This window comes from Micromonospora sp. NPDC000442 (genome assembly GCF_042898635.1).
In the GTDB taxonomy this organism is placed as follows: Bacteria; Actinomycetota; Actinomycetes; order Mycobacteriales; family Micromonosporaceae; genus Micromonospora.
In genome coordinates this window covers 282028-336991 of the sequence record NZ_JBIAYZ010000001.1, presented here as the reverse complement: position 1 = coordinate 336991, position 54964 = coordinate 282028, and the positions used below count along the sequence as shown (strand labels likewise).

The following is a 54964-nucleotide window of genomic DNA, read 5'->3' as shown; positions in this document are numbered from 1 at the left end:
TGCGCCAGGCCGAGGGCGACCAGGAGCCGTCGCCACATCCACGCCACGTCACGGGCGTCCAGCCCGTCCGGATAGGCCCGCCGTACCTCGACCAGACTGTGGAGGCCGGGCGCGCTGCCGAGCACCGTGATCCGGCGGTCCGCCCCGGTGTCGGGTTCGCGGTGGGTGAAGCTGTCGACCAGTCGGGGCACGTACGGCAGCCAGCGTGGGTCGCCCCGCTCGGCGAGTGTGCGCAGGGCACGCTGCTCGCGGGCCATCAGATCGTTGTCGGCCGCGTCGCGAGGCAGCTTGAGCAGCCGGTCGGCACCGACGTCGTACAGGTCGGCGAGATCGCCCGAGTACGCGGGCCGCCCGCACCGGTAGCCGTGCAACACGGTGACCCGCCGGGCCCGCCAGCGGCTGGTGACCCGGAGGAAGGCGTCGGTGGCGGCGGCCCGGATCCCCGGACCGGCCCAACCGAGCCGGTCCGGGTGCAGGGCACCGACGAGTTCCCGGTAGCGCCGCTCCGGCGCGTCGCCGCCGAACAGCTCGTCGTCGTCGCGGGCGGCGGTGACCAGGCGGATCGCCTCGTCGGTCCTCATCGCACCGTCTCCTCACGCGCCGGGCGCAGCAGCGCGGGGTGCAGCAGCCGAGCGTCTCCGGCCCGGTAGAGCCGGGCACGCGGGCCGCCTCGGGTGCCGCCGCGCTCGGTGCTGGCGCCGGTGCTCTCCACGAAGCCCGGCACCGAGAGCACCTTGCGGTGGAAGTTGCCGGCGTGCAGCTGGTGCCCCCAGACCGTCTCGTAGACGGCGCGCAGCTCCCCGATGGTGAACTCGGGTGCGAGAAAGCGGGTGGCCAGCGGGGTGTATTCCAGTTTGGAGCGCGCTCGCTCCAGCCCGTCGGCGACGATCTGGCCGTGGTCGAAGGCGAGTTGCCGGTTGGCCAGCTCGGCGACCGGCACCCAGGCCGCCTCGTCGGCGTCGGTGCCGGCCGTCGCGTCCGGCAGGTCGGGGGCGAAGGCCAGATGGGCGATCGAGACGATCCGCATCCGGGGATCGCGGTCGGGTGCGCCGTAGGAGGCTAGTTGCTCGACGTGGACGCGGCGCAGTGGCTGGCCGTCGAGGCCGGTCTCCTCGGCCAGCTCCCGCCGCGCGGCGACAGCCAGGTCCTCGTCCGGCCGGACGAAACCGCCCGGAAGGGCCCAGAGGCCGGCGTACGGCTGCTCGCCGCGTCGGATCAGCAGCAGGTGCAGGGCGTCGTCGCGGATGGTCAGGGCGACGATGTCGACCGTTACCGCGACCGCCGGATAGGCCCGCGGGTCGTAGGCGGCGAGGAAATCCTGCTCGTTCACGCTCGATCACTCTCACTTCGAGAATATCTCTGGTTGAGAAGAACTTAGCGGAAAAGAGTGGGCCGGGCAAGTGCCCGGCCCCCGCTCAGCGGATGGTGCCCACCAGGTGTGGGCGGCCACGCCGGTCGTGCAGGCTGAAATCCCAGCCCGGGCCGAGCGCCGTGGCGCTGAAGGCCACCGTGCTGGGCAGCGGCACCGGCAGCTTGAACGCCACGTCCACCGTGTACGCCTCGGGCAGCCGGCTCTCCAACGCCGCGAGACACCGTGCCTTGCTCCACATGCCGTGTGCGATGGGCCGAGGGAAGCCGAGCAGCCGCGCGCCCCACCGCGAGGTGTGGATCGGGTTGTGGTCGCCGGAGACCCTCGCGTAGTCCGTACCCACCCGGGGCGTGACCTGCCAGCGGGCGGTGGCTGCCGGCGGCGGGGGCCGCTCACCGTGGTCGCGCCGCTCGCCGCCGTCCGGGGTGCGCTGCCGGCCGAGGTACGTCGAGACGCCGCGCCACACCTCCTCGCCGTCGACCGACCCGACGAGTACGACGTCCACCTGCCGCCCCCGGTCGCGCGGACGCAGGTTCTCCGCCCAGGTGGTGAAGTCCAGCCGGTCGGCTACGGTGACCGGTCGATGCACCGTGATCCGGTTGCCGACGTGCACCACCCCGGTAAGCGGAATGGGGAACTCCGGCGCGGTGATCATACGCAGCGCCAGCGGAAAGCCCATGACGTGGGGAAACGTCGCGGGCAGCCGGTCGGCGAGCCGGAACCCGCAGACCCGGTCGTAGTCGGCCAGCCGCTCCGGATCCACCGGCACGCCACCTACCGCCAGTTCCACCGTCGGCACCGTTTCACCGCGCCGCCCGCCCAGCCCCGGCACCGCGTTCAGCAACGCCCGCCGGTACAACGGCCCGGCCGCCGGCAACCGGGGCAACTCCACCCGCGCCCGGGCCGCCGGGTCTCCGCTCGCCGTGGGGCCGGTCGGGGCGCCGCCGCTGATGCCGGACCGGCGCGCGTCGGTAGACGCTGACGTCGCCGGATCCGACCCAGGCCTGTCGGCCGGTACGTCGGAGCCACCGCCGGCCGGGGCGAGGCCGGACAGGTCACGGGTCGCCTCCAGGTCCCCGCCGCCGGCCGGTGCGGCGAGTGCGGCAGCCCGGATCTCCGGCGTCAGCACCTCGGTCGGACCGTCGATCAGCTCGCCGACCGACAGGTCGTCGGCCGGTTCGTCGCCGCGTCTGCGCCTGGCCATCACGCCCCCAGCAGGCTCTGGCCGCAGACCCGGACCACGTTGCCGGTGACCGCACCGGACGCCGGCCAGGCCAGCCAGCCGATGGTCTCCGCCACATCCACCGGCAGTCCGCCCTGCGAGAGGCTGTTCATCCGGCGGCCGGCCTCCCGCAGCACCAGCGGGATCCGGGCGGTCAGCCGGGTCTCGATGAACCCGGGCGCGACCGCGTTGACGCTGATCTGCCGCTCCCGCAGCGCCGGGGCGAGCGAGTCGACCAGCCCGACGACCCCGGCCTTGCTGGTGGCGTAGTTGGTCTGGCCCCGGTTACCGGCGATCCCGGCGATCGAGGAGACACCGATGAGCCGCCCGCCGGCCGGGATCAGCCCGCGCTCCAGCAGCAGGTCGTTGATCCGCTCCTGGCTGGACAGGTTGACGTCGATGACCTGGTCCCACCGGTCGGCGTCCATCCGGCCGAGGGTCTTGTCCCGGGTGATGCCGGCGTTGTGCACCACCACGTCCACCCGCCCGTGCCGACTGGACAGGTGCTCGGCGAGCCGGGCCGGCGCATCGGCGGCGGTCAGGTCGAGCTGCACGGCGCTGCCGCCGATCTCGTTGGCCACCGCCGCCAGTTCGTCCCCGGCGGCCGGGATGTCCAGCGCCACCACGGTCGCCCCGTCGCGGGCCAGCACCCGGGCCAACGCCGCGCCGATGCCCCGCGCCGCGCCGGTGACCAGCACCACCTGCCCGTCGAGCGGGCGGTCCCAGTCGGCCGGTGCGGTCGCCTGGCCGGCACCGACCCGGATCACCTGCCCGGAGACGTACGCGGAACGGCCCGAGAGCAGGAACCGCAGGGTCGACTCCAGGCTGGTCCAGGTGCCCGGGTCGGCGTCCCTCGTGACGTACACCAGTTGTGCGGTGATGCCCCGGCCGAACTCCTTGCCGATGCTGCGGGTCAACCCCTCCAGTGCCCGTTGGGCGGTCGCCTCGCGGGGCGTGTCGCACTCGGCCGGCGGAGTGCCCAGCACGATCACCCGCCCGCTGGGCTGGACCGCCCGGGCCTGCGGATGGAAGAAGTCGTAGAGCTGGCGCAGTTGGGACGAGTCGCTGATGCCGGTAGCGTCGAAGACGAGGGCGGCGTTCTCCGGCGTACGACCGGTTGCCGGATCGGGCACTGCGGTGGCCGGATCGCGCAGGGCGAGCCCGGCGGCGGCCAGGGCCTTGCCGACCGGTTCGGTGAGCCGCCCGCCGGTGGCGGCACCGAGCAGGACCAGCCCGGGCAGAATCGGCTCGCCGGGTGCGTGCCGGCGCAGTCGCGGCGGATCGGGCAGCCCGAGGCGCTTGACCAGCGCCCGCCCGGCGCCCGAGTGGACGAAGCTCGCATACCTGTCGGTCATAGGCGTAGCCTACTGGTGAGTAAGGTGCGGGCAACACTTTCGAGGAGGCGGATCGTGCAGAACGTTCGACGGGTCGCGATCATCGGCGGCAACCGGATCCCCTTCGCCCGCTCCAACTCGCGCTACGCCAGCGCCGCCAACTCCGACATGCTCGGCGCCGCGCTGGACGGGCTGATCGCCCGGTTCGGTCTGGCCGGGCAGCGGGTCGGCGAGGTCGTCGCCGGTGCGGTGCTCAAGCACTCGAAGGACTTCAACCTCACCCGCGAGGTGGTGCTCGGCTCGAAGCTCGACCCGCACACCCCGGCGTACGACATCCAGCAGGCCTGCGGCACCGGCCTGGAGGCGGTCATCCTGGTCGCCAACAAGATCGCCCTCGGTCAGCTCGACGTCGGCATCGCCGGTGGTGTCGACACCACCTCGGACGCTCCGCTCGCGGTCAACGAGGACATGCGCCGCACGTTGCTCAAGCTCAACTCGGCCCGCACCCTCGGTGAGCGGCTGCGGATCGCCGCGAAACTGCGCCCGGCCCAGCCGTTCAAGCCGGAGGTCCCCCGCAACGCCGAGCCCCGCACCGGCCTGTCCATGGGCGAGCACGCCGCGCAGACCGCGCTGCGCTGGAACATCGACCGGCAGGCGCAGGACGAGTTGGCGCTGCGGTCGCACCAGCGGCTCGCCGCCGCGTACGACAAGGGCTTCTTCGACGACCTGATGACCCCCTACCTGGGGCTGACCCGCGATCAGAACCTCCGCCCCGACACCACCCTGGAGAAGCTGGGCACCCTGCGGCCGGTCTTCGGGGCCAAGGGACCGGACGCCGAACGGGCCACCATGACCGCCGGCAACTCGTCGCCGCTTACCGACGGTGCCTCCACCGTGCTGCTGGCCAGCGAGGAGTGGGCGCGCGAGCACAACCTGCCGGTGCAGGCCTGGTTCTCCTGGTCGGAGACGGGCGCGGTGGACTTCGTGCACGGCGACGAGGGGCTGCTGATGGCGCCCGCGTACGCGGTGCCCCGGCTGCTGGCCCGGGCCGGGCTCACCCTCCAGGACTTCGACTACTACGAGATCCACGAGGCGTTCGCCTCGCAGGTGCTGGCGACCCTGGCGGCCTGGGAGTCGCCGGAGTTCTGCAAGGACCGGCTCGGCCTGGACGCCCCGCTCGGTGCCATCGACACCGACAAGCTAAACGTGAACGGCTCCTCGCTGGCCGCCGGTCACCCGTTCGCCGCCACCGGCGGCCGGATCGTAGCCACCCTGGCCAAACTGCTCGCCTCCAAGGGCACCGGACGCGGCCTGATCTCCATCTGCGCCGCCGGCGGCCAAGGCGTCACCGCCATCCTCGAACGCTGACCCAATCCGCCCAGCCGCCGTAATCCGGTCCGTCGATCATGAGGTTGGCGGCAGTTATTGATCTTCAAGTCGCCGCCAACCTCATGATCAATACCGTGGCGCGACCCGATGGGCCTGCTGCGGCGGGTTGTCGCGAGAATGGCGGGGTGACGATGATTCCGAACGTGCTTGCCAACCGGTACGCCTCGCCCGAGTTGGTCACCCTCTGGTCGCCGGAGGAGAAGATCCGGCTGGAACGGCGGCTCTGGCTCGCCGTGCTGCGGGCGCAACGGGATCTGGGTGTTCCGGTGCCGGACGGGGTGGTCGAGGCGTACGAGCGGGTGCTTGACGACGTCGACCTGGCCTCGATCGCGGCACGGGAGCGGGTCACCCGGCACGATGTGAAGGCCCGGATCGAGGAGTTCAGCGCGCTCGCCGGGTACGAGCACGTGCACAAGGGGATGACCTCCCGGGACCTCACCGAGAACGTCGAGCAGCTCCAGGTGCGCCGCTCGCTGGAGCTGATCCGAGATCGGGTGGTGGCGACGCTGGCCCGGCTCGCCTGGCACGCCCACGAGTACGCCGACGTGGTGATGGCCGGTCGCTCGCACAACGTGGCGGCGCAGGCGACCACGCTGGGCAAGCGCTTCGCGTCGGCCGCCGAGGAGCTGCTGATCGCGTACGAGCGGCTGGAGGACCTGATCGCCCGGTACCCGTTGCGGGGGATCAAGGGACCGGTGGGTACCGCCGCCGACCAGTTGGACCTCTTCGACGGCGATGCGGCCAAGGTCGCCGAGTTGGAGCGGCGGGTCGCCGAGCACCTGGGCTTCAGTCGGGTGCTGGGCAGCGTCGGGCAGGTCTATCCGCGTTCACTCGACTTCGACGTGCTCTCCGCGCTGGCGCAGGTGGCGGCGGCACCGTCGTCGTTGGCCACCACGATCCGACTGATGGTCGGTCAGGAACTGGCCACCGAGGGCTTCAAGCCCGGCCAGGTCGGCTCCAGCGCGATGCCGCACAAGATGAACACCCGCTCGTCGGAGCGGGTCAACGGCTTCGCGGTGATCATCCGGGGCTATCTGTCGATGGTCGGCGAGCTGGCCGGTGACCAGTGGAACGAGGGCGACGTCTCCTGCTCGGTGGTGCGCCGGGTGGCCCTGCCGGACGCCTTCTTCGCCGCCGACGGGCTGTTCCAGACGTTCCTCACCGTGCTGGACGAGTTCGGCGCGTACCCGGCGGTGATCAACCGGGAACTGGAGCGGTTCCTGCCGTTCCTGGCCACCACAAAGATCCTGGTGGCGGCCGTCCGTCGGGGCGTCGGCCGGGAAGCCGCCCACGAGGCGATCAAGGAGCACGCCGTCGCGGTCGCCCTGGCCATGCGGGAGAAGGGCACCCCCGACAACGACCTCTTCGACCGGCTGGCCGCGGACGACCGACTCGCCCTCACCCGCCCCGAGATCGACGCCCTGGTCGCCGACCGTGCCGCCTTCGTAGGCGCCGCCCCCACCCAGATCCAGGCAGTCACCGCAAGAATCACCAAAATCGTCGAATCCCACCCCCAAGCCGCCACCTACTCCCCACCCCCCATCCTCTAACCCCGTCCCACCCACCCCCACCCCCAGTCGCTCTCGTTGATCATGAAGTTGTTGTTGCGCCACGCCGCGCCGGCGGGCAATAACTTCATGATCGGCGGCCAGGGTGTCGCGGGCAGCGCGGTCGGACGGTGGAGCGGGTGAGCGGGTGGGGTTAGTCGCGGGTGGGGGTTTGGGGGGCGGTGCCCAGGGTGGGGGCGCTGGGGGGTTCGGCGATCTTGCCGGGTTCCTCGGCGAAGGCTGGTTCCTGGGCGGTTTCCGCCGCCACCAGGGGCTGGTCGGGGGGCATGACGTCGGGGACCTTCGGCACCACGATCACGGCGGTGCCGTAGGCGCAGATCTCCATCCACATCTCGCCGCAGTCGCGGCTGTCGAACCGCATCCCCACCACGGCGTTCGCGCCGAGCCGCCGGGCCTCCTCACCGAGACGGGCGACCGAGTCGGTACGCCAGCGGGTGAGGTTGTCCGGCGCCATCGGGTCGTACGCGCCACCGCGCAGGTTCTTCACTCCCTCGCGGTACGGGTTGCGGGTTCTGGCCATGGAGGAGACCACCTCGCCGAGGATCTGGCGGATCTCGTAGCCGGGAAGTTGATCCGTCGTCACGACCAGCACGTTTCCGATGCTGGCAGGCCCGGGTGCGGCACATCGTGAGCCCTGTTCACCTGCTCGGATGCTGAAAAACCGCGCGGCGCGGACGGCAGGCGCACGGCCCACCATCCGCGCCGCCACGGGCGCTAACCGTCAGACGCCGGAAACGGACCGGATCCAGGCACGGTTGTACGCGACGCTGCCGTAGTTCTGGATGCTCTGGCCGTCGGCGGTGGAGGCCACACCCACCTGTTGACCGTTGTAGAACTGCGGGCCGCCCGAGTCGCCCCGCCACGCGTTGCCGTTGATCCGGCTGCTCCGGATCGCCTGCCCGCCGTACGCGTCACTCACGTTCGTGCTGGTGACCCGGACGCTCGCGGTCTTCAGCTGGGTCGACGCCGAGCAGCCGCTGTAGCAGGTCATGCCCCAGCCGTAGATCGAGTTGGTCGAGTTGACCGGCGGGTTGCTGGATGCCAGCGTGACGTAGCTGGTGCTCACCGAGCTGGACAGGCGCATCAGGGCCAGGTCGTACCGGCCGTAGGTGGCGCTTACCGTTCGGGTGACGCCGCCGGAGGAGCGGTAGACGCTGCCCACCCGGACCGACATCGAGCCGCCGAGGCAGTGCCGCGCGGTGAGGACCCACTGCGGGGCGATGATCGTGCCGGAGCAGGTGAACGAGCCGTTGCTGAAGACCGCGGCGGCCCACGGCGCCGAGGAGACGGTGCCGCCGCCGATGATGTACGGACCGACGGGTGAGGCGACGGCGCCGGAACTGGCGCCCATCACCGCGGCCATGGCGGTGGCGAAGACCGCGATCAGGGATCGGATGCGCATGGGGCTCCTTCGGGGTTCCCAGGACCCGGGTTCACCGGGCCGGCCTGCGGTGCCGGACGGGGGTGATCCGCCACCGCGACGTCTATACATCGACGTCTGACGATGTACCGTAGGGCCCGGTGAGGTGTTTCACAAGAGGTTCATTGAAACAAAGCGATGTAACAGTTGGATTTCCCGTCACCGGGCCACCTGCGACCGGCGGCGGCTCTCAGCTGCTCTGCCACCCGGGGGCTCGTCCAGCCGGGGGTCGAACCGGCGGGACGCTGGCAACGAAGCCGTATCGGGATCGCAACGAACCCGTATCGGTCCTGATCGGTCTGCGTGGGTACGGTCGTGCGGCACCCGGGCGGCGTCCGGCCGGTGCGTCTAGCGCGGCATCTGCCAGGTAGGCTGGCTGCGCTCGCCCGTTGTGGGTCGGCACCCAACTGCGTACACAGTCAGGAGTGCCCAGTGCCTCGCGTCGTCGTCGACGTCATGCTCAAGCCCGAGATCCTCGATCCTCAGGGCCAGGCCGTCGCAAACGCGCTGCCCCGGCTCGGCGTCAACGACGTCGCCTCGGTACGGATCGGCAGGCGGATCGAGATCGACTTTACCGGTGAACCGGACCTGGACCGGGCCCGGGAGATCGCCGACAAGCTGCTCGCCAACCCGGTCATCGAGGACTTCACGGTCCGTCTGGTCGAGACCGACGAACCCGCGGAAGCACGGTCGTGACCGCTCGGGTCGGTGTGGTGACGTTCCCCGGCTCGCTTGACGACGGGGACGCGGCTCGGGCCGTACGGATCGCCGGCGCCGAACCGGTGCGTCTCTGGCACGGTGAGGCGGAGCTGCACGGGGTGGACGCGGTCGTCCTGCCCGGTGGCTTCTCCTACGGCGACTACCTGCGCTGCGGTGCCATCGCCCGGTTCGCCCCGGTGATGGAGAAGATCATCGACGCCGCCGGTGGGGGCCTGCCCGTGCTGGGCATCTGCAACGGCTTCCAGATCCTCTGCGAGGCGCACCTGCTGCCCGGGGCGCTTACCCGCAACCAGCACCTGCACTTCCGCAACCGCGACCAGATCCTGCGCATCGAGGCGACCGGCACCGCCTGGACGAACATGTTCCAGCCGGGCCAGGAGGTGCTGATCCCGGTCAAGAACGGCGAGGGCTGCTACGTCGCCGACCCGGCAACGCTTGACGAGCTCGAGGCCGAGGGCCGGGTCGTCGCCCGCTACGTCGGCGGCAACCCCAACGGATCGCAGCGGGACATCGCCGCGATCACCAACCAGGCCGGCAACGTGGTCGGCATCATGCCGCATCCCGAGCACGCGGTGGAGGCGCTCACCGGCCCCTCCCTCGACGGCCTCGGCTTCTTCACCTCGGTGCTCAAGCACCTGGTGGGGGCGCCGGCGTGACCGTCCGCGGCGGGATCATCGGTCGGCTCACCCGCCCGTCGGGCGGCGAGCGCAACAAGGAGATGTCATGACCACGCATCCGGACCCGGTGCGGGACAACCCGGAGGCGGTCCCGGCGCAGCCGCAGCCAGCCGCCGCTCCGCCGGCCACCCCGGCCCGGCACGCCGCCGTGTCCGACTGGGCCGACGGGGTGGACACCGTGCCGCGCGCCGCGGGCACCCCGGAGGAGCTCCAGCCGTACGCCGAACTGGGGCTCGCCGACGACGAGTACGACCGCATCCGGCACATCCTGGGCCGCCGGCCGACCCAGTCCGAGCTGGCGATGTACTCGATCATGTGGAGCGAGCACTGCTCCTACAAGTCGAGCAAGGTGCATCTGCGGCAGTTCGGCGAGAAGGCCCCGCCGAGCGACCGGCTGCTCGCCGGCATCGGGGAGAACGCCGGGGTCGTACGGATCTCCGACGAACTCGCCGTGACCTTCAAGGTCGAGTCGCACAACCACCCGAGCTTCGTCGAGCCGTACCAGGGCGCGGCGACCGGTGTCGGCGGCATCGTCCGCGACATCCTGGCGATGGGCGCCCGCCCGGTGGCGGTGATGGACCCGCTGCGTTTCGGCGCCGCCGATCACCCGGACACCGCCCGGGTGCTGCCCGGCGTGGTCGCCGGTGTCGGCGGCTACGGCAACTGCCTCGGCCTGCCCAACATCGGTGGTGAGGTGGTCTTCGACCCCTGCTACCAGGGCAACCCGCTGGTCAACGCGCTCTGCCTGGGCGTGCTGCCGGTCGACCGGCTGCAGAAGAAGGACGCCAACGGGCCGGGCAACGTGGTGGTACTGATGGGTGCCAAGACCGGCCGGGACGGCATCGGCGGGGTCTCGGTTCTGGCCAGCGCCACCTTCACCGAGGGCAGCGAGCAGCGTCGCCCCTCCGTGCAGGTGGGTGACCCCTTCATGGAGAAGCTGCTGATCGAGGCGTGCCTGGAGCTGTACGACGCCGAGCTGGTCGTCGGCATCCAGGATCTCGGCGGTGCCGGCCTGACCTGCGCCCTGACCGAGACGGCCGCCTCCGCCGGCACCGGCATGCGGGTGTGGCTGGAGCGGGTGCCGCTGCGCGAGCCCTCGATGGAGCCGCACGAGATCCTGGCCAGCGAGTCCCAGGAGCGGATGCTGCTGGTCGTCGCGCCGGAGAAGCTGGAGGCGGTGCTCAAGACCGCCGAGAAGTGGGGCGTCTGGGCCACCGCCATCGGCGAGGTCACCGCGCCCGAGTCGGACGGCTCGCCGGGTCGGCTGCTCATCACCTGGCGGGATCACCTGGTGGTGGACGTACCGCCGGGCTCGCTTGTGGACGACGGGCCGGTCTACGCCCGGCCGATGCGCGAGCCGGCGGACCTGATCCTGCTCCAGGCCGACCGGGCGGAGACGCTGCCCCGGCCGAGCGACCCGGACACGCTGCGCGAGACCGTGCTGCGCATGATCGCCTCGCCCAACCTCTGCGACAAGACCTGGGTCACCGAGCAGTACGACCGCTACGTGCTGGGTAACACCGTGCTCGCCCAGCCGGAGGACTCGGGCGTGATCCGCGTCGACGAGCGCACCGGGCTGGGCGTGGCGCTGTCCGTCGACGGCAACGGCCGGTACGCCCGGCTCGACCCGTACCAGGGTGCCAAGCTGGCGCTGGCCGAGGCGTACCGGAACGTGTCGGTGACCGGGGCGACGCCGATCGCGGTCACCGACTGCCTGAACTTCGGCTCACCCGAGGACCCGGGCGTGATGTGGCAGTTCGCCGAGGCCGTACGCGGCCTGGCCGACGGCTGCGCCGAGCTGGGCATCCCGGTGACCGGCGGCAACGTCAGCTTCTACAACCAGACCGGGGCGGCGGCCATCCACCCCACGCCGGTCGTCGGCGTCCTCGGCGTGCTGGAGAACGTGGCCGACCGGGTGGCGTCGGGCTTCGTTCCGCGCCCCGGCGCCGATCACGACCAGCTCTACCTGCTCGGCGAGACGCACGTGGAACTCTCCGGCTCGGAATGGGCCTGGGTCACCCACCAGCATCTCGGTGGCGTACCCCCGCACGTCGACCTGGCGCGCGAGAAGCAGCTCGCCGGCCTGCTGGCCGACGCGGCTCGGGTCGGGCACCTCAGCTCCGCGCACGATCTCTCCGACGGCGGTCTCGCGCAGAGCCTGGTGGAGTCCTGCCTGCGTCATGGCGTCGGGGCCCGGATCGCGGTGCCGGAGCGGTTCGAGGGCAACTCGATGCCGTTCGTCTTCCTGTTCAGCGAGTCCGCGGGTCGGGTGCTCGTGTCGGTGCCGCGCGGTCACGAGAAGGCGTTCACCGCGCTCTGCGGTGAGCACGGCGTGCCGTGGGAGCTGATCGGCGTGACCGACCCGACGGCCGGCGCGCTGGAGGTGCACGGCCAGTTCCGGATCGGCCTGGACGAGCTGCGCGAGGCGTACACCGGCACCCTGCCGGCCCTGTTCGGCGGCGTGCAGCCGTTCGAGGTGACCGCACCGGCGGTTGCCGAGGTCGTCATCGACGCGCCAGCCGGCGGGGCCGACCAGGCCGCCGCCCACGACGCCGCGTCGCGGGCCGACGCGCCCGGCGCAACGACGACCGGTCCTGAACCGACCCCCGGGCAGGCCACCGCCCGTCAGCAGGCCGAGCCGGTCGACGGCGAGCAGGACGGTGGCGAGCCGACCGGCGAGGTGCAGACCGCACCGGCGTCGGCCGAGGCCGCTTTGTCGGCGGATCCGACCGAGGAGGCGGCCGACCGACCGGCCGAGCGGGCCACCCCGCCGGTGCGCGACGGTCGCGTCGCGGCGACCCCGCAGTCGGCCGAGGCCGCCGATCCGGCCGTTCCGGCGGGCAGCCACGAGGCATCCGGGGCGGACGCTCCGCAGCACGGTGACACCGAGCAGCCCCCCGCGCCCGACGAGCGCTGAGGCGTTGGCCGCGGCCGTATCCGCCCAACCCGGGTCGGGGGTCCGGTTCGACTGGGGTCTGGCGGGTGCGGCCGAACTCGGCCGGGTCTGCGCGGTACTGGTGGTGGTGGACGTGCTGTCGTTCACCACCACCGTCGAGGTGGCGGTGGGGCGGGGGATGCGGGTGCATCCGTTCCCCTGGGGCGAGCAGGCCGCCGCCTACGCGCGTCGGGTCGGCGCGGTCGCCGCGACCGGCCGCCGACAGGTCACCCGCGAACATCCGTGGTCGCTGTCGCCGGCCGCGCTGAGTCGGGCTCCGGTGGTACCCGACCTGGTACTGCCGTCGCCCAACGGATCGGCCATCAGCGCCGCCGCCAGCGCCACCGGGCTACCGGTGGTCGCGGCCAACCTGCGCAACGCCCGCGCCGTCGGGCGTTGGCTGACCAGCCAGGGGTACGGCTCGACCGCCGCCCCGGTCGGTGTGGTGGCCGCCGGTGAACGGTGGCCGGACGGATCGTTGCGCCCCTCGGTGGAGGACCAGCTGGGCGCGGCCAGTGTGCTGGACGCCCTCTCCGGCGCGCCCGGCGGGCTCTCGGTGGAGGCGGCAATGGCACTGGCCGCGCTGGCCAGCACCCCGGACGTACCGGCGGCGATCCGTGGCTGTGTCTCCGGTCGAGAGCTGATCGAGGGCGGCTTCGCCGAGGATGTCGAGATCGCGGTACGCGTCGACACCTCCGCGGTCATCCCACTGCTCCGCCAGGGCGTCTTCTCCGCCGCCTGACCGCTGGCGGTGCAGGGCGTCGGGGCCTACCCGTCCACCGCCGGGGTCGGCACGTCACCTCGTGTCGGTGCCGTGCCTCCCCGCGTCCGACCAGGACGGAACCACCGCGACGACTGCTCGGGCCTTGCCGGCCGCCGCATGGACGGCGTCCTCGGCTCGACCGAGGACTGCGACAGGATCTAGTCGTCGAGCCAGTCCAGGCGGCGACCGCCGCGGTCCTGGGGTGCGCCGTCGGGACGGCCGCGGCCGGCCTGTGCCGGGTCGCTGTAGCCGCCGCCCTGGCCGTAACCACCCTGGTCGTAGCCGTTGTCGTAACCGCCGCGCTGCCGTGGGGGCTCCTGACCGTACCCGCCGCCGGCCGGGGCGCCACCGTAGCCACCCTGGTCGTACCCACCGCGCGGCGGTGCGTCCTGGCCGTATCCGCCGCTGGCCGGGCCGCCGTAGCCACCCTGGTCGTAAGCGCCGTCGTAGCTGGTGTTGTCGTAGCCACCGCGCTGGTGCCCGGCTTCCTGGCCGTAGCCCCCGGCCGGCTGGTCGTACCCGCCATTCGGTGCTGCGCCGTAGCCGCCGCCCGACTGCCCGGGAGGGTAGCCACGGTTCGGGTCGCCCTGGCCGTATCCGCCGGCCGGCTCAGCCTCGCCGTAGCCGCGAGTCGCGTCGCTCTGGCCGTACCCGCCCGGCTCGCCCTGGCCGTAGCCACGGTTCGGGTCGCTCTGGCCGTAGCCGCCCGGTTCGCCCTGGCCGTAGCCTCGGGTCGGGTCGCTCTGGCCGTAGCCGCCGGCCTCACCCTGCCCGTAGCCGCCCGGCTCGGACTGGCCGTAGCCCTGGCCGGGCTCCGGCTGGTACATCCCGGTGGCGTACGGGTCGGCGGGGGCCGGGTAGGCCGTCTCCTCGCCCTTGTAGCGGCCGGTCGGCTCGTCGTAGCCGCCACCTGCCGGAGGGTAGTCCGGGCCGGCGTTGCCGGCACCGTAGTCGCGGCTGCCGTAGCCGCTGCCGGACGACGGACTGTTGCCGTAGCCGCTGCCGGACGACGGGGCATTGCCGTAGCCGCCGCCCGACGAGGGGGCGTTGCCGTAGCCCGGAGCGCCGTAGCCGCCCGGCTCGTCGCCGTAACCACCACCACCGGACCAGCCACCCGGCCCGCTCGCGGCACCGTAGGGCTGCGGCGGTGCGCCGTACGGGTCCGGGGGAACGTCGTCGACGACCGGCTGGTGCATCATCGTCGGCGCGTTGGCCAACCCGGCACCGCCGACCATTGTCGGGTCCGGTGCGCCACCGACCCGGTTCACCACCCGGGTCTGGTCGTCCGCGCCGACGAACGAGCCGCGGGCCGCCGGGACCGCACCGGCCGGAGTGCCGGCGGGAACATCACCGTCGGGCTCGCCGTCCTCGTTTTCCTTGCGCTTCATCCAGAGCAGCACGATCGTGCCGACACCGACGGCCACGAAGAGACCGCCCAGCAGGATGAGCAGCCAGTTGCCGAATCCACCGGAATCCTCGTTGGAGGCCGGGGCCTGGGCGGCAACGCTCTCGGCGGCGGTCTCCTCCTCCTCGCCGAGCTCCTCCTCGAACGGATCCTCGGTCGGCACCGCCGACTCGCTGGCCGACGGGCTGGCGCTCGGGCTCTCCGACGCCGCGATCGGGAGGGTGATCCGCCGCCCGGTGATGCTCTGCCCGGCGTTGGCGGTGAAGCTCACGAGTCCCGTCTGGTTGTTGGCGCTCGCGCCGATGTCGATCCGTCCGGGGGCGATCGGGTTGTCGCTGCTGCCGGTGAACCGGAAGTTGCCGTCGCCGTTGGCGGTGGTCTCCCGCTGCTTGCCGGCGCTGTCCTTGAGCAGGACGTACGCGCCCGCCACCGCCTCGCCGCCCTGGTCGACGACCTTGCCGGAGATCGACCGCACCGTCTGCGGCGCCTGTGTCGTCGGCGGCGGGTTGGGACCCCGCACCGTCATGTCGCGCTCGTCGCTGCCCTCGTCGCCGCCGGCCCGAGCTGAGACCCGCACCTTGCCGGACCGCTCCTGGCCGGCCGGCACGTCACCCGCGGCCAAGGTCGCCCTGAACTGTGCTTCCTCGCCGGCCGGGATCAACCGGGCCGGGACGTTGCAGTCGCCCTGGCAGCTCAGGCCGTTGAAGGTGCTGACGGTGACGCTGAAGGGCGTCGGAGCTTCGTTGTTGTTCTTGACGGTGAACGTCATTGACGTTTGCTGACCGGACTGGAGGGTACCGTTCGACAGGCCCGTGATCTGGACGTCCGGGTCCTCGGCGAAGGCGGGTGTGGCTGGGGCGGCGAGCAGGGCGCCGATCATCAGCGCCACGACCACACCGGCCCGCTTGTGCCAGGCTCGTCGGTGTGTTGACACGTCCACCGCCTTCCGGACTGACCTCCCCTGTCCGGCGGGTGCCGGTCGGGGGAACATCACGGTACGAATACGCCGTCGGCAACTATGCCTTGTCGGGCCGGATCGGCGCGACCCAGGGCCAGCGTGACGGTCGGCGCGGTCACGCCGTATCGTCCCGTCGTGTCCTCTCCGTACATTAAGTCCGCCTCGGTGGCGGCAGCGTTGTCGGCGCTCGACGAGGGGCGTGCACCCGAACGGTCGGTGCTCCGCGAGGCGGTCAGGGCCTTGTTGACCCTCCTCGCGGACCGCGCCCCCGGCCGATCGGTGGAGGTGCGTGTCCCACCTTACGGTGCAGTTCAGTGTGTGCCGGGGCCGCGACACACCCGCGGTACTCCCCCGAACACGGTGGAGATGGATCCGGAAACCTGGCTCGGGTTGGCCACGGGGCGACTCGACTGGACTCGGACGGTCACGGAGGGTCGCGTCAAGGCGAGTGGGGCTCGCGCGGACCTGTCCACGTATCTGCCCCTCGAACTGGGGTGACGGCTGAGACCGGATGACGCATAGCGGTGACAGTGTGACTGTATGTGGCGACATGGATTCGCGTACACTGTCAGGCGACGACAGTGTGGTCCCGGCCGAGAGGTGCGGAGCAACCCCCGTGGTTCCGCCAGGCCAGTCCAGACCAGCAAGAGGGAGCGGCAGGTGCCCCGAGGCGACGGCCGGCTGAGCCACGACCTTGATCCCCAGCGACCCGGCCCCCAGGACGCGTGCGGAGTCTTCGGCGTCTGGGCCCCGGGGGAGGAGGTCGCCAACCTGACCTACTTCGGGTTGTACGCGTTGCAGCACCGGGGTCAGGAGGCGGCCGGCATAGCGGTAAGCGACGGCTCCGGCGTGGTGGTCTACAAGGATCTCGGCCTGGTGGCCCAGGTCTTCGACGAGCCGACGTTGGCCAGCCTGCGCGGGCATGTCGCGATCGGGCACGCGCGTTACTCCACGACCGGCGCGTCGACCTGGGAGAATGCCCAGCCGACCATCCGGGCGACCAGTTCGGGCACGACCATCGCGCTGGCACACAACGGAAACCTGGTCAACACGGCCGAGTTGCAGCGTGAGGTGGCCGAGCGCAGCCTGGGCGCCGACGGTTCGACAAACGACACCTCGTTGGTCACGATGCTGCTGGCCAGCCGGCCGGATCTTTCCGTCGAGGCCGCCGCGCTGGAGGTCCTGCCGCAGCTGCGAGGCGCGTTCAGCTTCGTCTTCATGGACGAGTCGACCCTCTACGCCGCGCGCGACCCGCATGGCGTGCGTCCGCTGGTGCTGGGCCGACTGGAGCGCGGCTGGGTGGTGGCCAGCGAGACCGCCGCGCTGGACATCGTCGGTGCCAGCGTGGTCCGCGAGGTCGAGCCGGGCGAGCTGATCGCGATCGACGCGGAGGGGCTGCGGTCCACCAGGTTCGCCGCCCCCGAGCCCAAGGGTTGCCTCTTCGAGTACGTCTACATCGCCCGGCCGGACGCCACCATCGCCGGCCGCAACGTGCACGCCGCCCGGGTGCAGATCGGGCGGCAACTGGCCAAGGAGCACCCGGTCGACGCTGACCTGGTGATCCCGGTGCCCGAGTCGGGCACGCCGGCAGCGATCGGCTACGCCGAGGAGTCCGGCATCACCTACGGTGCCGGCCTGGTGAAGAACCCGTACGTGGGACGTACCTTCATCCAGCCGTCGCAGACGCTGCGTCAGCTCGGCATCCGGCTCAAGCTCAACCCGCTGCGGGAGAACGTGCGGGGCAAGCGCCTGGTCGTGGTCGACGATTCCATCGTCCGCGGCAACACCCAGCGCGCGATCGTGCGGATGCTGCGCGAGGCCGGTGCGGTGGAGGTGCACGTACGCATCTCCTCGCCGCCGGTCTCCTGGCCGTGCTTCTACGGCATCGACTTCGCCACCCGCGCCGAACTGCTCGCCAACGGCCTCGACAACGACGGCATCCGGCGCTCGATCGGCGCGGACACGCTGGGCTACGTCTCGTTGTCCGGCCTGATCGCCGCGACCGAGCAGCCGAAAACGCGGCTCTGCCGGGCCTGCTTCGACGGGGAGTACCCGATCGAGCTGCCCGTCGGCAACCTGATCGGCAAGCACGTGCTCGAAGGGATCGGCCGTCGGGTCGCAAACCGTACGGCCGAGGACATCGACCCCGCCGAGCAACTCGTCCCGCCACTCGACAGCAGCTTCGGCGACCTCAAACCGTCGGCGACCAAAAACCGCCCGTAGCACCGCCCGGCTGCCGTGCCGGTCACCGTCGACGCGACAGCCGAGAACCACAAAGGGGAGAACCGTGACGCACGTGTCCGAGCGCAGCGGCGCAGGAAGCAGCCCGAGCGGCGCTGGCGGGGACCGTCAGCCATGGACGGCCGGTTCCGGCCGCCCGGCGCGCAAACGCGCGGTCTCGTACGCGGACGCCGGCGTGTCCATCGAGGCGGGCGACCGTGCCGTGGAACTGCTCAAGTCGAAGGTGAAGCAGACCCGCCGGCCGGAGGTGATGGGCGACCTCGGCGGCTTCGCCGGCCTGTTCCGGCTGGACACCACGAAGTACAAGCACCCGATCCTGGCCTCCTCCACCGACGGCGTCGGCACCAAGCTGGTGATCGCCCAGCAGATGAACATCCACGACACGGTCGGCATCGACCTGGTCGCGATGGTCGTCGACGACCTGGTCGCCTGCGGCGCGGAGCCGCTGTTCCTGCTGGATTACATCGCCACCGGCGAGGTGGTACCGGACAAGGTCGCCGAGATCGGCGCCGGCATCGCCGACGGCTGCCGGTACGCGGGCTGCGCGCTGCTGGGCGGGGAGACGGCCGAGCACCCGGGCGTGCTGCGCCCCGACGAGTACGACATCTCCGCCACCGGCGTCGGTGTGGTGGAGGAGAGCGACATCCTCAGCTCCGAGCGGGTCGAGGTGGGCGACGTGGTGATCGCGATGCGCTCGTCCGGCCTGCACTCGAACGGCTACTCCCTGGTCCGACACGTGTTGCTCGGCGCCGGCCGGATGCGGCTGGACGTGGTGATCGACGACTTCGGTCGCCAGCGCACCCTCGGCGAGGAACTACTCACCCCCACCAAGATCTATGCGCAGGACTGCCTCAAGCTGATCGCGGAGGCCGAGGTGCGGGCCCTGGCCCACGTCACCGGCGGCGGTATCCCCGGCAACCTGGTGCGGATCCTGCCGGAGCACGTGGACGCCGTGGTCAACCGGTCGACGTGGAAGCCACAGCCGGTCTTCGACCTGGTCCAGTCCAAGGGTCGGATCGAGGACCCGGAGATGGAAGCGACCTTCAACATGGGCGTCGGCATGTTCGCGATCGTGTCGGCGGAGGACGCCGACCGGGCGCTGGCCACGCTCACCGGGCGGGGCGTCGACGCCTGGCAGGTCGGCGAGATCATCGAGGGCACCGGTGAGGTGCGGATGGTCGGCCAGCACACCCGAGGATGATCACTTTGCGCTGATCGTCCGACCACCTGATCAGGGCTTCACCCGAGTGGCCGTCGCGGCCTAGCCTGAAGGGCACCCTCGAGAGCTGCGGGGGCGCGCCCATGCCGGGTCGCGCCTGGCAGCCCAAGACCGCTACGGAGGAGGGCGATGGCTGCGCGGGGACGGTCATTGGGCGGGATGCGGGGCCTGGCCACCGTCCCGTCGTACGTCGTGATGCAGCCCACCACCCTCTGCAATCTCGACTGCGTGTACTGCTACCTGCCGTTTCGGGCGGCGGACCGGCAGATGCCGGTCGCGGTGGCCGAGGCGGTGGCCGCCTCGGTGAACCGGTGGGCGTCCACGGACCGGTTCTCCGTGGTCTGGCACGGTGGAGAGCCGCTGGCCGCCGGCCGGGAGCGGTTGGCGGCGCTGATGGCACCCTTCGGGCCCGAGGTGGAGCACCACGTCCAGACCAACGCCACCCTGATCGACGACGCCTGGTGCGAGTTCTTCGCCCGGCACCGGATGCGGGTGAGCGTGAGTGTGGACGGGCCGCGGGAGCGCAACGGCGAGCGGGTCAGCCGGGCCGGCCGACCAGCGTACGACCGGATCGTCCGCGGGGTGGCCGCGTTGCGTCGACACGGGCTGCCGTTCTCGGCGCTCGCGGTGGTCAACGACCCGTCCCCCGGACGGGCCACCGAGCTGTACGACTACTTCCTCGACCTCGGTTGCGAGGTGCTCGGCGTCAACATCGAGGAGACCGAGGGAGTCAACACCCGGGACAACGCCCATGACGCCCCGGCCGTGACCGGGTTCTGGGCCGAGCTGGTCTCGGCCTGGCGGCGGGATCCCCGGATCCACCTGCGGGAGGTGGAGTGGTCGTTGCGGTACGCCGGGGCGGTGCTGGACGGGACGGCGGACGATCTGCTGCCCAGCCGGCTCGACCCGATACCGACCGTGGCGTACGACGGCTCGGTCGTGGTGCTCTCACCCGAGTTGGCCGGCTTCACCGATCCCCGCTACGGCGACTTCTCCAGCGGAAGCGTGCTCACCACCCCGTTGCACACCATCCTGGCCGACGCGGAGCGCACACCCTGGGTCGGCGAGTTCATCGACGGTGTGGAGGCGTGTCGCTCCTCCTGCCCGTATTTCGGCTTCTGTGGCGGAGGCCACGCAGCCAACCGCTACTTCGAGCTGGGGCGTTTTGACGGTACGGAGACCGAGCACTGCCGCAACAGCAAGATCCGCCTACTGGAGGGAGTGTTGGAGCATGCCCGAGACCACCAGTCACCGGGAGCCTGAGACCGTCACGGGAGACGAGCCCGACCGGGTCGCCGACCGGGTGCGTGAGGCCGCTGCCGGACTCAACGCCCTGCTCCACGAGGCCGAGGTCGCGCGTCAACTACGGGCGGAGGTGGCGGGTGGCGACGGGGCCAGCGCGGTCTGCGCCTGGAACCACTTCGAAAACATCCCGACGTTCTACAACTGGAACAACCGTCCCCGCTGACCGGTCGGTGCCGAGGGCCCGCCACGCCGCCGGAGCATCGTCCGGCCGTGGTGGGCCCTCGACTCGTCGGGTGCTGCACGCCGCTGCGTAGCGGGCACATGCGTGAGCACGCGGGCAGTCACCGCGTGCTCAGATGTGACCGGGGGTCAGCGGGTCGGACGGACCCAGTTGTCCGGGTCGTCGTCGGAGTGGTCCTCGTCATCGTCGACGTACTCTTTGTAGTCGTCGTCGAAGTTGCGGTCCGACTTACCGCTGCCGCCGAGTTCTCGCTGCAAGGCGGCGAGGTCGGTGTTCGGGGAGTGGTACTTCAGCTCCCGGGCCACCTTTGTCTGCTTGGCCTTAGCACGGCCGCGCCCCATGGCTCGACCCCCTCGCACAGAATGCGGGGCAGCCCGAAGGCGGGCCCCGATGACGTCAGGCATCTCTCGTGGCTCTTACGGTACATGGGGATGCCACCGTTCGGCACCTCGGGTTACCTACGACCACGACCGCGCGTTGCGGTTGTCAGGACGTCACCCATTGTACCCGGTAAGGGGCGGTGCCGAGATCGGTCGTGACGCGGGGCAAATCTCCGCGAACGCGGCGTATCTTCAGCTTAGAGCGACCGGCAACCGGATTGGCCGGGCTGCGGCGTGGCGTCTCGCGTCCACCGCCCTGTTGGCGGTTCCCCTCGGTCGGACCGGAGCGTCGGGGGCAGGACGCCGGCCCGCCCCCGACGGTGCGTCGTCAGCGTAGGTGGATCGTGCGCAGTCGGCCGATCTCGGCCATCCGCCGCTCGGCCAGCCGGTCCGCCGCCACGGCCGGCGGTACGCCGTCGGTGTCGGCGAGGCGGAGGATCTCGCGCGTGGTGTCGTAGATCCGGGTGGCGCGCAGCTTGGCCCGCTCGAAGTCGAAGCCCTCGATCTCGTCCGCGACCTGGATCACACCGCCGGCGTTCACCACGTAGTCGGGCGCGTAGAGGATGCCCCGGTCGGCGAGCAGCTTCTCCACGCCGGAGTGGGCGAGCTGGTTGTTGGCCGCCCCGGCGACCACCTTGGCGCGCAGCGCCGCCACCGTGTCGTCGTCCAGGGCGCCACCGAGGGCGCACGGGGCGTACACGTCGATGTCGGCGGCGACCAGCGCGGAGACGTCGTCGACGAGGTGCACCTGGGGGTGCGTGGTGCGTGCCCAGTCCAGTGCCCGTGCCTTGACGTCGGTGGCGACCACCTCGGCCCCGTCCTCCAACAGGTGACCGACGAGGTACTTGCCGACCTTGCCCAGCCCGGCGACGCCGACCCGCCGACCGTGCAGCGTCGGTACGCCCCAGACGTGCTCGGCCGCCGCCCGCATGCCCTGGAACACGCCCCAGGCGGTGAGGATCGAGGAATCGCCCGCCCCGCCGTGCTCGCGGCTGCGGCCGGTGACGTACCGGGTCTCCCGGGCGATCACGTCCATGTCCGGCACGTAGGTGCCGACGTCGCAGGCGGTGTAGTACCGGCCGCCCAGGGACTCCACGAAGCGGCCGTAGGCGCGCAGCAGCGCCTCGCTCTTGATCTGCTCGGGGTCACCCCAGATGACCGCCTTGCCGCCGCCCAGGTCCAGGCCGGCGAGGGCGTTCTTGTACGCCATGCCGCGGGAGAGGTCGAGCACGTCGGCGAGGGCGGCCTCCTCGCTGTCGTACGGGTAGAACCGGGTGCCGCCGAGCGCGGGACCCAGCGCGGTGGAGTAGATGCCGATGATCGCCTTCAGGCCGGTCTGCTTGTCCTGGCAGAACACGACCTGCTCGTGACCCGTGGACTCCGGGTCGTCCGTGGTGGCGAATACGCCCATGACTGGCTCCTGTGTCGGCGGGCGCCCTTGTGAGGCGCGGACCTGGTCAACGCCGGCGGGGATGCTGCCGGTGTTGCGAGCCTAGTATCGGCGCGTGTCGCGCCGCTCTCCCGAGTAGTCGTCGTCCCGCCCTGCGGGCAGTCCGTCCCGGCCTCGCCGTCGTCGCGGGCGAGGGGGCGGCACCGGGGCTTTGCCCGGGTTGCTCCTGCGCGGCGCGGGTCGCCCGATGACGCCGAGCAACGCTCGGCTTGCCGTTCGTGGGAGGATCGCGCCGTGCCGTCGCTCTTCGCTTCATACCTGCGCGTGTACGAGCCGCTGACCGCCTTCGACCGGGATCGCCAGTCCTACTGGCGGCGCTACGTCGAGCAGGGGCGGGCCGTGGCGCCGGTCGAGGGGCCCGGCCGGCAGCGGACCTCGGTGATCGAGGCGCTCGGTGCCGGTTGGACGCGGCTGCCGGACCTGCCTGACGAGGCGTACGTGCTGGAGACCGACGAGACCCTGCTGGTGTGTCCGTGGAACCTGCGTATCCGGGTGGCCGAGGCGGCGTTGAGCGCGCGGGACGGCGTACCGCCGGTGCTGGCCGACGCCTTCGTGCCGCCGGTGCTGGCCGGGCAGGCCAAGGCCGTGGTGGAGGACTGGCGCAGCGGTGCCCGGGTGCTGGAGCACGGCGTCCCCCGGGTGCACGAACAGATCGCGACCTGGGGCGTGCCGCTGCGCTGGTTCGTGCTCTTCGAGGCGCAGGAGCGCAACCACGTCACCGTTCCGGACCGGCGCTCGCTGCGCTTCCGGACGGAGATCTCCAAGGCCCGCCGCCGCTCGTCCCGGGCGCTCGCGGTGCTCCGTAAGTCGGTCGGCGACGCACCGATCACGGAGGCGGTCGAGGAGGCGGCCCGCTGGCTGGAGGAGTTCCACCCGCGTTCGGTGGTGGAACTCGACTACGGCGGGTTGGTGGAACTGCTCTCCGACGAGACGCTGGCCGAGGACGACTCGCCGGAACTGGTCGCGGCCGGGCTGGCCGGGCTGTCCCGGGGCGAGGCGGAGGAAGCCTCGGCGGCGTACGACAAGTTGGTCGCCCGGTGGCGCGCGGTGCAACTTCTGGAGCGTTGCAACTAGGCCCCTAATGTCCTAATTTCAGGGCTCAACGCGAGGCTGGTTCGTAGTTGACGCATCACGAACCGTGATCATGAGTCCGAATAAGTTATTTTCTGGCGTGTAAAAGTCGTATAAATCGGGCATGGTTCATCCGTCCGTCTAGGGACGTTCGGCCGTTCGGCCCATGTCGGACATCGGGGACTAGCCGGACCATGGGAGACGCGTCGGCCGGCGGGACCCCGGCCGATGTCTATACATGTGGAGGAGTGACCGATGGCATCGCGAACGCACGAACCAGAGCCGCTACTCACACCGGCCGAGGTGGCGTCGATGTTCCGTGTCGACCCGAAGACGGTGACCCGTTGGGCTAAGGCTGGCAAGCTGAGCGCCATCCGGACCCTCGGCGGCCACCGCCGATACCGCGAGTCTGAGGTCAGGGCACTGTTGCAGGGGCAGATCCCGCAGCAGCGCCAGGGGGACTGACCACACGGTTGATAACAGGGCTTCACGAAGGGCGGCGGACTCGCTCCGCCGCCCTTCGCCATGCCCGGACCGGGCGAAGTCCCGAGCCCCGGGCCAGCCCGTCAGTCGGTCAGCTCGACCCGGATGCCCACCGTGCCGCCCTCGCCCCGGCGCAGCCGGCTGCCGAGCAGGGTCAGCCGACCGATCACCCGGTACTTCTGCTTGATCAGGCCACGGATGCGGTTGGTCGCGCCCGGGTCGTAGAGGCTCGCCCGGGCGGGCACCGCCTCGCCGTGCGGCCGGCCGCGCACGTCGCAGGGGGCCACCGTGACGTTCCCACTGCGGCGGATCCGCTTCACCTTGCCGGCGTCGGCCGCCGACCACACCGCCAGGGCGTCGCCGTCGCGCACCGCCCAGACCGGGGTCGGCACCGCACGACCGTCCTTACGGAACGTCGTCAGGAGGATGTACTTCTCGGCGGAGAGGCGGTCCAGCGTGGTCACGCCGCCAGGATACGGGCGCTGCGGCCAACTGACCGGCCGGATAGCGTGAAGGATGTGACGGGGGAGCCACGGATCGGTGACGTCTTCGGGGAACTGCTGCGCGACGCGCTGGCCGTGGCGACCGGCATCGGTCCCCGGCCGCTGGCCGGTGGGCGCCTGCCCCGCCCGGTCATCGAGATCATCGAGCGGGACGACGGGTTGGTAAACGGCGCACCGGCCGCCCACTATCTCGACGGACCGCAGGACTGGCAGCCGCACGACCACCGGGCGGTCGACCGGGTACGCGGCGCGACGCTGGACATCGGTGTCGGCGGCGGACGGATCGCGCTGCTGTTGCAGGAGCGGGGCGTACCGGTCACCGGGCTGGACACCTCAGCCGGCGCGTTGCAGGTGTGCCGCCGCCGGGGCGTACGCGACCTGGTGCACGCCACCGTCGACGAGCACGCCGCGAGCGGGCGTCGGTACGACACGTTCCTGCTGCTCGGCAACAACCTCGGCCTGATGGAGGGACGGGAACGGGCTCCGGTCTTCCTCACCGCGCTGGCGGCACTGGCCCGTCCCGGCGCGCAGGTGATCGCCCACGGTACCGACCCGTACGGCACCAGGGATCCGGTGCACACCACGTACCACGAGAACAATCGGCGGCGGGGCCGCCTGGGTGGGCAGCTGCGGCTGCGACTGCGCTACCGGGAGCTGGGTACGCCCTGGTTCGACTACCTGGTCTGTTCGCCCGAGGAACTCGCCGGGCTGGTGCACGGCTCCCCCTGGCAGTTGGTCGAGGTGGACAACCGCGACGCTCCGTACTACCTCGCCACCCTGCAACTGACCCGCTGAACCGGCGACAGCGCGCAGCGAAAGTGTTGAGAAGGGCCCCTGCTCCACCGGAGGTGTCGACAGGGCCCCTTCCGCACACCTCAGACCTGGACGGTCGGCGGTAGCTGCTCCGGGGGGAGCCCGCCGTCGCCGTCGACCACCTCGTCGGGCTGGCCGTCCTCGTCGATGTCGACCATCGTGACGTCCACCTTGCCGTCACCGTCGGTGTCGAACTGGAACAGGTCGGCCTTGCCGTCGCCGTCGGTGTCGACCACCCACACGTCGGTCCGGCCGTCGTTGTTGGTGTCGGCACGCAGCAGCTCGACGCGCTCGTCGCCGCGCGTCTCGACGGTCCCTTCGGCGCCCGCGCCGTCCACGGTCTCCGGTGCCTGGCTCATCTGCTCGTCCTTCCCTCGGTTGTCGGCGGTCTGTACCCGATCTCGCCCGCCCCCACGCATGGGACCGGGGCCGGCGCTGCATAGGGTCGCAGCATGACTGAGCGGAGCGTACGGGCTGACACCCGGCGTGGCGGAGACCCCGCGCGCCGCCGGGTTGAGCCAGGGACCCATTCTCACTGTGCGGTGGTGTCGCGATGACGGAACGGTTCGTGGTGGTGGGTGCCGGCACGATGGGTCTCGGCATCGCGTACGTGGCGGCTGGCAGCGGTCACGCCGTGGAGCTGGTCGAGGTGGACCGGGAGCGCGGTGCCGCGGCGGTGCGGCGGCTCGCCGAACTCGGGGAGCGGGCCGTGCGGCGGGGCAGACTCAGCGCCGAGCAGGCCGCCGCCGACCGGGCACGGATCACCCTGCGGGCAGGGCTCGCCGAGGTCGCACCGGCACCGGACGTGATCGTGGAGGCGGTACCGGAACGGGCCGACCTCAAGCGGGCCGTGCTCGCCGAAGCGGAGGCGCTGCGCCCGGCGCTGCTGGGCAGCAACACCTCCAGCATTCCGATCACCGACCTTGCGGCGGAGCTGAACCGGCCGGCGCGCTTCTGCGGGCTGCACTTCTTCAACCCGGTCTGGGCGATGGCGCTGCTGGAGATCGTGGTCGGGCCGGCCACCTCCCCGAAGACCACGGACGCGGCCGTCGCGCTCGCCGGCCGGCTGGGCAAGGACCCCGTCGTGGTACGCGACATGCCGGGCTTCGCCACGTCACGGCTCGGCGTGACCCTCGGGTTGGAGGCGATCCGGATGGTCGCCGACGGGGTCGCCAGTCCCGCCGACATCGACAAGGCGATGGTGCTCGGCTACCGGCACCCGGTGGGGCCGCTGGAGCTGACCGACCTGGTCGGTCTGGACGTGCGCCTGGACATCGCGCGGACGTTGCAGGCCGCGTACGGTGACCGGTTCGCCCCGCCGCCGCTGCTTGTGGAACTGGTCGCCGCTGGCCGGCTGGGCAAGAAGTCTGGGCAGGGCTTCTACCGGTGGACCGACGGGGTGCGCTCGGGCGGCAGCGAGCCTCTCGAGGCCGCTGGCGGCGCTTCGGTGGGACCGGTCCCGGACGGTGCGGGACCGTCGCCGGAGGCGGCGCGATGAGCAGCGGACTGCGGGTCGAGGAACAGCCGGACCGGCTGGTGGTGACGCTGGACCGGCCGGAGAAGCGCAACGCCATCGACGTCGACCTGATCACGGCCCTGCACGAGGTCTGCGCCGAGTTGGAGGCACGCCCCCGGATGCTGCTGTTGACCGGCGGCACCGACGGGATCTTCGCCGGCGGCGCGGACATCGCCCAGCTCCGCGAGCGCGGCCGGTTGGACGCACTTGCCGCGATCAACTCGGCGGCCTTCGCCCGGATCCGGGCACTGCCGATGCCGACCGTGGCGGCGATCGACGGGCCGGCCCTCGGCGGCGGTGCGGAACTGGCGTACGCCTGCGATCTGCGGGTCTGCTCGGCGCGGGCGGTCTTCGGCCAGCCGGAGGTGCGGCTCGGCATCCTGGCCGGTGCCGGCGCCACCCACCGGCTGCCGGCGCTGGTGGGTGAGGCACTGGCCAAGGAGCTGTTGTTCACCGGCCGACGGGTGGACGCGGCGGAGGCGCTGCGAATCGGCCTGGTGAACCGGGTGGTGGCCACGCCGGAGGAACTGCTGCCGGCGGCACACGGGCTGATCGACGAGATGGCCAAGGGTTCGGCGTTGGCGTTGCGGTTGACCAAGCTCGCCGTCGACGCCCCGGCCGCCGCGCATCCACAGCTGGACCTGGTCAGCCAGGCGGTGCTCTTCACCGACGAGGAGAAGCAGCGCCGGATGACCGAGTTCCTCGAACGGCGGCGCGGGCGCTAGGAGGCCCGGAAACAGCGACGGCCGCACCGTGCGCGGTGCGGCCGTCGGCGTCTGCCGGATCAGGAGGCCAGCGCGGCCAGCGGTACGTCGGCGTCGGCGAGCGCCCGGATCACCGCGGCGGACTCGCTGAAGCCGATGATCAGCACCGCGTCGGCCCCGAACTCCTTGATCTGCTTGGCGCCCGCACCGAAGTTGATCGGGGCGGCCTCGGCGTCCTCCCCGGGCTCGTAGCCGAGCAGCTTCACCTTGTCGCCGCCGAATCCGGCCCGCTCCAGCTCGGCCCGCACGACTTCCCGGAGCCCCTTGCCGTAGGAGTCCTCACGCGCCACGATGGCGATCTTCTGTGGGCCGTCCCGGAGAATCACGTCGGCCAGCGCCCGCCCCTGGAGACTGTCCGGCGGAGCGGTGCGGAAGTAGAGACCCTTGTCGTCGGCCCCGGTCAGGTCCGCCGCAGTGTTCGACGGCGAGAACAGGATCAGGCCGGCGTCCACCACGTCGGGCAGCACGGCCGCGGAGATGCCCGAGCCGCCGGCACCGATGATCACGTGCACGCCGGCGTCGATGTGGCTCGCCACGGTCGCCTTCGCCACGGCCGGGCTGGTGCCGTCGTCGCCGTCGATCCACACCACGTCCTCGCCGAGCACCCCGCCGGCCGCGTTGATCTCCTTGAGCGCGAGCGCCGCACCGGCCGCGATCGGCGGGTTGGCGATTGCCAGGTCACCGGTCTTGGGCAGCAGACCGCCCAGAACCAGCGGGGCTCCGCTCTCCGGGTCGGGGAAGGTACCGTTCTGCCGTTTACCCTTCGGCGGTGCCTTCCTGCTGGCCGTCGACTCGTCACCGGCGCCGACGAACTCCGTCTTGGCGTCGTTGAGCTGCTGACCGTCGAAGTGCAGGGTGGCGTAGCTGGCGGTGGCCGGCTCGCCCGCGTCAGTGAAGCCGGCCCGGGTGATCGACACGCTGCGGTACTCGATGTCGGTGCCCTGGCGGGCCAGCCGCAGGCACTGACCCACCGAGGTGCAGCCCGTGCCGTCGTTCGTGACGCCCACGATCTGCTTGGCGATGGCCGCGGAGTCGGTCGAGCCGGCGAGCTGCGCCGCGAGTGCGCTGATCACCACCGCGTCGTACGCCTCGGCGGCGTAGAGGAAGTCGGTAAGCCTCGGGTCCACGGACCGTAGCCGGTTCTTGAAGTCGTCCGGCAGCGGCGTGAGCGGGGTGGTGCCCTTCATCCCGTCGACCAGGCCGGCGCGATCCTGCAACTCCTCCGGGTACGAGTTGAGCATGTTGCCGTCCGTGCCGTAGAGGCGCACCTGTTGGGTGGTCGCCTCCTCGGGCTGGTCTTCCCCGCAGGCACTGGTGGTGAGCAGGACCGTGGCGCAGACAGCCAGGATGGCCGTCCGCGAGCCGCGCGACATGTGCATGGTCGTCCTTCCTCGGGCGAAGGTCCGCTGCGCAGACTAGCGTGCCGTGACGGGCGGCGGGACCGTGGAGGCAGGTCTATCCGCAGGTCGCCTCCACCATGTGCGGAGAGTAATCGCGGCGGGTTCCTTGACCGGTACCCGTACTGTGCGGTCCGTGACCGACTCGCCACAGCAGATGTTCGAGGATGCCGCCGCCATCCTCAGCTCGGCCCTCGACGGGGACTCCGAGGCGGTGGTGGGGACCTTCGACGCGGTGGTCGACCGGGCCGGCCTGACCGGCGCGTACGACGTGGCGTGGTGCCTGGCCGCGACGATGGTCGGGGATCCGGTGCCGCCCGGGGCCTGCGCGCTCGACTTCCCGGGTATCGACCAGGCCGGGTACGACGCCCGATGGGTGGCCCGCTTCGTCAGCGCGTACGCCAACGCCGACCTCGACACCGCCCGGGCGCTGTTCGGCGCGGCGGCCGCCGACGGGCTGCTGCCGGAGTGCCTGCTCACCCTGGCCGGCTCGACGGTGGCGACGCTGCGGCATCGGGCCGACTGACCGCTGGCGTCGGTCATCGCGCCCGGCACGGCGCTCATGCCGGCGAGTGGATCAGCGCCGTCGCGTAACGGGAGAGCAACTCGTGCCAACCGGCGGTCAGGGCTTTTCGGTAACCCTCGGCAGCCGTGCCGTGCCGGTCGAAGTGCCGGTGCGTCACCTCGATGATGGTGCCGGATTCGGCGGGAGTGAAGAGCACCTCGACCTCGCTGGCCCGCGCCGGATCGGGCACCGGTGCGCGATCCGCACCGATCTGCCAGGTGAACACCAGACGGCGGGGTGGATCCCAGGTCAGCACCCGCCCCCAGTCGTTGCGGAATCCGTAGGGCCCGACCTCGTAGAGCATCCCACCGGGGCGGGGCTCCATGCCCAGTTCGGCCAGGAGGGCGGGGCCCGACCAGGTGTACTCCATCACCCACCAGTCGGCGAGCCGACCGGTGAAGACCTCGTACGCTCGCTCGGCGGAGGCGGGCACGAACAGGGTGTTGCGGAGCGCGAACCGCTCAAGGTCCTGCTGGATGTCGGTAGGATCGGCCATCCCCTGTCCCATAGGCCCGGACCATACCGGCTCATGCCCCGGTGCGCAGCTTCCCCCGATGTCCGTCCCGCCTGATGATCGTTGTACTCGCCGATTTCGATCCGATCATGTGCTGCTGATACGCCTCCTCACCGGGATGGCCGTCCGCAGAGCGGGTATGCGCGGCGGGACGTCGCCGGGCGGTCCGCGACGGTGAGGCGGAGCGGGACATGACAGACAGCGAAGAGCCCTCGGTGTCCAGTGCCGGGCAGCCGACCGGCCCGGCCGGTGGCGGTGGGCCGGAACCGGACGTGCTGCTCGACGTCCCGAAGGTCTCGGTCAACTCGATCCAGCTCTCTGTGGACCGGCTGGACGCCGACCTGTCCCTGCGCGCCCGGCTCGCCGGTCTGCTCCAGCTCGACGCCGGTGTCCGGGTACACGTCGAGGGCGTCGAACTCGACATCGAGGGCGTGGAGGCGCAGGCCCTGCTCAAGGTGCGCCTGGAGAAGCTGGTGACGATTCTCGACCGCGCGCTAACCACCATCGACCGGAACCCGCAGGTCATCGATGTGTTGGCCAATACTGCGAGCGCGGTGTTGGAGGACGTGAACCGGGCGGCGGGCGAGGCCGCCAGCGCGAGCGAGCAGTTGGCTGCCACCGTCGGACCCGCCGCCGGGCAGGCCGCCGGACGGCCCGACCCCGCCCTGGGGCGGACCAGACCGGTGGATCCGGCAGCTGTCCGGCCCGCTGGTCCGGCGACTCAACCGCCCACCCGGTCTGGTCGGCCCGTCGGTGGGCCGGAAGAGGTCGCCGGCCCGTCGAGCCGGGCAGCCGGCGGCGCGGGGCCGGTGGATGGGCAGCCGGGCGGGGCGACCGACGAGTTGGGGCAGCAGGTGGGTGCCGTCGGCGCGGTCGCCGACCGGACCGCCGGACGCGAGCCGGACGACCGTGACCAGAGCCGGGGTCGGGAGCGGGAGCCGGATCAGGGTCGGGACCAGGGCCAGGCTCGGGGGGAAGGTCGGCAGGCTGGCCGGGGAGACGATGAGACTGCGCCGCCGGAGCACGGCCCACCCGGTCCCGGTGGAACGTCCGGCACGCGGCAGCTGGCCGAGCAGGCGGGAGAGACCCTGCTACAGGCCGGTCGTAGCGTCTGGGAGGCGATCCAGAGCGGTGTGACGCAGCACCGACAGCAGGATCGATGACCGGCCGGCGGCTAGCAGCGCGGCGGTGCCGCCACTTCGGATTATCGATCCGAGCCGGGTGGTGGAGAGGTCTGTGTCAGCCGGCCAGTCGACCGAGGCCGGGCAGGAAACGCCCGACCCGTCTCGCGTAGCGGCGGTCGAACGCCCCTCCGGTCACCAACTCGGTGCGTTCGGACGGATCGACTCCCATGCGCCACGAGGCGCCCATGGCGAGTTGGGCGGCGAGCGTCGCGCCGATACCGGCGACGGTCACGACGAAGCCTGCGAGGTGCAGCGGTCGGTGGTCCAGACCGGGTAACGGAGGCAGGCCGGCCAGAGCGGCGGCCGGGCCGGCGAGGCCGAGTACGAGGGCGGCGACGAACAGCAACTTGGCCCACCATCGCAGCGTGCCGGGCGGGCCGGCATCGAGACGCAGGCCGGTGTCTCCGGTGCGGCGCCACTGCGCGAGCGTGCGCCAGCCGAACGCGAGCAGCAGGCCGAGCAGGTAGAGCAGCAGTGCGAGCCGGGCCGTGTCGTCACGCCTTCCGGTTGGTGCAGCAGTTGTCTGAGCAGCCCGAGGCGGGGCCGGCGGTGATGTCGGCGACCGCAACGGGTGCGCAGTCGTCGCAGTGCTCGCCGCGCCACGCCTGCACGCCTTCCCTCACGGCGACCCCGGCGATGACGAGCCCGGCGATCGGGTCCGCCCAGGACCAGCCCCACAGGGCGTTGAGGAGCAGACCGACGAGCAGCACCGCGGACAGGTACGTGCACAGCAACGTCTGGGTGGAGTCGGCCATGACCGTGGCGGAGCCGAGTTCGCGGCCAGTGCGACGCTTGGCGGCGACGAGCAACGGCATGACGATCAGCGAGGCGACGGCCAAGCCGATCCCGACCGGGCTGGCGTCCGCCTCTCCGCCGCCCAGCAGCGAGCGGCCTGCGTCGAAGCTCACCCACGCGGCCAGGGCGAAGAAGGACAGGCCGATCAGCCGCAGCGCCAGCCGCTCGCGATCCTCGGGCACCCGGGAGCGAAACTGCCAGATCAACACCGCAGCGCTGGAGACCTCGACGAACGAGTCCAGGCCGAAGCCGATCAGCGCAGTCGAGGAGGCGGCCGCGCCGGCGGCGATGGCCACCAGGCCCTCCAGCAGGTTGTAGCCGGCGGTGGCGTAGGCCAGCCACAGGCTGCGTCGGGACAGCACCGCCCGCCGGTCGGGGGCCAGTGCCGACGTGCTCACGCCTGCGCCTCGGCCGGCGGGCGGTTCGGCGCGCTTCCGGGCGCCGGGTCGCCGTACACCGGACAGAGGGCGACCGCCTCGCCCGTGGCCGCCAGCAGCAGTTCCGCCGAGCGCAGCAGGTCCAGCAACTCCGGCCGGGTCAGCGCGTAGAACGACTGGCGGCCCTCGACCCGGTAGTCGACGAGGCCGCAGTCGCGTAGGCAGGCGAGATGCTTGGAGACCGTCGACTGAGCCATGCCCAGCTCGCCGGTCAGGTCGACCACGCGAGCCTCGCTGACCGTGAGGCGGCGCAGGATGGCCAGCCGGGTCGGGTCGCCGAGGGAGCGGAACAGCGCTACGGCCGGGACCAGTCCCGCCATGCATTCAATCGCCACATCGCGATGATAGCCGGAATCTGTGATGAATTGTTCCGGCAGGAAGCGGTTGGCCGCCGCCCATCCCGCACCGCCGATGATCCCGACGGCCAGCAGGACCGGCAGGACGCAACAGGCGGCGCAGGCCGCTGCCGCGAGCCCGGTCGGACCGGCGCGGGCTTGCCGCCCGCTGTCGGGACGGCGGCCGTGCCGGTGGCGGCCGGGGTCGTTCGTAGCTTCGGCGCGGGTATTGACCTCACTTGAATGATTGGTCGTGTGACGATCGATCACCCGGACCCGGTGTGGGTCGCCCTGCGTACCGTCAGTGTGCTCCTCGGCCTTGTCGTGGTCGTCCTCGGCGTGCGGGTCGCGGTGACGCGACGGTTCCCCATTGTCTGGGTGCGGGTTGCGCGGCTGACCGAGAGCCAGCGGTCCGAGCCGCTCCGTCGGGGTGGCGTCCTCGCGCTGCTCGGTGCGAGCCTGCTCGTTCAGCAGGTGCCGCTGCTCACCCCCGTGCCCGTCGTGCTCGGACGGGCTCTGTTCGCACTGGCACTGCTTCTGATTATGGGCGCGATGGGATGGTTCGTCCTGCTCAGGCGCTGAGATCAACCAGCGGAGGGCACAAAGCAGAACGCCGACCGGCGTTTCCGCTGGTCGGCGTTGCAATAGCCCGGCGAAAGGCTATGTGGCCAGGGGCGGGGTCGAACCGCCGACCTTCCGATTTTCAGTCGGACGCTCGTACCAACTGAGCTACCTGGCCGTGGTGCTCGGCTCATGCTACCCAACCTGCGGGATCGCCGCTGGGACGGGTCACATGCGCCGATACGCAGAACGCCGCGCGAGGTGCGCGGCGTCAGCGCTTGCGGTCCTGACGGGACTTGAACCCGCGACCTCCGCCTTGACAGGGCGGCGAGCACTCCAACTGCTCCACAGGACCTTGCTGGTGTTGCCTCCGGCCTGAGCCGAACCGTGCCCCCAACGGGATTCGAACCCGTGCTACCGCCTTGAAAGGGCGGCGTCCTGGGCCGCTAGACGATGAGGGCGGCCCCGCCATCATTGCACACTCGCAACGTTGAGCGGACTTGCTCCCATCCGGCCCCGCCGGAGGCTTCGAAAGCATACGTGATGGCGTACCGGTCGACCAAACCGGTATGGCGGCAGCCACAACGGACCGAAAAACGCCAGCTCGAAGCGGGTCTAGGTGAGCCTGGTGACGCCGTGGTCGCGCTTCAGGCCGGCGATCAACTTCGCGCAGGCCGCGAGGGTGGCCGAGCGGTTACCGCCCCCGTCGTGCAGCAGGACCACGGCTCCGGGACGGGCCGACCGCTTCACCCGCTTCTCGATGGTGGCCGCGGTCGGCTTGGCCCAGTCCTGCGGGTCGACTGACCAGTGCAACGAACGCATGTCCAGCTGCTTGGCGACCTTCACCACCTCGGCGGTCCACCGGCCACCGGGCTGCCGGTAGAACGGCACCTTCGCGTCCGGCACCGCCCGCCGGATCTCCCGGTTGGTGCGTACCAGGTCGGCGCGGATCTCGGAGACCGGCCGACGGGCCAGATCCAGATCGTGGTTCCAGCTGTGGTTGCAGAGCTGGTGCCCCTCCCGGACGATCCGCCGCAGCAGGCCCGGATGCTTGCGGACCTGCGTACCCACCACGCAGAAGGTGGCGGTGACCTTGGCTGCCTTCAGCCGGTCGAGCACCTTCGGCGTCCAGGCCGGGTCCGGGCCGTCGTCGAAGGTGAGGGCCACCTTCTTGGTGCCGGTGGTGCGGACCAGTCCGGCCGGCAGTTTCACCGGCAGCGGTCGTAGCCGTGGCTTCGGCGGCACGGTACGGGTCGGCGACGGGGCCGGCTCCGGCGGAAGGGCGGCTGAGGGTGGCGGGCTGGACGGGGCGGTGGCCTCCGGGCTGCCGCTACCGCCGCCGCAACCGGCGACGAGCAGGACGACCAGGAAAACCAGCAGGGCACGGCGACGCATCGTTCGCTCCCGAGAGGGGGTTCGGGGTACGCGGACCCCCCGACGCTAGTTCACCGGGATTCGGGTGGACCCACGGCGGGTCAGGAGGCGGCCGGACGGTTCAGCGAATCGTGCACCGCAACGGTGAGAGAGACCGCCTCGGTCAGGTCGGTCGGGCGGACCACCCCGGCGGGCAGGGCCCGGGCCGGCCAGCCCGGCCCGGCCGCGAGCACCAGCATCGGCCGGTTCGGCGCGGTGAGCAGGGCGGTGAGTTGGGCCGGGTCGGCGGTGGCCCGAGTCTGTGACCAGAGCACCACTGCGGCCGGACCGGTCCGGTCGACCGCGGCGAGCAGTGCCGCCGTCGGCACCCGGGCACCGAGCATCCGGTAGCCGACGCCGGCCTCGGCCAACGCTGCGGCAAGCGCCTCCAGCGGCAGGCTGTGCTGCTCCTCGTCGGCGCAGGAGAGCAGGACGCGCGATGGCCCGGGAGCGGGGCCGGCGGACGCCACCGCGCCCAACGCCGCCGAGACGCAGCGGGACACCAGGTGCTCGACCTCGATCAGCAGGCCGGTGGTGGCGTGCCGCTCGCCGATACCGACGAGCAGCGGGCGCAGCAGCCGGTCCCAGGTCGCGACCACGCCGTCGGCGGCGATGGTGTGGGAGATCGTCTCACTGATCGCCGCGGCGTCCAGTCGCATCGCGGCGCGGGCCAGCCCCCGGGCGGCCGGTCCGGCCCGGCCGACCGGGATTGTCGTACCGCCGCCGTCTCGTCGCCTGCGCACGGCGCGGGAAATGCCGGCAGACGCGAGGATGTCGGGTGCCTGACGGGCCCATCGGGCCGCCTCGGCAGGACTCACCCCTTCGGCGGTGAGCCGTCGCATCACCTCTAGCCGAGCCAGATCGGCCGACGTGTAGCGCCGGTGGTGGCCCGGAATGTGCTCGCTCGGCCCGAGACCGTACCGCTGGTGCCAGGTCCGCAGGGTGGTCACCGCGACCCCCAGGCGCTGGGCGACCGCGCCCGCGCTCAGCGCCTCATCGGCCACCCGGCCGCTCCGGCGCGTCGTCGGCCGGCTGCCCGGGCGGTTCGGAGGGTTGCAGCAGCCGATCCAGTACGCCACCCAGCCACGGCGCGTAGGCGTCGGGGTCTAGGCGGAGTGCGGCGGCGAGCTGGGCCGGCTCGACCCAGCTCAGTTCCGCCACCTCGGTCGGCTCGGGGCGTAGTGCCCCGTCGGTGTGGAACTCGCCGCGCAGGACGTGGTCGTACTCGACCTCGACCCGTCCGGTGGCCGGATCCTCGGCACGGTAGACGTAGACGCCGATCTCGCTCAGCGGCACCGGCCCGGCACCCAGTTCCTCCGCCAGCCGTCGGTTGGCGGCCTCGGTCAGGGCCTCGCCCGGCCTGGGATGGCCGCAGCAGGAGTTCGCCCAGCGTAACGGGAAGCGGGTCTTCGTCGCGGCGCGCCGCTGGAGCAGCACCCGACCATCCGGTGCCACGAGCAGTACGGAGAACGCCCGGTGCAGCTGACCGGGCGGTTGGTGGGCGGCGGCCACCGTGGCCTTCCCGACGGGCTGCCCGGTGCCGTCGACCAGCTCGACGAGGTGGCTCTCCCGGGACTGCGGCATCAGCGCCACTCTCCGTTCGTGGGCGCGGGGCTCGGCGCGGCCTCGCTCCTCGTGCTCACCGAGACTCCCCGGTGATCCGACCGGCGGCGAGCTTGCCGGAGATGAGCACCATCGGTACGCCGACACCGGGCTGGGTGCCCGAGCCGACGAACACCACGTTGGACAGCGAGCGGTGCAGGTTCGACGGCCGGAACGGGCCCGTCTGGAACAGGGTGTGCGCGGAGGCGAACGGCGTACCGGCCGCCATGCCCTGCTCGGCCCATTCCGCCGGGGTGATCGCCCGCAGCACCTCGACGCCCGCGCCGAAGCCGACGTATCCGCGCTCCTCCAACGTGGTGACGAGCTGGTCGGTGTAGCGGGCGGTGAGGTCGCCCCGCCAGTCGAACGGCGCCCGGTCGAGGTTCGGCACCGGAGCCAGCAGGTAGTAGGTGTGCCGGCCGGCCGGTGCCACCGCCGGATCCGTCCGGCTCGGGTTGGTGACCAGCAGGGACGGGTCGGACATCAGGTTTCCGCGCCGGATGACTTCGTCGAAGGTGCCCTGCCAGGCCCGGCCGAAGTGGATGTTGTGATGGGCGATGCGCCGGTAGCCCTGGGTCGAACCGACGTGCAGCACGACACACGAGGGCGAGTAGGTGAGCCGGCGCTGCCGGGCCGGCGGCAGCAGGTCGCGGTAGGCCACCGGAAGGTCGGGGTTGAGCACCACGGCGTCGGCGGGGACGAATTCCCCGTCGGCGGTCACCACCCCGGTGGCCCGGCCGTTCGCGGTCTCCACCCGGGTCACGGTGGTGCCGTACCGGATTCGCACGCCGTGCTTCTCGGCGGCGCCGGCCAGCCCGCGGGAGACCGCGTGGATGCCGCCGCGCGGGAAGAAGACCCCGGCCACCGAGTCGAGGTACGCGATGACCGCGTAGATGGCCAGCGCGTCGTGCGGGGCGAGACCGGCGTACATCGCCTGGAAGGAGAAGATCCGTCGGGTACGCGGATCGCGGAAGAACTGGTTGATCTTGGTTTGCAGTCGCCGGAAGGCGCCGGTGGTGACGAGTTTGAGCAGGTTGCCGGTGAGCAGATCGGTCGGTGCGTCGAGATTGCGCTCGATGAAGTCGGCCCGCTCCAGGCGCCACAGGTTCCGGGCGAAGTCGACGAACCGCAGGTAGCCGTCGGCCTCCCGGGGCCCGCAGACCCGCGAGATCTCCGCCGCCATCGCGGTGGTGTCGGTGAGCACGTCAAGCGTCGAACCGTCCGGATAGTAGGCACGGTAGGCCGGGTCGAGCGGCACCAGGTCGAGCCAGTCGGTCAGCTCCTCGCCGACCGCGCCGAGCGCCTCGGCGATGAGATCCGGCATGGTGAGCACCGTGGGCCCGGTGTCGAACTCGTAGCCGTCGACGCTGAGTCGCCCGGCCCGCCCACCCGGCACCGCCTCGCGCTCCAGCACGGTCACCTGGCGTCCGCTGCCCGCCAGGTGCAGCGCGCAGGCCAGCCCGCCGAGGCCGGCCCCGACAACCACCACCCGATCAGTACGCCCGTCAACGGTCCGCACCGATGACCACCTCTCTGGGAGACCGGAAGACCTCGGGGGTTTCCCGACGCTCTCTGTGCAGGACGCCCATCATGCCCTCCGGTGGGTGGCGGCGGTCGCGAGGCCGACCAGCGCGGTGCGGGCGGTCTCGTCGACGGCGACCGCGTCGAGCGCGGCCAGCGCGTCCTCGACCCGTTCGTCGATCATCCGCTCGATCCGGCGTACGGCACCGGTGTCGACCACGACCTCGGCGAGCCGGGCGATCGTCGGCCCGTCGGCGCCGCGGTCGGCACCGTCGAGTGTCCGCAACTGGGTCGGCGTGGCCAGTTCCCGGGCCAGCACGAGCAGCGCCGTCGGCTTGCCGGTACGCAGGTCGTCGCCGGCCGGCTTGCCGGTGGTGGTCGGGTCACCGAAGACACCGAGCAGATCGTCGCAGAGCTGGAAGGCCTCGCCGACAGCGAGACCGTAACGGGTGTACGCGGCGGCCAGCGCGCTGTCGCCGCCGACGCCGGCCAGGCTGGCACCGAAGAGCAGCGGTCGTTGCACGGTGTAGCTGGCGGTCTTGTACCGGGCCACCCGGAGCGCCCGATCCACCGACCAGCTCTGCGGGTCGCTCTCGCCGAGGACGTCGAGGTACTGCCCGGCGACCGTCTCCACCCGCATCCGGTCGTAGCCGCGCCGTACCTGGAACAGCCGGTCGGCCGGCAGGTCGGCGAGGGCCAGCAACTGGTCGGCCCAGACCATGCAGAGATCACCGATGAGTACGGCGACGGCCTCGCCGAAGCGCCCGGAGTCGCCGTTGCGACCCGACGCGGCGTGCTGGGTGGCCACCGCCACGTGCGCGGTCGGTCGGCCGCGTCGGGTGGCGGAGGCGTCCATCACGTCGTCGTGCACCAGCGCGAAGGTGTGCAGCAACTCCAAGGTGGCCAGTGCGGGCAGCACCGGGGTGACCGGCGTGTCGCCGCCGACCGCGCCGCGCCATCCCCAGTAGGCGAACGTGGGCCGGACCCGCTTTCCGCCGGAGAGGACGCAGTCGCGGGCGGTCCCGGCGAAGCCGCCCATCGCCGGGTCGATCGCGGTGAGCGCGTCGACCTCGGCGGTCAGGAACTCGGCAAGCGTGTTGTCGACGGCCGTGACGATGTCGCGCGTGTAGACGGCCAGTACGGCAGCGATCGGGTCGTCTCCACCGACCGGCTGCTCAGGCACCACGCGAAGGAGGTTACCCGTTGGTCCGTCGCTGGCCATGCTGCCGAGCGTACCCTAGGGTCTCAAGTTGCGTCGATTGGTGCGTCGAATCAGAGGAGGGGCCGGTGGACCTGGATCTCGCCGCTGCCTACGACAGATGTCGTGAGCTGCACAGACGTCACGGCCGCACCTACTATCTCGCCACCAGGCTGTTGCCCGCATGGAAACGACGGCATGTGCACGCTTTATATGGGTTTACCCGCTACGCCGACGAGATCGTCGATCAGACCGACGCCCTACCCCCGGCCGAGCGCGCGGCCCGGTTGGACGACTGGGGTGGACGGTTCGTCGCCGGGCTGCACGGTGCGCCGGTGAGCGACCCGCTGCTGCCCGCGGTGCTGCACACCATTGCCGTGTTCGACCTCGAGCGGGAGGACTTCGCCTCGTTCCTCAAGAGCATGGCGATGGATCTGACCGTCACCGCCTACCGCACCTACGAGCACCTGCTGGACTACATGGAGGGATCGGCGGCGGTCATCGGCACGATGATGCTGCCCATCCTGGGCAGCTCCGATCCGGCGGCGGCCCGCGAGCCCGCCCGGCAGCTCGGCTTCGCGTTCCAGCTGACCAACTTCATCCGGGACGTCGGTGAGGACCTGGCCCGGGGGCGGACGTACCTGCCCGACGAGGACCTGGCCGCTTTCGGCGTGACCCGGGAGGACCTGTTCGCCTGTCACGCCGCCGGGCGGGCCAGCGGGCCGGTGCGCGAACTGATCCGGTACGAGGTGACCCGCGCCCAGGCGCACTACCTCGCCGCCGCGCCGGGTGTGGTTCTGCTCGACGGCGCCTCGCAGTCCTGCATCCGTACCGCCTACCTGCTCTACGGCGGGATCCTCGACGAGGTGGCCGCCCAGGACTACGACGTCTTCGCCCGCCGGGCCACGGTGCCGCAGCGGCGCCGGCTGGGGGTGGCGACCCGCGCCCTGCTGACCCCGGCCGGCAGCCCGGTCGCCGTGCCCGGACCGCCGGTGCGGTGAGCGGGCGTACCGCCGTCGTGTTGTTCACCCGCGACCTGCGGGTGCACGACCACCCGGCACTGGCGACCAGCTGCGCCGCCTTCGACCGCGTGGTGCCGCTGTACGTGCTGGACCCCGCGCTCGCGGAACGGTCGCCGAACCGCACCCGCTTCCTGCACCAGAGCCTCGCCGCGCTCCGCGAGGCGCTGCGCGCGCTCGGCGGTGACCTGGCGCTGCGGCACGGCGATCCGGTGGCCGAGACCATCCGGTTGGCCGGCGAGGTGGGCGCCGAGGGTGTCGCGCTCTCCGCCGACGTCTCCCGGTACGCGGCCCGCCGGGCGCGACGCCTGCGTGCCGAGTGCGACCGGCACCGGCTGCATCTGAGGTTCTTCCCCGGCCTGACGGTGGTCGAACCGGCAGAACTGACCCCCGGCGGCGGTGACCAATACCGGGTGTTCAGTCCGTACCACCGGGCCTGGAGCGCGCGACCGTGGCGGGAGGAACTGTCGGCACCGGCGACCGTGAGGTTGCCGGCGGGCGTGCCGGTCGGGCGTCTCCCGGGGCTGCCGCCGGGAGAGTCGCCGGACGTGGTGACCGGCGGGGAGGACGAGGCACGGCGTCGGCTGGCGCGGTGGCTGCCCGACGTCGCGCGCTACGGCGACCGCCACGACGACATGGCCGGCGACGCCACCTCCCGGCTCAGTCCCTACCTGCGCTTCGGCTGCCTGTCTCCGCTGACCGTGGCCAACGCGATCGACGACCGGCAGTCCCCGTTCGTCCGTCAACTCTGCTGGCGCGACTTCTACCACCAGGTGACCGCCGCCTTTCCCGACCTGCCCCGCAAGGCTTACCGCCGCCGGGCGACCGAGCACTGGCGCTACGACGAGCAGGCCCTCACCGCCTGGGCCGAGGGGCGCACCGGCCTGCCGGTCGTGGACGCCGGCATGCGTCAGTTGCGGGCGCAGGGTTGGCTGCACAACTGGGCCCGGCTGATCACCGCCGGCTACCTCACCAAGACGCTCGGGCTGGACTGGCGGGACGGGCAGGCGGTCTACTTCCGGTGGCTGCTCGACGGCGACATCGCCGACAACTCGGGCAACTGGCAGTGGGTCGCCGGCACCGGCAACGACACCAGGCCGTACCGCGGGTTCAATCCGGTCCGTCAGGCCGAGCGGTACGACCCCGACGGCGCATACGTGCGGCGGTGGGTGCCCGAGCTGGCGGCGGTGGCCGGCGCGGCGGTGCACCAGCCGTGGCGACTACCGGACGCGCTGCGCCGCGCGCTCGACTACCCGCCGCCGCTGGAGCCCCCCGGTGACCCTCCGGTCTGGCTGCGCTAGTCGGCCCAGACCGTCACCTTCAGCAGGAGCCCGCCGTTGCCGACGCTGTTGACCGCCTGTACCCAGCCTGGGCGACCCTCCGACGTGGTGAAGCACTTCTGCTGGTTGCCGCCGCCGATGTAGGTGCTCGTGGCACCGTCCCGGCCGGCCTCTCGGTAGGTGCGGCAGCGGTTGCGGGCCCCCTGCTCCGGCCCCGCGTTGCTGTCGTCGTGGAGCTGACTGTGCCGGGCGCTGCCGTAGAGCACGTACCCCCAGTCCAGGTAGAGATCAACAGTGGCGTCCTGGACGTACCTGCGTTCGGCCCGACCGTCGTCCAGGTCGACTCCGGTCTGCTTGTCAAGTTGCACCACGTCGCTGAAGACGGCGGTGCCGGCCTCATCGACGACCGGCTCGGCGGAATCTCCGGTGCGTGGGCCGGACGTCGGGTCACTGGAGGGGGGCCGGCTGGCCGTGGTCGGGGACACGTCGTCCGGCGCGGCACCGGCGGGCGTGTCGGCCGGTGGTTCGTCGCCACCTCCCGTCAGTGCCAGCAGGGCGCCACCCCCGCCGAGAAGCAGCAGGACGGTGAGGCTCACCGCCGCCGCGCGCCAGCGCCGCTGCCGCAGCCGGTACGCCAGCAGGCCGGCGAGAGCAAGGGCGCCGAGCGCGACCCACAATGCCCAGAGCGGGTCGGCGCGGAGTGCCTGCACCACGCCGACGAGCCCGGCGGCGGCGGTGAAAATGTCGGCGGTCAGGCTGGCGAGATCCCGGGAACGGGCCGGTGCCTCGGGGGGACGCCCCGTCGGACCGTCGGACGCTTCGTGCTCCACAAGCCAGGGATATTACTTTCGGTCACTTTTCGATCGCATCCCAGCAGGCCGACAGGTCGGGTCCGGTATCCGTCAGAGGACGGCGTGGTCGGGTGGCCGGGGGCGGGTCGGTGCGCAATGCTGGCGGCATGGCGGAGCCGGAACTGGTAGACGTGGTGGTGCTCGGGCTCGGAGTCGGCGGGGAGGAGGTGGCCGGTCGGCTCGCGGAGGCCGGGCTCACCGTGGTCGGCGTCGAACGCAACCTGGTCGGCGGGGAGTGCCCGTACTGGGGGTGCGTTCCGAGCAAGATGATGATCCGGGCGGCGAACGCGGTCGCCGAGGCCCGCCGGGTCGACGGCCTCGGTGGTGCCGCACAGGTCGCTCCGGACTGGGCGCCGGTGGCGAAGCGGATCCGCGAGGAGGCCACCGACGACTGGAACGACCGGGTGGCGGTGCAGCGGCTCACCGGCAAGGGCGGGCGCTTCGTACGCGGTAGTGGCCGGATCGACGGTCCGGGTCGGGTACGGGTCGGTGACCAGGTCTTCCAGGCACGCCACGGCATCGTGCTGGGTACCGGTACCCGACCGTCGGTGCCGCCGGTGGACGGGCTGGCGGATGCCCCGTACTGGACCAACCGCGAGGCGATCGAGGTCGAGGAACTGCCGGGGTCGCTGCTGGTGCTGGGCGGTGGGGCGATCGGGCTGGAACTGGCTCAGGTGTTCGCCCGCTTCGGCGTACGGGTCACCGTGGTCGAGGCGCTCGACCGGGTACTGGCCGTCGAGGAGCCGGAGTCGTCCGAGGCGGCGGCCGCCGCGTTGCGGGCCGACGGGGTGGAGATCCACACCGGCGTCAAGGCCGCTCGGGTCGAGCACGGCGCCACCGGCTTCACCCTGCGCGGCACCGGAGGCGAGGAGTTCACCGCCGAGCGGTTGCTGGTGGTGACCGGTCGCCGTGCCCACCTGGACGAGCTTGGGCTGGACACGGTCGGCGTCGACGCGAGTGGGCGGTACCTGCCGGTGGACGACCGGCTGCACGTCACCGAGGGGATCTGGGCGGTCGGCGACGTCACCGGCGAGGGTGCCTTCACCCACGTCGCCATGTATCAGGCGTCCATCGTGGTCGCCGATGTGCTCGACCACGTGCGGAGGTCGCAGGGCGGCGCGGACCCGAGCGGTACGGCAAGCGTGGTCGGTGGCGCGGTCGGCGTGGCCAGTTCGTTGGCCGCCACCGGATCGAGCGGTTCGGCGGGATCGGTGCCCCGCGCCGACTACCGGGCGCTGCCCCGGGTCACCTTCACCGATCCGGAGATCGGTGCGGTCGGCCTCACCGAGCAGCAGGCGCGCGAACGCGGAATCAACGTGCAGGTCGGCTTCACCCGGCTGTCGTCGTCCACCCGGGGCTGGATCCACGGCACCGACGAGTTCGGCTTCATCAAGCTCGTCGCTGACGCCGACCAGGGGGTGTTGATCGGGGCCACCTCGGCCGGTCCGGCCGGCGGCGAGGTGCTGTCCGGTCTGGTGGTGGCCGTGCACGCGGCCGTTCCGCTGAGTCAGCTCCGGCACATGATCTACGCCTACCCGACCTTCCACCGGGCGATCTCCGACGCGCTACGCAACCTCGGACAGTGACCCGACGAGGCACACGCGGCAGAAGGCTGTTCTAGCTCCGGCCGCGGCGCCCACCCTCCTCAACCTCCCGCGATCTTGCACTTCTCGTCCCTGCATAACGGGCATATGTCGCATAGCGGCGACCGAAAGTGCAAGATCGCGGGAGTGGAGCGGGGCGGGGCGGGGCGGGGCGGGGTCAGGGGGTGGGGGTGCCGTGGCGGCCGGCGCCGGCGGTGAAGCGGGCGGCGCCGGCCGCCGCGTCGGTGGCCAGGGAGTGCAGGCCGTAGGTCAGCTCGGTGGTTAGGGCCTGGGGCTCCGGTTGGGCGGCGGCGGCCAGGACTGAGGCGCGGTCGTTGCGCAGGCAGGTCTGTGGATGGCGGGCGATCTCGGCGGCCAGTTGCTCGGCCGCCGCCCGGGACTCACCCGGCTCGACCACGCGGTTGACCAACCCCATCGCGTACGCCTCGTCGGCCGGCACCGCGCGCCCGGTGAGAATCAGGTCCATGGCCCGGCTCTCGCCGATCAGCCGGGGCAGCCGGACTGTCCCGCCGTCGATCAGCGGCACTCCCCACCGTCGGCAGAAGATCCCCAGTACCGCGTCCGACTCGGCGACCCGCAGGTCGCACCAGAGCGCCAGTTCCAGCCCGCCGGCCACCGCGTACCCGGAGATCGCGGCGATCACCGGCTTGCCGAGGAGCATCCGGGTCGGGCCCATCGGACCGTCGCCGTCCGACTCGACCCGGTTGCCGCTCGGCGTACCGATCGCCTTCAGGTCGGCACCCGCGCAGAACGTGCCCCCGGCCCCCCAGAGCACCGCCACCGCCGCCGTCGGATCCGCGTCGAAGGCCCGGAACGCGTCAGCGAGCGCCCGGGCGGTCGGCCCGTCGACCGCGTTGCGGGCCGCCGGCCGGTCCAGGATCACCGTGGTCACCGGCCCGTCCCGTTCCACCCGTACCGTCATCCCGTCAGCATGCCCCGGCGTCGCCCGGCTGGCTATTCGTCCCCGGCGACCGGTTTGCGGCGGCGTACGACGGGAAGTCGTTACTCGTGCGAGCGTTGTTGACGAAAATCGAGCAAGCCTCCGGCCTCGACCGGTTCGGTGACCGGTTGCAGCAGACCGTGCAGGGCGTGCTGCGCCCACAGCGGGTCCGCGACCTGTTGCACGGGGTCTGGCTGGGCCACCCGCTGCACCCGGCGATGGTGCAGTTGCCGGTCGGCTCGTGGATCAGCGCGGCCGTGCTGGACCTGATGCCCGGTCAGCGGAGGGCGGCGACCGCGTTGACCGCGGTCGGCACGCTTAGCGCCGTGCCGGCGGCGGTCGCCGGTCTCAACGACTGGGCCGGGCTCTCCCGTGACCAGCGTCGGGTCGGCCTGGTGCACGCTGCGTCGAACTCCGTCGGGCTGGCGCTGTACGGCGCCTCACTGGCCGCGCGTCTGTCCGGCCGGCACGGACTCGGGCGCACCCTCGGCTGGCTGGGCCTCAGCGCCGCCGGTGCGGGGGCGTACCTCGGCGGACACCTGGCGTACAAGCAGGGTGCCCAGGTGAACGTGAGCGTCTCCGACCTGCATCTGATCAGCGACGGCTGGCACCCGGTGGCGGAGATGACCAGCCTGCCGCAGCGGGAACTCGTCACCCGCAAGGTCGACGACGTTTCGGTGATCCTCTACCGGCACGGCGACGACGTGACAGTCATGTTGGAGCGCTGCCCGCATCAGAGCGGCCCGCTCGGCGAGGGCGAGGTACGCGAGATCGACGGGCACGCGTGCGTGGTGTGCCCGTGGCACGGCAGCACCTTCCGACTCAACGGCGGCGAGGTGGTGCACGGCCCGTCCCCGAACGACCAGCAGGTCCTGCCGACCCGGATCGTCGACGGCCGCTTGGAGGCCCGGCTGCCCTGACCAGGGAAGCCCGACTCGCTGGATCTGTGGCAGTAGCGGTGGTCCACTGTCGGCGTGTCGGCTACTTCCACTGCCACACATCACGAACGTGGGGTGCCGAACTGGGGGTCAGTCCTTGCGGTGTCGGCCTGCGGGTAGTTCGCGAGGAACAGCGGCGGGCGGGTGGTGGCGGGTGCCGGCGCGGGACATGGCCGGCCGGCGGCGCAGGCCGAGCACCGCACCGATCTGCGCGCCGACGATGCTGGCCACGGCCAGTACGGCGGAGACGGCGAGTGGACGGTTCACCCGGTCGGGTTCGCCGGCCCGGGCCGCACCCACCGTCACCACCGGGGGGTGACCATCCGGCGTCTCACCCTGCGACGGCTCCGGTTGCCGTGCGTCGGGACTGGCCGGCGCGGTCGTGGCCGACCCCGGGCGCTCGGTCGGGTCACCGGGCCGGTCCACCGCCTCACCGGGCCGGTCCACCGAGTCGCCCGGCTTGGCCGGTGCCGGGCGGGTCTGCTCGGTGCGCTCCGGACCGGGGGCGGGGCGGGGCTTCGGTGCGACAAGCCGGCCCGTGGCGTGTGGCCGGGAACCCTGGTCGTGTGCCTCCTCGGGAAGCTTGATGAGTTGGCCGGGGCGGATCCGGTCCGGGTCACGCAGCTTGTTGAGCGCGGCCAACCGGTGGTAGTCGTCGAAGTCGTCGAGGTACCGGTCGGCGACCCCGCCCAGGTAGTCGCCCTTGGCGACCCGGTAGACGGGCGCTGCCGCCGAGGCGCCGGCCCCGTCGGCCCACGCGCCTGCCGCCCCCGAGCCGCCTGCCGCCTTCGAGTCGGCTGCCGCTGAGCTGGCCGCCGATTCGGTTGCCGAAGTCGTGGCTGCCAACCCGGGGGCCGCCGGTGCCGCGATCGAGTGAGCCGGAGCGAACGCCACGGCGGCCGCCGGACCTCCGCCGTACGCCGAGCCTCCGTACGTCGAGGCGCCGTACGCCGTGGTGGCGGCGGTGGCGGCGGGGCTGGCGGCGAGGATCAGCGCGACCGACCCGACCAGCGCGGCGGCGGCCCGCTGCTGCCGGCCCATGCCGGGCAGCCGGGGAGCGGGCCGGTCGAACGCCTGCGCGCCCAGCTCCACGAGCACCGAGAGGGCGAAGGTGGCCCAGCCGAACCAACCGGCGATGGCCAGCGCCCGTAGGAAGAGTTGCCCGTCGTCGCGGCTGGTCAGCGTGGTGCCGATCTCCGCGAGTGTGGGTACGTGGTCGGGGAGCGGGTTGCCGGCGAAGGCCAGCAGCGCGATCGGCCCGCCGACCAGCAGACCGATCAGCACGACCAGCGCACCGAAACCGGTAAGCACCCGACCGACCCGCCGTACGGCGGTGCCACCCGATGCGGCCATGGCTACCTTCCTTCCTAGGGAGCCCCGGTCAGCGCCCGCGCGGTCGCCTCACCGGAGACGGTGACGGTGTTGGAGAAGCCGAACAGGCCGAGGGCCGCCCGGTCGTAGGTGACCTCGACGCGTACCCGGATCAGGGTTTCGCCGTCGACCACCGGGAAGGTCACGGTGTAATCGCTGGCCCCGGCGGTGGTGAGGTAGTTCCGGACGGCGCGGCGGGCCTCGCGTCGGTTGATCCGCTTGGGTCCGCCCTCGATGGCGGTCGCCCGGTCGATGGCCTGGCCGCCCGCGCGGGCCGCCTCGGCGGCCAGGTTCTCGGCACGTTGCAGCGTCCGGAGCTGACCCGCGCCGTCGAACGCCATGCCGATGATGGCCAGTACCCCGATCATGGCCACGGCAAGGAAGATGCTCACCCGACCGGTGTCGCCACGCCCGGCCGTCATCCCCGGCTCCGGTAGCGGTCCAGCGGCGAGGTGAACGAGGCGGTGATCCGTTGTCCGTCCGGCATCGTCAGCGCCGGCAGGTTGATGTCGGCGTAGGAGACGGTGCAGGCGATCTCGACGGTGACCGTGGCGTTCTGCCCGAGTTCGCTGGCGAAGGCGCGCCGGAAGGTGGTGGACCGTCCGTGTACCGAGCCGCGGAAGGTCACCTGAGGGGCCCCCGAACAGGACACCCCCCGCCAGTCGAGCTGGCGGCGGGCCGCCTCCCGGGCCTCCCGACGGGCGGTGGCGGCGTCCCGGGAGATCGACGCCGCCCGGGCCGCGTCATGCGCGGCGGCTTCCAGCGCCGCGCTGGCCACCGCGGTACGCCCGGCGACCCCGCCCAGCACCATCATCGCCACGAAGGCCGGCGCCAGTACCGCCACCTCGATCGAGACGGAACCTCGGCTCATGGCTCGGTCCATCGTTCCACCGTCCCGTGTGCCGTCTGCCGGACGGCGAAGCTGACGCCCGGCACCACCGACAGGGCCCTACCGCTCACCGTGCAGGTCACGTCGGTGTCCGTGGCGACGCAGCTCGGCCCCGGCTCGTCCCAGTCGACCAGCCAGTCCCCGGCGGCCTGGAGGAACTCGGCCGCACGGTCCTCTCCGGCCCCCGCCGGGGCGTCGTAGAGCCGTGCCGCGTTGACTCCGCTCTGGGCGGCGTTGAGCGCGGTCGACCGGGCGACGAACACGACGGCGACCTGGATCGAGGCGAACAGCATCACCAGGATCGCCGGCAGGGCCACCGCCAGCTCGACCGGATTGCCGCCCCGCTCGGCGTCTCCGGGCAGCAGTCGGTGCCGGGTGGCGGCGACCACCCGGCACCAGCCGGCGGTGAGGCGACGGAACATCGATCAGGTGTCCGACGGGTCCTGGTGGGTCGGGATGTTGTCCATCCAGTCGTTTGCCGCGCCGAGGGCGGCGGCGGTCACCGCCATCGCCACGGCCACCAGGCCAAAGATGATCACTGCGGTCGGCACCGGGCTGTCGCCACGGTCGCCGCGCAGTTCGGCCAGCCGCGCCCGTAGCGCGACGTGCAGGTAGGTGATTACGGACATCGGTGCTCCTTCACTCGGGGTCGGCCTAGAGGCGGGCCAGAAACGGGTAGATGGCGAAGCCGAGCAGGACGAAGACCAGCAGCGCGCCGGGGATGTCGAGCCGGCTGGTCACCCCCTCGGCCCGGGCCAGGTTGTCGGTGCGGATCTGGTCGCGCAGCGAGTCGGCCCGGCTGCGCAGGGTCTCGTGCACCTGAGCGCCCTCACTGCCGGAGGAACGCATGATGGCGCCGACGTCGCCCAACTCCGGGATGCCGATCCGGTCGGCGAGATCGCGTAGCTCGTCCCAGGGTGAGTGCATCTGCATCTGGGCCATCCGCAGCGCCTCGGAGATCCGGTCGAAGACCCAGCCCTCGCAGATCGCGGCGGCCCGCTCCAGCGACTGCACCGGCCCGTGCGCCGCGGACAACTGCAACGCGACCAGGTCGAGATAGGTGCAGACCGCCTGACGGAACTCGTCCCGCGCGGCGTCGGCCTTGGTCAGCACCGACCGGTGCGCCACCAGCGCGCAGAGCAGCGCCAGGCCGAGGCTGCCCAGGACCGGTACGGCCAGCGGCAGCGAGACGCCGACGGTGAAGAGGGTGACGCTGAGCAGCGCCGGGGCGGAGAGTCCGATCAGGGCGGACAACAGCAGGGAGAGGGCGTACTGCTCGGGAGTGCGGTCGAGCAGGGCCAGTTGCCGGTGTGGGGGTCGCAGCCAGCGGGCCATCCCGGTGAGCCAGTCCAGCCGCCGGTCAACGGGGCCGGTGCGGGTGGCTCCCGGCGGCTGGTGCAGCCGGCGCAGCGCCGGGCCGAGCGCGGGAGTCGCCGGCACCAGCTCGCGGACCACCAGGAACACGCCAAGCCCGAGGGTGGCACCGGCCACCACCGCGAGAGTGAGATGCAGGTTCACGCCACCACCTCGCCGGGGTCGGGGGCCGGCAGGAAACGGGCCGGTCGGGGCGGCTGGCTCATCGAGCGCACCCAGGCCAGCAGCGCCACGAAGGCGGCACCGAGCACCGCCATCACCACCTGCCCGAACGGGGTGTCGTACGGCTGGACGTACTCGCGGTTGAGCAGCCCGTACGCGATGGTGGCCAGCGTCATCCCGGTGAGGAAGCGGACCGCGAACCGGGGCTGGGTGCGCTTGGCCTCGATCTCCCGGCGGGTCGCGACCTCCGCGGCGGCGGCCGAGGCGATCGAGCCGAGCACGTCGCCGAGGCGCTCACCCCGGTCGGTGAGGTGCAGGATCAGCGCGGCGACGACCTGGTCGCAGACCGGGTCGCCGATCTCGTCGGCGAAGGCCAGCAGGGCGGAACGGGCCAGCCAACCGGCCTGGAGCCGGGCGGCGAGCAGGCGCACCTCCTCCTGGATCTCCTCCGGCGCGGTGGTGACCGTACCGATGATCGCCTGCTGGAGCCCCTGCCCGGTGGCGGAGACGTCCTTGAGCCGGCGGGTCCACTCGCCGACCGCCTCGATGCGGGCGATGGCCCGCTGCTCGGCCCGGCCGACCGAGAACAGCCACGGGGTGCCCGGCACCGCCACCGCCACCAGCAGGCCCACCACGGGCAGGCCGGTCAGCAGGAAGGCCAGCGCACCGGCGACCACCGCGCCGATCAGCAGCGCCTGGTGCGCCCGCTGCTCCCGGGCCGTGGCGCCGGAGCCGCGCCAGAGTCGCCCGAGCCCCGGGCCCGCCCCGGGTGCCCGACCGGGCGGCCGGCGGGTGCCGACGAGCGCGACGACCGCCAGCACCAGGCCGGCCACGCAGGCCGCACCCGAGACCAGTGCGATCAGCTCGATGTTCGTACGCACGGTCTCACCGCCGACCGAGTCGGGTCTGCCGGGGCCGACGCCAGGCACCCTGGCCGGCCTCGATCCAGCGGCTCAGCAACCGGGCGTCGTAGCCCACCCGCAGCAGCTGATCCCGGATCCGTTCCGGCAGGTGCCGGGGGACCGCCCGGCCGTCGGGGCCGGGGCCGAAGATCTGCGTGGTGGTGATCCGGCTGCTCTCACCGACGCCCAGAACCTCCTCGACGTGCGAGACGAAGCGGTGCTTGCGCCCGCCGATGCCGGTCTCGTCGTCGACGGTGACGTAGACGACCAGGTCGAGCGCGTTGCCTGCCATCCGGCGGGCCTGGTCGACGGTCATCTCGCGGCCGTGGGCGAGCGCCAACTCGATGATCCGCTCGCTCACCCCGGCCGGCGTACGCGCGTGGATCGTGCACATCGACCCCCGGCTGGTGGTCATCGCCTGGAGCATCGGCACGATCTCCCGGGACCGCACCTCGCCGACGATGATCCGCAGCACGCCCATCCGCAGCGAGACCGGGATGAGGTCGGCGATGCTCACCTCGCCGGCCGGTCGACCGTCCGGCCCGCGCTCGCCGTGCCCCTCCCGGGCCTCGAAGCTCATCACCGCCCGGTGCCGATCGCCGCGGCGGGCCGGTAGCAGCTCCCGACTCTCCTCCAGCAGCACGTACGGCTCGTCCGGCGGGATCTCGCTCATCATCGCCCGGATCACGGTTGTCTTTCCGGCGCCGGCCAGCCCGGCGACCATGATGTTCAACCCGGCCCGCATCGACGCCCGGAGGAAGTCGCGCAGCAGCGGGTCGATCATCTCGTCCAGGTCGCCCCGGCCGCCGGCCAGGTCGTCCAGGGTCACGTCGAGGGTGTTGTGCTTGCGGATCACCGCGTACGGGCGGTGGCTGACCAGGAACACCGCGGCCAGTCGGCTGCCGTCGGGCAGTTGCAGGTCCAGGGTGGGTTTCGAGGTGGACAGGGAGCGTTCCGTCGCGCCGGCCCGGCGGGCCGCGGCCTGAAGGATCTCCACCAGCTCGTCGTCGCTGTCGGCGATCGGGTCGGACCAGTCGACCCCGCCGCCGTGTCGGGTGATGCGCACCTGGTCGCAGCCGAGGATGTGCACCTCCTCGATGGTGTCGTCGACCAGCAGGGTCTGGAGTCGACCGAGGCCGGCCAGTTCGGCGGTCACCTGGTCGAGCAGCAGCCGTTCCTCGCCCGCGGCCATCGGCGTGCCGGCGCGGCGCACCGCGTCGGCGTACTCGGCGACCAGCTCGACCGCGAGCCGGGCGCGCTCGGTGTCCTCCTCGGCGACGCTGAACTCGCGGCCACGCTGCCACCGGGTGAGCCGCTCGCTGAGCTGCCGGCGAAGCTCGCGCACCACCTGAAAATCCACCCGCGGCCGGGGCGGCGGCGCCGCTGGCGGCGCTGCGACAGGCACCGACCCGTTCGGCGGTTGGTGCCAACCGTTGACCGGGGGCAGCGGCGGGGCGGTGGAGGTGGCGCCCGGTGGTTGCCGGCGCGGGTCGGACGAGACCGGTTCAAATCGCATCCGGCACTCCCTGGGAGACGGGCCACGCCAGCCGGGCCCGCCGCCGTTCCAGCAGCGCGCCGATCGGCACCTCCAGCTCGCGGGCCGCCCGCAACAGCGGTCGGGTGGCCCGCACGGTCCCGCCCAGGCTCAACACCTCGGCGGTACGCGGATCGTGCGGCAGCCGGGCGATCACCGGCAGCTGAAGGGCCTTGCTGACCTCGCTTCTGCCGTGGCCGCCGCCGATCAGCAGCAGGCGCAGGGTGCCCGACGGCACCCGATGCTCGGCGAAGTCCCGTTCGATGGACCGGAGCATGGCCCGGGTACCGGACAGGTCGGGCAGCTGCGCCCGACTTACCACCAGCACCACCGAGGCGGCGCGCAGCAGCGGCCAAGGCGGACCGAGGACGTGCAACCGGCCACAGTCGACAAGCACGTCGTACGGTGGGTCGCCGCGTTCCAGCCCGGTGAAGAAGTCCGCGAACCGCTGCCAGAGCGGGGTGACGCTGCCGGCCTGGGCCGGGTCGACCACTCCCGGCAGCAGCAGCCGTTCCCGGCGCGGCGCGTCCAGGTCGACCAACTGCGACCAGAAGGCGCTCTCCAGGCTGCCGTCCCGCAGCTCGCCGACGGCCAGCTCGCCGATGCCGCGCGGCCCGTCGAGCGCGCCACCGAGATAGCCGGCGAGGACGGAGCCGCCGGCCGGGTCGCACTCGGCGAGGATCAGCCGCCGGTGCCAGCTCAACGCACAGGCCAGCGCGGTGGTGGTGACCCCCGGCGAACCCTTGGCCGAGACCAGCGCGATGATCGCCATGCTCAGGCCGCCTTGGTCAGTACGACCGCGATCCGATCCTGGGCGGCCAGTGCCACCACGGCCGGCACGTCCCGGACAGCGAGCGCCAGGTAGACGACCACCTCGTCCCGCCCGTCGGTGGAGACGGCGTCGGTGACGGTCGCGGTGAACCGGGTGGCACCGGACGACGAACCTCCGCCGCTGTCGTTGCTCGGCGTGCTGACCAGCAGAATCTGGTCCCCGGGGCGGAGCTTCGGCGCCGGCACCTGGGCCGCGCGCAGCCCGAGAGCGAGCTGCTGCTGACCGGGGCCGAGCAGTGGATCGTCGGTGAGCTGGGCCATCGTCAGCAGGGAACCCGGGGCCAGCGAGACGGCGGCGCGCATCCCGATCACGTCGGCGAGCCGGGAGGCGGGCACCGGTTCGAGTCCCTGACCGCCGGCCACCTGCACCGACACCAGGTCGTCGGCGCGTACCACGCTGCCCACCTCGACCGCCCGGGCCACCGCCAGGTAGCTGCCGGTCGCCCGGACCGAGGTCACCGCGAACGCCGAACCCAGGCCGCCGAGGGCGATCAGCAGGACGGCGAGGCCGAGCAGCCCGGGCCGGACCCGGCGTTGGCGGACCACCCGGGGAGGGGCGACCGGCGCGTCCACCGGAGTGCTTCCGTCGCGGGTCGCCACGCTCATCGGGTCACACCTTTCGTTCGCGACTGTGGGGCTCGCAGGATCGGCTCACTCCTCGCGCTCATCGGGTCACCACCTGTAGCTCGTTGATCTGGATGCCGACCGGGCCGGTGGTGCGGGTGACACCGCCGATGCTCCCGCTGTCGCCTCCGCTGCTGGTCCACGTCACCGACCAGTACGTGGTCGCCCGGACCGTGTACGTCCCGGCCTCGGGATAGCCGCTGTCGTAGCCGCAGTCGGGGGAGGGCTGACCGGCGTACGACCCCCGACGGTCGTACGGGGTGCCGGGGCCGGTGCAGGTGACCTCGTCGCCGTTGCCCATGTCCCAGACCACCCGGTCGACCTCAGCCAGGATGGTCACGGTCAGGCCGCGGTCCGTGGCGTCGGCGCTCAACGGGCCGAACTGGTTGGCGCCCCGTTCGGCCCACATCCAGACCGGCAGACCCACCAGCCCGGGGCCGACGGACTTGCGGGGTGCGACCGCCGCCCGGGGCGCGAGCAGGGTGATCGACGCGAACGCCCGACGGGCCAGCTCCTCCGGGTCCGGCGGCGCGCCGAAGCCCTGCGGTGGCGCGTCCAGCAGCACCGTCCGCTGGTCACCGACCGCCCCGCCGTAGCAGGTGCGCACGTACCACTGCTGACCCTCTGGCGCCTCCGGCTGCGGCTCGGCCAGCTTGTAGTAGCAGCCGTCGCCGCTGTTGAACCAGCCGAGCACGTCGTCGTAGCAGGGGATGGTGCGGCCCTCCCACTGGCAGACGCCTCCGCCGCCCCCGCCGCCGTTGTCGCCGCCGCTGCCGTTGTCCCCACCGTTGCCGCCGCCACCGGGGGTGCCCGGGTCGTCGTCCCAGACGTTGCAGTTCGGTTGGGCCGGCGGGCATTCGGCACCGGGGTCGGCGGCGGTCGCCGGAACCGCGCCGGTGCTCGCCAGCAGCATGGCCAGCGCCCCGCCGAGCAGCGCCCGCCGGAAGGCGGCGGTACGTGCGACCGGCCGGCGTCGGTGGCCGGCCTGCCGCTCGTGGCCGCGACTGGCGCTGCGCCCGGTCAGCACGGCTGGTCCTGGTGCGCCGCGCCGGTGCTGATCCGCCAGCGACCGTCGGGATAACGGGTCGCCGTGGCGGTGGCCAGGTGGCGGGAGCCGCGGGTGCCCGGTACGACCTTGTCGTCGGCGACGTAGATCAGCCGGTAGTTGCTGGCGTCGACGCAGTCCTGGATCTCCACTGTGGGGGGTGTGGCGGCCAGGTCCATCGAGATGACGGTGGGTCCTTCGGAGCGCAGCGTGCCGGCGCTTACCGCGCCGTTCTGGCGGGCCTGCCGCAGGCTGAACCGGACCCTGGTCAGCAGCGGGTCAGCGAGGAACCGGGTCAGCGCCGGCTCCTGTGGATCGCTGCGCCGGCTCGCCGTGCGGGACGCCGCGAGGTAGCCGGAGTAGGCCGCCAGCGCCGCCTTTTCCGCAGCAGC

The 54964-nt window shown here is 72.1% G+C and carries 57 protein-coding genes, 3 tRNA genes and 1 pseudogene (2 of these 61 running past the window's edge); 23 read left to right on the top strand and 38 right to left on the bottom strand.

The genetic code is table 11. From position 1 onward, the window contains the following. The 4 genes from ACFY2A_RS01675 to ACFY2A_RS01660 all read right to left on the bottom strand — a co-directional run. A protein-coding gene (locus tag ACFY2A_RS01675; RefSeq protein ID WP_387167067.1) for a serine/threonine protein kinase crosses the window boundary here: on the bottom strand, window positions 1–581 show its 5' portion. 394 nt of this gene lie to the left of the window's left edge; only the first 581 of its 975 coding nucleotides appear in the window; it begins with the start codon at window positions 579–581; its stop codon lies beyond the left edge, outside the window. Then, entirely contained in the window at window positions 578–1330 is a 753-nt protein-coding gene (locus ACFY2A_RS01670; protein ID WP_363921329.1) for an NUDIX domain-containing protein, read from the bottom strand. The genes ACFY2A_RS01675 and ACFY2A_RS01670 overlap by 4 nt, the downstream gene beginning before the upstream one ends. 85 nt (window positions 1331–1415) lie before the next feature. After that, complete coding sequence (locus tag ACFY2A_RS01665) at window positions 1416–2573, bottom strand: MaoC/PaaZ C-terminal domain-containing protein (protein WP_387167064.1); 1158 nt, start codon at window positions 2571–2573, stop codon at window positions 1416–1418. Continuing rightward, window positions 2573–3946 (bottom strand): 3-oxoacyl-ACP reductase, encoded by a 1374-nt coding sequence (locus tag ACFY2A_RS01660; RefSeq protein ID WP_387167061.1) that lies wholly within the window; start codon window positions 3944–3946, stop codon window positions 2573–2575. Before ACFY2A_RS01660 ends, ACFY2A_RS01665 begins: the two co-directional genes overlap by 1 nt. A gap of 54 nt (window positions 3947–4000) precedes the next feature. On the opposite strand from ACFY2A_RS01660, the gene ACFY2A_RS01655 reads away from it, so the two are divergent. Next, window positions 4001–5293, top strand: a complete 1293-nt coding sequence (locus tag ACFY2A_RS01655) for an acetyl-CoA C-acetyltransferase (RefSeq protein WP_387167058.1) — start codon at window positions 4001–4003, stop codon at window positions 5291–5293. Window positions 5294–5439: 146 nt separating this feature from the next. After that, complete coding sequence (purB, locus tag ACFY2A_RS01650; protein ID WP_363921335.1) at window positions 5440–6864, top strand: adenylosuccinate lyase; 1425 nt, start codon at window positions 5440–5442, stop codon at window positions 6862–6864. A 151-nt stretch (window positions 6865–7015) separates the two neighbouring features. On the opposite strand, the gene ACFY2A_RS01645 is transcribed toward purB, so the two are convergent. Together ACFY2A_RS01645 and ACFY2A_RS01640 are read right to left on the bottom strand one after the other, a co-directional pair. Next, window positions 7016–7579: a YbjQ family protein gene (locus tag ACFY2A_RS01645; RefSeq protein ID WP_387167508.1), complete on the bottom strand. Its 564-nt coding sequence runs from the start codon at window positions 7577–7579 to the stop codon at window positions 7016–7018. Between the two features lie 24 nt (window positions 7580–7603). Then, complete coding sequence (locus ACFY2A_RS01640; RefSeq protein WP_363921337.1) at window positions 7604–8284, bottom strand: trypsin-like serine protease; 681 nt, start codon at window positions 8282–8284, stop codon at window positions 7604–7606. A 450-nt stretch (window positions 8285–8734) separates the two neighbouring features. On the opposite strand from ACFY2A_RS01640, the gene purS reads away from it, so the two are divergent. The 4 genes from purS (at window position 8735) to ACFY2A_RS01620 (ending at window position 13376) form a co-directional block, all read left to right on the top strand. Further along, window positions 8735–8998: a phosphoribosylformylglycinamidine synthase subunit PurS gene (purS, locus tag ACFY2A_RS01635; RefSeq protein WP_210939093.1), complete on the top strand. Its 264-nt coding sequence runs from the start codon at window positions 8735–8737 to the stop codon at window positions 8996–8998. Further along, the gene (gene purQ / locus ACFY2A_RS01630; protein WP_363921341.1) at window positions 8995–9678 is read left to right on the top strand and encodes a phosphoribosylformylglycinamidine synthase subunit PurQ; all 684 of its coding nucleotides are present in this window, start codon (window positions 8995–8997) and stop codon (window positions 9676–9678) included. Before purS ends, purQ begins: the two co-directional genes overlap by 4 nt. A 67-nt stretch (window positions 9679–9745) precedes the next feature. Continuing rightward, window positions 9746–12616 carry a phosphoribosylformylglycinamidine synthase subunit PurL gene (gene purL / locus ACFY2A_RS01625; RefSeq protein ID WP_387167052.1) on the top strand — a complete coding sequence of 957 codons (2871 nt, stop codon included), beginning with the start codon at window positions 9746–9748 and terminating at the stop codon, window positions 12614–12616. A 4-nt stretch (window positions 12617–12620) separates the two neighbouring features. Continuing rightward, a complete protein-coding gene (locus tag ACFY2A_RS01620; RefSeq protein ID WP_387167049.1) occupies window positions 12621–13376 on the top strand; it encodes a 2-phosphosulfolactate phosphatase in 756 nt (251 codons plus the stop codon). 179 nt (window positions 13377–13555) lie between these two features. Here the strand turns inward: ACFY2A_RS01620 and ACFY2A_RS01615 are convergent, their stop codons facing one another. Continuing rightward, the gene (locus ACFY2A_RS01615; RefSeq protein ID WP_387167046.1) at window positions 13556–15796 is read right to left on the bottom strand and encodes a carboxypeptidase regulatory-like domain-containing protein; all 2241 of its coding nucleotides are present in this window, start codon (window positions 15794–15796) and stop codon (window positions 13556–13558) included. A 129-nt stretch (window positions 15797–15925) separates the two neighbouring features. Here ACFY2A_RS01615 and ACFY2A_RS01610 point away from each other — a divergent pair, with 129 nt between their 5' ends. The 5 genes from ACFY2A_RS01610 (at window position 15926) to amcA (ending at window position 20688) form a co-directional block, all read left to right on the top strand. Beyond that, the gene (locus ACFY2A_RS01610; RefSeq protein WP_387167505.1) at window positions 15926–16258 is read left to right on the top strand and encodes a sterol carrier family protein; all 333 of its coding nucleotides are present in this window, start codon (window positions 15926–15928) and stop codon (window positions 16256–16258) included. Between the two features lie 162 nt (window positions 16259–16420). Then, window positions 16421–17983 (top strand): amidophosphoribosyltransferase, encoded by a 1563-nt coding sequence (gene purF / locus ACFY2A_RS01605; RefSeq protein WP_387167043.1) that lies wholly within the window; start codon window positions 16421–16423, stop codon window positions 17981–17983. Window positions 17984–18047: 64 nt separating this feature from the next. Then, on the top strand, window positions 18048–19202 hold the full coding sequence (purM, locus tag ACFY2A_RS01600; protein ID WP_363921355.1) for a phosphoribosylformylglycinamidine cyclo-ligase: 1155 nt from the start codon (window positions 18048–18050) through the stop codon (window positions 19200–19202). Between the two features lie 177 nt (window positions 19203–19379). Next, entirely contained in the window at window positions 19380–20483 is a 1104-nt protein-coding gene (gene amcB / locus ACFY2A_RS01595) for a cyclophane-forming radical SAM peptide maturase AmcB (RefSeq protein WP_387167502.1), read from the top strand. Then, on the top strand, window positions 20452–20688 hold the full coding sequence (amcA, locus tag ACFY2A_RS01590; protein ID WP_363921357.1) for a multiple cyclophane-containing RiPP AmcA: 237 nt from the start codon (window positions 20452–20454) through the stop codon (window positions 20686–20688). Before amcB ends, amcA begins: the two co-directional genes overlap by 32 nt. 146 nt (window positions 20689–20834) lie before the next feature. On the opposite strand, the gene ACFY2A_RS01585 is transcribed toward amcA, so the two are convergent. Both ACFY2A_RS01585 and ACFY2A_RS01580 read right to left on the bottom strand, forming a co-directional pair. After that, entirely contained in the window at window positions 20835–21047 is a 213-nt protein-coding gene (locus ACFY2A_RS01585; RefSeq protein ID WP_093403828.1) for a DUF3073 domain-containing protein, read from the bottom strand. 367 nt (window positions 21048–21414) lie between these two features. After that, on the bottom strand, window positions 21415–22497 hold the full coding sequence (locus ACFY2A_RS01580) for a Glu/Leu/Phe/Val dehydrogenase dimerization domain-containing protein (RefSeq protein WP_363921359.1): 1083 nt from the start codon (window positions 22495–22497) through the stop codon (window positions 21415–21417). Window positions 22498–22770: 273 nt separating this feature from the next. On the opposite strand from ACFY2A_RS01580, the gene ACFY2A_RS01575 reads away from it, so the two are divergent. Next, window positions 22771–23610 (top strand): hypothetical protein, encoded by an 840-nt coding sequence (locus ACFY2A_RS01575; RefSeq protein WP_269740393.1) that lies wholly within the window; start codon window positions 22771–22773, stop codon window positions 23608–23610. Between the two features lie 252 nt (window positions 23611–23862). Beyond that, window positions 23863–24072 carry a BldC family transcriptional regulator gene (locus ACFY2A_RS01570; RefSeq protein WP_007073996.1) on the top strand — a complete coding sequence of 70 codons (210 nt, stop codon included), beginning with the start codon at window positions 23863–23865 and terminating at the stop codon, window positions 24070–24072. 101 nt (window positions 24073–24173) lie between these two features. On the opposite strand, the gene ACFY2A_RS01565 is transcribed toward ACFY2A_RS01570, so the two are convergent. Beyond that, window positions 24174–24554 (bottom strand): PPOX class F420-dependent oxidoreductase, encoded by a 381-nt coding sequence (locus ACFY2A_RS01565; protein ID WP_203999126.1) that lies wholly within the window; start codon window positions 24552–24554, stop codon window positions 24174–24176. Window positions 24555–24608: 54 nt separating this feature from the next. Here ACFY2A_RS01565 and ACFY2A_RS01560 point away from each other — a divergent pair, with 54 nt between their 5' ends. After that, on the top strand, window positions 24609–25388 hold the full coding sequence (locus tag ACFY2A_RS01560; protein ID WP_387167037.1) for a class I SAM-dependent methyltransferase: 780 nt from the start codon (window positions 24609–24611) through the stop codon (window positions 25386–25388). 80 nt (window positions 25389–25468) lie between these two features. Here ACFY2A_RS01560 and ACFY2A_RS01555 read toward each other — a convergent pair whose 3' ends face one another. Next, a complete protein-coding gene (locus ACFY2A_RS01555; RefSeq protein WP_363921364.1) occupies window positions 25469–25765 on the bottom strand; it encodes a hypothetical protein in 297 nt (98 codons plus the stop codon). A 194-nt stretch (window positions 25766–25959) separates the two neighbouring features. Here ACFY2A_RS01555 and ACFY2A_RS01550 point away from each other — a divergent pair, with 194 nt between their 5' ends. Together ACFY2A_RS01550 and ACFY2A_RS01545 are read left to right on the top strand one after the other, a co-directional pair. Then, window positions 25960–26904 carry a 3-hydroxyacyl-CoA dehydrogenase family protein gene (locus ACFY2A_RS01550; protein WP_387167034.1) on the top strand — a complete coding sequence of 315 codons (945 nt, stop codon included), beginning with the start codon at window positions 25960–25962 and terminating at the stop codon, window positions 26902–26904. Further along, the gene (locus ACFY2A_RS01545) at window positions 26901–27647 is read left to right on the top strand and encodes an enoyl-CoA hydratase/isomerase family protein (protein WP_363921368.1); all 747 of its coding nucleotides are present in this window, start codon (window positions 26901–26903) and stop codon (window positions 27645–27647) included. The genes ACFY2A_RS01550 and ACFY2A_RS01545 overlap by 4 nt, the downstream gene beginning before the upstream one ends. A 59-nt stretch (window positions 27648–27706) precedes the next feature. Here the strand turns inward: ACFY2A_RS01545 and ACFY2A_RS01540 are convergent, their stop codons facing one another. Further along, on the bottom strand, window positions 27707–29065 hold the full coding sequence (locus ACFY2A_RS01540; protein ID WP_387167031.1) for an ABC transporter substrate-binding protein: 1359 nt from the start codon (window positions 29063–29065) through the stop codon (window positions 27707–27709). 154 nt (window positions 29066–29219) lie between these two features. On the opposite strand from ACFY2A_RS01540, the gene ACFY2A_RS01535 reads away from it, so the two are divergent. Then, window positions 29220–29609 carry a hypothetical protein gene (locus ACFY2A_RS01535; protein ID WP_363921372.1) on the top strand — a complete coding sequence of 130 codons (390 nt, stop codon included), beginning with the start codon at window positions 29220–29222 and terminating at the stop codon, window positions 29607–29609. 34 nt (window positions 29610–29643) lie between these two features. On the opposite strand, the gene ACFY2A_RS01530 is transcribed toward ACFY2A_RS01535, so the two are convergent. After that, on the bottom strand, window positions 29644–30156 hold the full coding sequence (locus ACFY2A_RS01530; protein ID WP_387167028.1) for an SRPBCC family protein: 513 nt from the start codon (window positions 30154–30156) through the stop codon (window positions 29644–29646). Window positions 30157–30353: 197 nt separating this feature from the next. Here ACFY2A_RS01530 and ACFY2A_RS01525 point away from each other — a divergent pair, with 197 nt between their 5' ends. Further along, window positions 30354–31325 (top strand): hypothetical protein, encoded by a 972-nt coding sequence (locus ACFY2A_RS01525; RefSeq protein ID WP_387167025.1) that lies wholly within the window; start codon window positions 30354–30356, stop codon window positions 31323–31325. Window positions 31326–31464: 139 nt separating this feature from the next. Here the strand turns inward: ACFY2A_RS01525 and ACFY2A_RS01520 are convergent. The 3 genes and pseudogenes from ACFY2A_RS01520 to ACFY2A_RS01510 all read right to left on the bottom strand — a co-directional run. Further along, window positions 31465–31821: pseudogene (locus tag ACFY2A_RS01520) on the bottom strand (isoprenylcysteine carboxylmethyltransferase family protein); the annotation flags it as partial. A gap of 19 nt (window positions 31822–31840) precedes the next feature. Next, window positions 31841–32539, bottom strand: a complete 699-nt coding sequence (locus tag ACFY2A_RS01515; protein WP_363921380.1) for a cation transporter — start codon at window positions 32537–32539, stop codon at window positions 31841–31843. Further along, window positions 32536–32898 carry an ArsR/SmtB family transcription factor gene (locus ACFY2A_RS01510; RefSeq protein WP_387167499.1) on the bottom strand — a complete coding sequence of 121 codons (363 nt, stop codon included), beginning with the start codon at window positions 32896–32898 and terminating at the stop codon, window positions 32536–32538. The genes ACFY2A_RS01515 and ACFY2A_RS01510 overlap by 4 nt, the downstream gene beginning before the upstream one ends. Window positions 32899–33168: 270 nt before the next feature. Here ACFY2A_RS01510 and ACFY2A_RS01505 point away from each other — a divergent pair, with 270 nt between their 5' ends. After that, entirely contained in the window at window positions 33169–33495 is a 327-nt protein-coding gene (locus tag ACFY2A_RS01505) for a hypothetical protein (protein ID WP_387167022.1), read from the top strand. Between the two features lie 83 nt (window positions 33496–33578). On the opposite strand, the gene ACFY2A_RS01500 is transcribed toward ACFY2A_RS01505, so the two are convergent. The 8 genes from ACFY2A_RS01500 to ACFY2A_RS01465 form a co-directional block, all read right to left on the bottom strand. Further along, window positions 33579–33652: transfer RNA gene (locus tag ACFY2A_RS01500), tRNA-Phe, on the bottom strand. Between the two features lie 103 nt (window positions 33653–33755). Beyond that, window positions 33756–33829, bottom strand: a tRNA-Asp gene (locus ACFY2A_RS01495). Between the two features lie 33 nt (window positions 33830–33862). Further along, window positions 33863–33935, bottom strand: a tRNA-Glu gene (locus ACFY2A_RS01490). A gap of 154 nt (window positions 33936–34089) precedes the next feature. After that, on the bottom strand, window positions 34090–34869 hold the full coding sequence (locus ACFY2A_RS01485) for a polysaccharide deacetylase family protein (RefSeq protein WP_363921384.1): 780 nt from the start codon (window positions 34867–34869) through the stop codon (window positions 34090–34092). 80 nt (window positions 34870–34949) lie between these two features. After that, a complete protein-coding gene (locus ACFY2A_RS01480) occupies window positions 34950–35891 on the bottom strand; it encodes a MerR family transcriptional regulator (RefSeq protein WP_387167019.1) in 942 nt (313 codons plus the stop codon). After that, a complete protein-coding gene (gene idi, locus ACFY2A_RS01475; protein ID WP_387167016.1) occupies window positions 35881–36471 on the bottom strand; it encodes an isopentenyl-diphosphate Delta-isomerase in 591 nt (196 codons plus the stop codon). Before idi ends, ACFY2A_RS01480 begins: the two co-directional genes overlap by 11 nt. Window positions 36472–36526: 55 nt before the next feature. Continuing rightward, window positions 36527–38008: a phytoene desaturase family protein gene (crtI, locus tag ACFY2A_RS01470; protein WP_387167013.1), complete on the bottom strand. Its 1482-nt coding sequence runs from the start codon at window positions 38006–38008 to the stop codon at window positions 36527–36529. A 69-nt stretch (window positions 38009–38077) separates the two neighbouring features. Beyond that, on the bottom strand, window positions 38078–39232 hold the full coding sequence (locus ACFY2A_RS01465; RefSeq protein ID WP_387167010.1) for a polyprenyl synthetase family protein: 1155 nt from the start codon (window positions 39230–39232) through the stop codon (window positions 38078–38080). Between the two features lie 65 nt (window positions 39233–39297). On the opposite strand from ACFY2A_RS01465, the gene ACFY2A_RS01460 reads away from it, so the two are divergent. Then, on the top strand, window positions 39298–40209 hold the full coding sequence (locus ACFY2A_RS01460) for a phytoene/squalene synthase family protein (RefSeq protein ID WP_387167007.1): 912 nt from the start codon (window positions 39298–39300) through the stop codon (window positions 40207–40209). After that, complete coding sequence (locus ACFY2A_RS01455; RefSeq protein ID WP_387167004.1) at window positions 40206–41528, top strand: cryptochrome/photolyase family protein; 1323 nt, start codon at window positions 40206–40208, stop codon at window positions 41526–41528. The genes ACFY2A_RS01460 and ACFY2A_RS01455 overlap by 4 nt, the downstream gene beginning before the upstream one ends. Here the strand turns inward: ACFY2A_RS01455 and ACFY2A_RS01450 are convergent. After that, entirely contained in the window at window positions 41525–42337 is an 813-nt protein-coding gene (locus tag ACFY2A_RS01450) for a hypothetical protein (protein WP_363921398.1), read from the bottom strand. The genes ACFY2A_RS01455 and ACFY2A_RS01450 overlap by 4 nt on opposite strands. A gap of 128 nt (window positions 42338–42465) precedes the next feature. Here ACFY2A_RS01450 and ACFY2A_RS01445 point away from each other — a divergent pair, with 128 nt between their 5' ends. Beyond that, a complete protein-coding gene (locus tag ACFY2A_RS01445) occupies window positions 42466–43944 on the top strand; it encodes a dihydrolipoyl dehydrogenase family protein (protein ID WP_387167001.1) in 1479 nt (492 codons plus the stop codon). Between the two features lie 175 nt (window positions 43945–44119). On the opposite strand, the gene ACFY2A_RS01440 is transcribed toward ACFY2A_RS01445, so the two are convergent. After that, a complete protein-coding gene (locus ACFY2A_RS01440) occupies window positions 44120–44884 on the bottom strand; it encodes a crotonase/enoyl-CoA hydratase family protein (protein ID WP_387166998.1) in 765 nt (254 codons plus the stop codon). A gap of 86 nt (window positions 44885–44970) precedes the next feature. Here ACFY2A_RS01440 and ACFY2A_RS01435 point away from each other — a divergent pair, with 86 nt between their 5' ends. Further along, window positions 44971–45822 (top strand): Rieske 2Fe-2S domain-containing protein, encoded by an 852-nt coding sequence (locus ACFY2A_RS01435; protein ID WP_387166995.1) that lies wholly within the window; start codon window positions 44971–44973, stop codon window positions 45820–45822. Window positions 45823–45930: 108 nt separating this feature from the next. On the opposite strand, the gene ACFY2A_RS01430 is transcribed toward ACFY2A_RS01435, so the two are convergent. From ACFY2A_RS01430 to ACFY2A_RS01375, 12 genes are all read right to left on the bottom strand, one after another. After that, window positions 45931–47193, bottom strand: coding sequence for a LysM peptidoglycan-binding domain-containing protein (locus ACFY2A_RS01430; protein ID WP_387166993.1), 1263 nt, complete (start codon window positions 47191–47193; stop codon window positions 45931–45933). 14 nt (window positions 47194–47207) lie between these two features. Then, window positions 47208–47633, bottom strand: coding sequence for a pilus assembly protein TadG-related protein (locus tag ACFY2A_RS01425; RefSeq protein WP_387166990.1), 426 nt, complete (start codon window positions 47631–47633; stop codon window positions 47208–47210). Beyond that, complete coding sequence (locus tag ACFY2A_RS01420; RefSeq protein ID WP_387166987.1) at window positions 47630–48094, bottom strand: TadE/TadG family type IV pilus assembly protein; 465 nt, start codon at window positions 48092–48094, stop codon at window positions 47630–47632. Before ACFY2A_RS01420 ends, ACFY2A_RS01425 begins: the two co-directional genes overlap by 4 nt. Next, on the bottom strand, window positions 48079–48522 hold the full coding sequence (locus ACFY2A_RS01415; RefSeq protein ID WP_387166983.1) for a TadE/TadG family type IV pilus assembly protein: 444 nt from the start codon (window positions 48520–48522) through the stop codon (window positions 48079–48081). Before ACFY2A_RS01415 ends, ACFY2A_RS01420 begins: the two co-directional genes overlap by 16 nt. A gap of 3 nt (window positions 48523–48525) precedes the next feature. Then, window positions 48526–48729 (bottom strand): hypothetical protein, encoded by a 204-nt coding sequence (locus ACFY2A_RS01410; protein ID WP_363921414.1) that lies wholly within the window; start codon window positions 48727–48729, stop codon window positions 48526–48528. A 25-nt stretch (window positions 48730–48754) separates the two neighbouring features. Next, entirely contained in the window at window positions 48755–49618 is an 864-nt protein-coding gene (locus ACFY2A_RS01405; protein WP_387166979.1) for a type II secretion system F family protein, read from the bottom strand. Then, window positions 49615–50517 carry a type II secretion system F family protein gene (locus ACFY2A_RS01400; RefSeq protein ID WP_387166976.1) on the bottom strand — a complete coding sequence of 301 codons (903 nt, stop codon included), beginning with the start codon at window positions 50515–50517 and terminating at the stop codon, window positions 49615–49617. Before ACFY2A_RS01400 ends, ACFY2A_RS01405 begins: the two co-directional genes overlap by 4 nt. A 4-nt stretch (window positions 50518–50521) precedes the next feature. Beyond that, window positions 50522–52054 carry a CpaF family protein gene (locus ACFY2A_RS01395; RefSeq protein WP_387166973.1) on the bottom strand — a complete coding sequence of 511 codons (1533 nt, stop codon included), beginning with the start codon at window positions 52052–52054 and terminating at the stop codon, window positions 50522–50524. Then, on the bottom strand, window positions 52044–52844 hold the full coding sequence (locus ACFY2A_RS01390; RefSeq protein ID WP_387166970.1) for a ParA family protein: 801 nt from the start codon (window positions 52842–52844) through the stop codon (window positions 52044–52046). The genes ACFY2A_RS01395 and ACFY2A_RS01390 overlap by 11 nt, the downstream gene beginning before the upstream one ends. A gap of 2 nt (window positions 52845–52846) precedes the next feature. Further along, entirely contained in the window at window positions 52847–53509 is a 663-nt protein-coding gene (locus ACFY2A_RS01385; protein WP_363921425.1) for an SAF domain-containing protein, read from the bottom strand. Between the two features lie 58 nt (window positions 53510–53567). Next, window positions 53568–54440 carry a hypothetical protein gene (locus ACFY2A_RS01380; RefSeq protein ID WP_387167496.1) on the bottom strand — a complete coding sequence of 291 codons (873 nt, stop codon included), beginning with the start codon at window positions 54438–54440 and terminating at the stop codon, window positions 53568–53570. Window positions 54441–54547: 107 nt separating this feature from the next. Next, a protein-coding gene (locus tag ACFY2A_RS01375) for a hypothetical protein (protein WP_387166966.1) crosses the window boundary here: on the bottom strand, window positions 54548–54964 show its 3' portion. The gene runs 153 nt beyond the window's last position; only the last 417 of its 570 coding nucleotides appear in the window; its start codon lies off the right edge, out of view; its stop codon occupies window positions 54548–54550.

Coding starts and splice junctions, on each gene's coding strand:
- ACFY2A_RS01390 (WP_387166970.1), bottom strand. CDS start 52,844: ATGGCGATCATCGCGCTGGTCTCGGCCAAGGGTTCGCCGGGGGTCACC.
- ACFY2A_RS01420 (WP_387166987.1), bottom strand. CDS start 48,094: ATGGACCGAGCCATGAGCCGAGGTTCCGTCTCGATCGAGGTGGCGGTA.
- ACFY2A_RS01585 (WP_093403828.1), bottom strand. CDS start 21,047: ATGGGGCGCGGCCGTGCTAAGGCCAAGCAGACAAAGGTGGCCCGGGAG.
- ACFY2A_RS01510 (WP_387167499.1), bottom strand. CDS start 32,898: ATGGCGGGACTGGTCCCGGCCGTAGCGCTGTTCCGCTCCCTCGGCGAC.
- ACFY2A_RS01645 (WP_387167508.1), bottom strand. CDS start 7,579: ATGGTGGGCCGTGCGCCTGCCGTCCGCGCCGCGCGGTTTTTCAGCATC.
- ACFY2A_RS01555 (WP_363921364.1), bottom strand. CDS start 25,765: ATGAGCCAGGCACCGGAGACCGTGGACGGCGCGGGCGCCGAAGGGACC.
- ACFY2A_RS01385 (WP_363921425.1), bottom strand. CDS start 53,509: ATGAGCGTGGCGACCCGCGACGGAAGCACTCCGGTGGACGCGCCGGTC.
- ACFY2A_RS01545 (WP_363921368.1), top strand. CDS start 26,901: ATGAGCAGCGGACTGCGGGTCGAGGAACAGCCGGACCGGCTGGTGGTG.
- amcB (WP_387167502.1), top strand. CDS start 19,380: ATGCGGGGCCTGGCCACCGTCCCGTCGTACGTCGTGATGCAGCCCACC.
- ACFY2A_RS01640 (WP_363921337.1), bottom strand. CDS start 8,284: ATGCGCATCCGATCCCTGATCGCGGTCTTCGCCACCGCCATGGCCGCG.
- ACFY2A_RS01550 (WP_387167034.1), top strand. CDS start 25,960: ATGACGGAACGGTTCGTGGTGGTGGGTGCCGGCACGATGGGTCTCGGC.
- ACFY2A_RS01395 (WP_387166973.1), bottom strand. CDS start 52,054: ATGCGATTTGAACCGGTCTCGTCCGACCCGCGCCGGCAACCACCGGGC.
- ACFY2A_RS01660 (WP_387167061.1), bottom strand. CDS start 3,946: ATGACCGACAGGTATGCGAGCTTCGTCCACTCGGGCGCCGGGCGGGCG.
- ACFY2A_RS01440 (WP_387166998.1), bottom strand. CDS start 44,884: ATGACGGTACGGGTGGAACGGGACGGGCCGGTGACCACGGTGATCCTG.
- ACFY2A_RS01425 (WP_387166990.1), bottom strand. CDS start 47,633: ATGACGGCCGGGCGTGGCGACACCGGTCGGGTGAGCATCTTCCTTGCC.
- ACFY2A_RS01570 (WP_007073996.1), top strand. CDS start 23,863: ATGGCATCGCGAACGCACGAACCAGAGCCGCTACTCACACCGGCCGAG.
- ACFY2A_RS01665 (WP_387167064.1), bottom strand. CDS start 2,573: ATGGCCAGGCGCAGACGCGGCGACGAACCGGCCGACGACCTGTCGGTC.
- ACFY2A_RS01445 (WP_387167001.1), top strand. CDS start 42,466: ATGGCGGAGCCGGAACTGGTAGACGTGGTGGTGCTCGGGCTCGGAGTC.
- ACFY2A_RS01430 (WP_387166993.1), bottom strand. CDS start 47,193: ATGGCCGCATCGGGTGGCACCGCCGTACGGCGGGTCGGTCGGGTGCTT.
- ACFY2A_RS01525 (WP_387167025.1), top strand. CDS start 30,354: ATGACAGACAGCGAAGAGCCCTCGGTGTCCAGTGCCGGGCAGCCGACC.
- ACFY2A_RS01380 (WP_387167496.1), bottom strand. CDS start 54,440: ATGCTGCTGGCGAGCACCGGCGCGGTTCCGGCGACCGCCGCCGACCCC.
- ACFY2A_RS01485 (WP_363921384.1), bottom strand. CDS start 34,869: ATGCGTCGCCGTGCCCTGCTGGTTTTCCTGGTCGTCCTGCTCGTCGCC.
- idi (WP_387167016.1), bottom strand. CDS start 36,471: ATGCCGCAGTCCCGGGAGAGCCACCTCGTCGAGCTGGTCGACGGCACC.
- ACFY2A_RS01410 (WP_363921414.1), bottom strand. CDS start 48,729: ATGTCCGTAATCACCTACCTGCACGTCGCGCTACGGGCGCGGCTGGCC.
- amcA (WP_363921357.1), top strand. CDS start 20,452: ATGCCCGAGACCACCAGTCACCGGGAGCCTGAGACCGTCACGGGAGAC.
- ACFY2A_RS01580 (WP_363921359.1), bottom strand. CDS start 22,497: ATGGGCGTATTCGCCACCACGGACGACCCGGAGTCCACGGGTCACGAG.
- ACFY2A_RS01465 (WP_387167010.1), bottom strand. CDS start 39,232: ATGGCCAGCGACGGACCAACGGGTAACCTCCTTCGCGTGGTGCCTGAG.
- ACFY2A_RS01530 (WP_387167028.1), bottom strand. CDS start 30,156: ATGGGACAGGGGATGGCCGATCCTACCGACATCCAGCAGGACCTTGAG.
- purL (WP_387167052.1), top strand. CDS start 9,746: ATGACCACGCATCCGGACCCGGTGCGGGACAACCCGGAGGCGGTCCCG.
- ACFY2A_RS01415 (WP_387166983.1), bottom strand. CDS start 48,522: ATGTTCCGTCGCCTCACCGCCGGCTGGTGCCGGGTGGTCGCCGCCACC.
- ACFY2A_RS01540 (WP_387167031.1), bottom strand. CDS start 29,065: ATGCACATGTCGCGCGGCTCGCGGACGGCCATCCTGGCTGTCTGCGCC.